This window comes from Flavobacterium sp. HJJ (assembly GCF_015351475.1).
Classification (GTDB): domain Bacteria; phylum Bacteroidota; class Bacteroidia; order Flavobacteriales; family Flavobacteriaceae; genus Flavobacterium; species Flavobacterium marginilacus.
The window spans coordinates 1-56,850 of the sequence record NZ_JADKPR010000027.1 but is presented as its reverse complement, the minus strand read 5'-3'; the positions used below and the strand labels follow the sequence as shown (position 1 = coordinate 56,850).

Genomic DNA, 56,850 nt, shown 5'->3' with positions numbered 1-56,850 from the left:
CCCAACTGCTTCCTCTCGCGACAAACCATTGGTCTTGATACATCGAACCGTATAAAACAGTCGAAGTTGGCTTTTTATCGGCAACCAAAGCTAAAGCATTATTATATTCTTTTACAATGTTTTCAAATAAAGCATCCGCTTCTTTTTCTTTTCCGAATAAAGCTCCGTAAAGTTTCAGCCATTCTGCTTTTCCAAGAGGGGATTGTTCCATCCAATCAGCCTGGATGAGTACTTTTAAACCACTTTTTTGTAAATTTTCAATACTTGGATTGTTGTTGTCAATACCAAAGGTGACAATAAGTTCCGGCGACAATTCAATCAGCTGTTCGATATTGAGTTTTTCGTTTTGTCCCACATTTTTAACGGAACCGGCATCGATTAAGGCTCTTGTTTTTTCTGACGAAATATAATCGGTATGTGGGAAGCCAACCAATGATTTTTCGACACCCAACATTTCCAAAAACGGAATATTTGTGGTCGAAGTCACTACAATAGATTTCAGCGGAACGGAAATTTCAGGGTATTTTTTCAGGCTGTCAGGAACAATTCCGTCTTTTTCTTTTAGAATATAAATAAAATCTTTAACCGCATCCGGCCAAGGATTCGAGACAGTTACCACAGTATAACCGTTGTGTTTGTGAATGGCTAAACTTTTGGCGTATTGAATACTGTTTGGGGTGTTGGCATCATTTTGAACTTCACTTTTTTCATTTTTTTTGCATCCGATAAATGAAAAAAGAACACTGATTAAAAGAACTTTGTAGATTGAAAATCGCATAGACTATTTTTTTCGATGAAGGCAAAGGTATAGTAAATTATAAATTTCTTGTTCAATTTTTACACTAAAAAATTAAGACAAACGCTATCTTTACAAAATGAATGTTATAAAAGAGAAGCATTGTTCGGCCTGTCAAAAGCCCTTTAATTGTGGAGATACTCCTCAAGGTGAAACGTGTTGGTGCAATGATTTTCCGCCTATTTTCAATCCTTTTGATATCGATGATTGTCTTTGTCCGACTTGTTTCAAAAAAGCCTGTTCCGATAAAATAGACGAGTTCGTGGCAACCATAACTCCCGAAACAGCCATTGGAAACAAAGCTTCAAAATTGCCCGAAACCGTAAATATAATTGAGGGAATTGATTATTATTTTGAAGACGGAAACTATGTTTTTAAGCCTTGGTTTCATCTCAAAAGAGGATATTGCTGTAAAAGTGATTGCACGCATTGTCCTTATTAATTGTTAATTATAAATTGTTAGTTGTTAATTATGAGGGATAACATTGTTAAAGACAAAAGCTTTGATTTTGCAATTAGAATTGTCAAACTTTATCAATATTTGAATAATAATAAAAAGGAATTTGTATTATCTAAACAACTTTTGAGATCAGGAACAAGTATTGGAGCTATGATTCGAGAAGCGGAACACGCTGAAAGCAAAAATGATTTCATTCATAAATTTGCAATTGCTCAGAAAGAAGCGAACGAAGTTGTTTATTGGTTGGAGCTTTTAAAAGCAACTGATTATTTAAATGAAAAAGAATTCGAAAACATTTATGACGATGCAATTACAATTCTAAAATTAATCACAAGCATCCTTAAAACTTCCAAAAATCAATTAGTTTCAAAAGAAATTAGGTAGAGATTAGCATTTACAATTTACAATTAATAATTAACCATTCATAAATGATTTACTTAATAACAGGCGGAGAGCGTTCAGGAAAAAGCAGTTATGCCGAGAATTTAGCCAAAGGATTGTCCGAAAAACCAATGTACGTAGCAACCGCCAGAAAGTGGGACGAAGATTTCCAAAAACGTATTGACCGCCATCAAAAAGATCGCGACGGGCGTTGGGTGAATATGGAAAAGGAAAAACATTTGAGCGAAATTGATTTTTCCGGAAAAGTTGCGATTGTGGATTGCGTGACGCTTTGGCTGACCAATTTTTTTGTGGATACAAAGAATGACGTTGCTTTAAGTTTGGAACAAGCGAAAGCCGAATTGGACGCCATTGCAAAACAGGAAGGCGCAACCATCATCATAGTGACCAACGAAATAGGGATGGGAGTCCATGCCGAAACACATATTGGCAGGAAATTCACGGAACTTCAAGGTTGGATGAACCAATACATCGCCCAAAAAGCCGAAACTGTTGTGTTGATGGTTTCTGGAATTCCGGTAAAAATAAAAGGATAGATTTTATAAATTTGGGCGTTACCACAAGGGTCGGGTTGTTCGTTATATCTTTATTGCCGAACCCCAGCAATAAAGGATGTCACTACCATCCCTAACGCAAATACTGCACATAATGACATTAGATGAAATCATAAAATCCCGTAGAGACACTCGCCATTTTACACAAGATGAAGTGCCAGATGAAGTGATCCAAAGAGCATTGCAGGCAGGACATCATGCTCCATCAGTAGGTTTGACAGATGCTACAAGGTATTATCTGATAAAATCGGATGTAATTAAAAAGGAGGTGAAAAAACTGTTTTTGGACTACGATCACAAGGCTTCCAATTTAACCGATGATGAGTTGCAAAAAAAGCAATACCAAGCTTTAAAGCTCGAAGCCATTGAAGAAGCACCGATTGGATTGGTAATTTGTTACGACCGTTCGGTTTTGAATCAGTTTACCATAGGAACTGTCGGAAGCAATGAAGCGATAAAGTTTAGCGCAGTCAGTGCGTCACAAAATATTTGGCTGTCATTGACAGAGCAAGGTTATTCAATGGGTTGGGTTTCGATTTTAAATTATTATCAGTTCAAACAGCTTTTGGGATTGCCTGAACATATTGAACCATTGGGTTATTTTTGCGTAGGGAAACCGGCGACAAATTATGATAACCAACCAATGCTTCAGCAACTGAATTGGAAACAAAAAGCCGAAAAGCCAATTGTTGAGGAGATTTTAGTTTCAACGCCTGAGTCATTGCGAGGAACGAAGCAATCTCACTTCAATTTAGAGCTAATTACTCCAGAAATAAGTGAAGCACTTCAGCAAAAAATAGATAATAAAACCAAACCCACAGATTCACTCGGCGTTTTGGAAATTCTTGCAAAACAAATTGGAACTGTTTTTCAGTCATTGGAACCAAAAATAGTCAAACCTAATATTGTAGTTTTTGCCGGCGATCACGGAATTGCCAATCACGGTGTAAGCGCCTACCCGCAGGATGTTACCCGACAAATGGTGACTAATTTTTTGGAAGGCGGAGCAGGTATCAATGTTTTTTGTAAACAAAATAATATTGGCTTAACTATAGTTGATGCTGGAGTCAATTATGATTTCCCAACAAATGCTAATTTAGTTTCGGCCAAAGTTGGAAAAGGAACACAATCGTTTCTGCATGGTCCGGCAATGAGTGAAACCGAATTGAATTTGTGTTTTGCTAAAGGAAAGGAAATCGTGAATTCGGTTTTTGAAATGGGTTGTAATTGTATCGGTTTTGGCGAAATGGGAATAGGGAATACGTCCACGGCTTCCGTTTTGATGAGTATTCTTTTGGAATTACCGATAGAAGATTGTGTTGGAAAAGGAACCGGCGTTGTTGATGAAAAACTAATTCAAAAACAAGATATCCTGAAAAAAGCTATTGAAAATTATAATGGTTCAAATGATTTAGAAAGTAAATTGGCCTATTTCGGTGGGTTTGAAATTATACAAATGGCAGGAGGAATGCTTCAGGCGAAACAAAATAACATGCTCATTTTGGTGGATGGTTTTATTTGTTCAGTAGCATTTTTAATTGCATACAAAATGAACCTATCGGTGAAAGAAAACGCGATATTCTGTCATTCATCGGCAGAGAAAGGACATCAAAAAATATTGGATTATTTAGATGTTCAGCCCTTGTTGCAGTTGGACTTGCGATTGGGAGAGGGAACGGGTTGTGCCGTGGCGTTTCCGATAATACAGTCGGCTGTTTGTTTTTTGAATGAAATGGCCAGTTTTGAATCTGCCGGTGTCAGCCGTTCGTAAATTTGCGTAGAGACGTTGCAGTGCAACGTCTCCGCCAACATTTTTACACAACGTTTTGCCTAATATTATTATACCGAAATCTGATATACATTGCATGTAGACGTTGCATTGCGTAGAGACGTTGCATTGCAACGTCTCTACCAACAAAAAAATAAAAAAAATGAAAAAACAATTACATATATTTTTCACGGCATTAATGTTTTACACCCGAATTCCGTGTCCCAAAAACATCGATCACAATCCTGAATATTTAAATAAAGCCTCTCGTTATTTTCCGTTGATTGGTTGGATTGTGGGCGGAATTTCTTTTACGGTTTATTATTTATCAGCGATTTTATTTCCCAATGAAATTGCTGTAATTCTTGCAATCATTGGCGGAGTTTTGACAACCGGAGCTTTTCATGAAGATGGTTTTGCCGATGTTTGTGACGGTTTTGGTGGCGGTTGGACAAAAGAGAAAATTCTTTTGATAATGAAAGATAGCGCTATTGGCGCTTATGGGGCTATCGGTTTGGTTTTGTTGTTTTTATTGAAGTTTGAGGCAATTTCGAATGCAATTTCTAAATCAGAAATCGTTAATCTTCAATCTTCAATCTTCAATCTACTCCTTTTTGTTTCCGCCCATTCAGTTAGTCGTTTGTGTGCAATTTCAATAGTATTTACCCACGAATATTCAAGGGAAGACGCTTTGAGCAAGAGCAAACCCATTGCCCAAAATTTCACTTGGAAAGAAGTGGCAGGTGCTTTGTTTTTTGGATTATTACCACTTGTTGCTTTGTCGGTTTTTCAATGGCAATTGTTGTTGGTTTTAATTCCTGTTTTTATCGCTCGTTTTTTTCTTGCCCGTTATTTTCAAAAATGGATTGATGGTTATACCGGAGATTGTTTGGGGGCTACTCAACAAGTATGTGAAGTGATTTTTTACCTTTCAATTATTGCGATATGGAAGTTTATTTAGTCCGTCACACCGAAACGGTTTGTGAGAAAGGAATTTGTTACGGTCAGAGTGATGTTGGGATTCGAGAACCGTACGATGCCGTTTTTGAATCGATTCTGAATCAATTGCCACAGGAAGCGATTTTGTATTCTAGTCCGTTGCAACGCTGTGCTATTTTGGCCAAACATATTCAGCAAAATACTCAAATTGAATCCGTTATCGAAGATTCAAGATTGATGGAAATGCATTTTGGCGATTGGGAACTGCAAAGTTGGGATGCTATTCCCCGTGAAGTTTTGGATCCTTGGATGGAAGATTTTGTCACCGTAAATGTGCCTAACGGAGAATCGTTTGTGGAATTGGATTCAAGGGTTCGGGAATTTTTGGACAATGGCATTTCGAAAATGCACTCTAAACCAATTATCATCGTGGCGCATTCGGGAGTTATTCGAAGCATTTTGTGCAAAATAAACAATCTTCCCCTGCAGGAAGCTTTCAAAACACCATTGGATTATGGTGCTGTAATCAAAGTTGAAATGTAAAACTTGTGTTTTTAATTAGTTGTTAAGCAATTTGTTATGCTTGTTTTCGAATTAAAATGTATCATTAATTTTAGTTTTCGATATTTTTAACTTTATATTTGCACTCGAATTAAGGTTGTGTTTTTGATTTTTTGGAAACACATTAAAAGGGAAGCAAGTGATTGAAGATTGCTGATTAACGATTTTTGATTTCAGGATTTAACATCTGAAATCAAGTATCAAACATCAAAATTCAAAAATCTTGCGCTGTTCCCGCAACTGTAAGCTATCAAGCTTGTTGTTATCTACAAAGCCACTGTTTTAAATTGTAGATTTTAGAATTCAGATTTTAGATTCAATCTAAAATCTAAACTCAAAAATCTGAAATCGAAGATGGGAAGGCAAACAACAAGACGCAAGCCAGGAGACCTGCCTTTTTTCTTAACAAATATCGAACTTTCGGGAAAAAAGGTTCAGAAATTATGACATTAAGAAAACTACTTTTTAGCCTTTTTGCTTTATCGTGCCAATTCGTTTCGGCACAGAATGACTCTATAAACAAGTTAAAAGAGGTTGTTGTTTCTGACGCAAATCTTAAAAAATACTCCAATTCACAGTCGGTTTTAAAACTCAATGATTCCATTATCAATAAAAATGAAGCTTTACTGACTGATTTATTAAATTTTAATTCTACACTTTACTTCAAGGAATACGGGCGCGGAATGCTCTCAACGGTTTCCTTTAGGGGGACAACTTCTTCACAGACTGCCGTAATTTGGAACGGAATCAATATTAATTCGCAAATGAACGGGAGCACTGATTTTAATACCATTTCGGGTTCTGATTATAATTCGGTAACCGTAAAAGCCGGTGGCGGGAGCATACTTTATGGCAGTGGCGCAATTGGCGGAACGGTTCATTTGAACAATGATTTGGGGTTTTATAAACGATTTGACACTAATTTAAAACTGGATTATGGCAGTTTTAATACGATCGGAATTAATTATAAAACCAATATTGCTACTGAAAAATGGAGTGCCCAAATTGGATTTTCAAAAAACAGTTCGACTAATGATTACAAATATTTGAATAAATATACTTGGCAGGGCGAACAACGTTGGAATCAAAATGGGGAATATGACATAATTACCGTGAGCGCCAATTTGGGTTATAAGCTTAATGGCAGAAACATTTTCAAATTATACAGCCAAACGTCAAACACAGACAGAAACACTTCTTTGGTGACGGAATCGGAAATGAAAAGTAAATATGTTAATGGGTTTAACCGTAATTTATTAGAATATGACGGGAATTTTGGCAGGTTTACCACAAATCTAAAAACGGCTTATATTTTTGAAAACTATCAATATTTTGCTGATAATTCTACTAATGACTATACTTACGGAAAAACGGAAAGTCTTATAACCAAAGTCGATTTTGGATATACATTATTTAAATCAACCCAAGTAAATGGAATTTTGGATTACAATAGAACCAATGGTTACGGGACTGGTTTTGGTAATCATATCCGCGAAATTAGTTCAGCGTCATTATTGGTAAAACAGGATTTTTTCGCTAATTGGAAAAATGAATTTGGCATTCGAAAAGAATTTACAAACAATTACGAATCGCCTATTTTGTTCTCTTTGGGATCTTCGTATCAATTTAGCAAACTGTACAATTTTAAATTGAATGTATCCCGAAATTTTAGGATACCAACCTTTAATGATTTGTATTGGGAGCCGGGCGGAAATCCTAATTTGAAGCCAGAGAGTTCCTATCAGGCGGAGATTGGGAACGTGTTCACTTTCAACAATATTTCGCTTACGCAGACTTTCTATTACATCAAAATTAAAGATTTACTGCAATGGGTTCCCGGCAAAAATGGTATTTGGACTCCACAAAATCAAGACAAAGTTAACAGTTATGGTGCTGAAACTTTATTGAGCTGGAAGAAACAATTCGGGAAGAATAATTTCGGAGCCAATGCTTCTTATGCCCACACAGTTTCTGAAGATGTGGCAAACGGAAACCAACTTTTCTTTGTTCCTTTTGATAAAATAACTGCTTCGGTTTCGTATTCAAGAAGTAAAATAACCGCATATTATCAGTTTTTGTACAATGGTTTTGTTTATACAAGAGCCGATAATGATCCGAACGAAATCATAAACGATTACAAGGTTTCCAATCTGGGCATTGATTATGATTTCAAGCTCTTGAATTCTTTTAAACTGGGCTTTCAGGTTTTAAATATTTTCAATGAAAATTATGAAAGTCTGGAAAGCAGACCTATGCCAGGTCGAAATTTCAATATGTATTTAACCTTAAAATTTTAATATTATGAAGATTAGTAAATTACTTTTAATAGCGTTTGGTATTTCGTTATTTGTTTCTTGTTCAAATGACGATGATAACAGCAACGATCCAAAAGGAGTTTATGATAATGGATTTTTTATCCTAAATGAAGGAAGTGAAATATCTGGAAAGGGAACTGTGTCATTTTCCAGCGATGATTTCAGTGTTTTTACAAAAGATGCTTACACTGCAGCAAATGGAAGTGATCTGCTTGGGAAGTTTGCTCAAAATATATTTTTTGATGGTGACAAAGCTTATATTATTGCAGGAGGAGCAAATGTTATAAATGTTGTTAATAGATATACATTCAAGTTAATAGCAAAAATTGATACTGGACTTAAAAATCCAAGATATGGTGTGGTAAAAGATGGTAAAGCGTATGTAACTAATGCCAACACTTATGCAGACTGGGGAGCTTCGGCGGATGCTCTTGGCAACACCGATGATTATGTTGCTGTTATTGACTTGGCAACTAATAAATATGAGTCTAAAATTAATGTAAACGCAACAGCCAACAGAATCATAGAAAAGGATGGTAAATTGTATATCACAGAGCCTTATAACAACGATAAATTATCGATTGTAAATATTGCAGCAAAAACGGTTGAAACTGCAGTAACAATCGGATTAAGTGCTGATACAATGGAGGAGAAAGACGGGGTTCTATATATTTTGAGAGGTCCTTACGGAAGCAGAAGCGAAATTGTAAAAGTGAAATTATCTGATAAAACAACTTCTAAAATTACATTTCCTGAAGCTTTAGACGGAGCAGGATTTTTGGATATATATAATGATAAAATTTATTATACAGTGTATAATTCAGTTTATGGAATAAGCACTACTGCGACAGTGGCTTCAACTACACCGATTGTAACTGTTTCTGCGATTGCTAATTTATATGGTTTTGCTGTTAATAATGATCGTATTTACTTGGCAGACAGTGGTGATTACAAAGCAGACAGTAAAGCTTATATTTATAATTTAACTGGAACTTTACAAAAAGAATTAACTGTCGGAGTAGGACCAAACGGGTTTTATTTTAATAATTAATACATTTTTTGTAATAAAACATAATGCGATTGTGGTTTAATAGTTGTGGTATTCTATTAGATTAATCAACGTATTTGTAATTTTGTTTTTGAATAAAAAAAAAGGCTTTCAGTGATGAAAGCCTTTTTTGATTGAGTTGTTTGTTTTAATCTGAATAGAATTGATAATGTTGTTTATTCATCATTTCTATTAATACTATACTATTCCAAAGATTTTAAAAGCCCAGCCGGGACTTTTTCAACATACATTTGGTTTTGTCCAATAATAGATTTTGCATCTTGAAAATATGGAAATGTCTTTCCTTCTGTTTTCTTAACCATTTTGGCGGTTCCTGTAATTTTTCCAATTGCTGTACTCAGTAAAGGCTCAGAAGCTGTTCCTAGTACACCTAAATTTGCTAAATTTTCTTTTAGAGAATAAGTTGGTGTCAAACCATTAAAATAATCGCCAAAATCATCTGCATTTACTATTTTTAAAACAATAGGCTGCATGGCATAACGATGATTTGGATTTCTGTTTTCTTTGCCAAAAGTAGGAGAGTCATAGACAGTTATAGATCCGACATTCTTGCCAGTTGTAATATCGCCAATTTGAACTACATTGATATATGGTTTTAATCCGTTTATTACCAGTTCACTGGCAGAAGCAGTACTTTTTGTAGTTAAAATATACACTTTGGGAAGATTTAAACTATTCAATGGAGCAGATCCTACAGTGCTTGTAAATAAATTTTTTAAAGCCTCTGGGTCTTCCGATTCAAAATAGGAATTGATTTTGTCATTCCATCTTTGTTTCGAAAACACTTTGCCTGTGAATTGCCCTGTTATCATACTGGCCAAACGTGTAGCTGATTGAATGGATCCTCCGCCGTTATATCTTAAATCCAAAACTAAATCAGTGATGCCTTTTGATTTTAGCGAAGCAAAAGCTTCGTTTAATTGTGTGTCGTAGTTTGGATAAAAACCATTGTACATTAAATATCCTACTTTGTGTCCGCCAGTTTCAATAACATTATTGATTAAAATTGGATTTTCGTTGAGCACCGTTTTTGTCAGGCTTACTGATTTTCCGTTTGGAGTAATGACACCATTATTATAATCAGCTAAGTTGAGAGTGTAGCTTTCAGCATTTAATAATAAACTCTGGTAATTGCTTGTGGTAAGCTGTGTCCCATTGACACCATAAAAAATATCACCGCGTTTTATGTTTTTGGCAGAAGCATCCGAATTGGGTATTATATAGCGGACCCAGCCAAATATTTCAGTAGAGCCGGAAGCTTTAAGATAAAGACCAAAGTCGACACCGTCATTTTTTGTAGTTCCCTGAAGCTGGCCTTCGAGTGTTAAATAATCACTTACTATCCAGCTGAATCGATCGATTGACGGGGCAACTCGAAGAGCATTGAATAAATCTTCGGGTTTTGTATATCCTTTTAAAAAATTATTTAGCTCGGTTTGATTGGCAAATCTATTATCTGCAAGATTAGGGACATCGGCCTGCCATAAATAATACAGGTTAAGGCCTTTCCATATAAAGTCATTAACTTCCAGGCTGGCTGGAGGAGCGACATCATCGTTGTCTTCACAGCTCTGAAAAATAAAAAATGCTAAAAATAATAATAATGTAACTTTGAAAGATGTCTTCATATAGTTTTTGTTGTAGATCTACAACGTAAAAATACTAACTTTAGTTTAATTTATTTTTTTTTTGTAACAAAAAATATAGTGGCTCGTCTTGATTATATAACCAGATTAATAAAATCATATTTATGAACCAAAAGGACTTTGTGCTTTTAATCAATCCGTTTAAGGACAAGCTGTTTCGGCTGGCTAAACGATTGCTGGTGAGCACTGAGGAAGCAGAAGATGCTACTCAGGAAATTTTGGTAAAATTATGGAGTAAAAACGAAAATTTAGATACTTATAATAGTGTCGAGGCGATGGCGATGACCATGACCAAAAATTATTGTCTGGATCAGCTAAAATCAAAACGGGCCGGTAATCTTAAAATTGTGCACAATAATTTTACAGACCGCGAACCGAGTTTGGACAGAAAAGTAGAGGATAATGATAGTTTAAACTGGGTTGAAAAAATCATTAGCCAATTGCCGGAACAGCAGCGGTTAATTATTCAGCTGAGGGATATTGAGCAATGCGAATTTTCGGAAATAGCAAAAATAATAGAGATGAATGAAACTGCCGTAAGAGTGGCACTTTCCAGAGCAAGGAAAACAATTAGAGAATACATGTTAAAAACACACAGTTATGGAGTTCAATAAAATAGAAGCACTTTTGGGAAAGTACTTTGAAGGAGAAACAAGTATTGCCGAAGAGAACGAGTTGAAAAACTATTTTTCTTCACCAAATACTGCGCCTCATTTGGAACAATATAAGCCTTTATTTGGGTATTTTGCAGAAGCAAAAAATGAAAATTTTGAGAAAGTCATACCGCTGATTTCTAAAAAGAAAAAAACAGCATGGCTGTTGGCAGCAGCATCTATTGCAGTTTTGCTGGGAGCAGGAACTTATGCTTATTTTAATGCGGATAAAGAAAAAGTGAATAATGAATTAGGTACTTATGAAAATCCCAAAGAAGCTTTTGAAGCTACCCAAAAAGCATTGGCTATGCTGTCCAATAATGTAAATGCAGGTGTCGAAGGGATGCAGTATATTCAGGTATACGAAGTGACTAAAGATAAGGTGTTTCTTGATTAAAGAGGAAATACTGATGAATTGGTTCTACGTGAGGGATGGCAGTGGAGCTCTCCCGATTTTTTATCGGGAAGGGGGAACGTACAGCCCGACCCGGAGTTTTTACGAAGGGACACGCCCAAAAGATTTTAAAATATAAGCTGAAATAAAATAATGAAAATAAAGCGGGAGTGATTCTAGAGCATTCCGGCCCAAATAGTTGAATTGAATTTTAAAAATAATCATTAAATCAAATAAAATGAAGAAGTTAATAATAATATTAGCAGCAGTATTAGTGTCAAGTCCGTTTTTTGCCCAGACGGCATTCGATAAGTTCGATGGTCAGGAGGAAGTAACCTCAATAGTTGTAAACAAGAAAATGTTTGAACTGATGAGTAAAGTAAAAGTTGATACCTCTGATAAGGAAGCGCAGCAATACATGAACCTGATTAAGAAATTGGATAATTTAAAAGTGTTTACCACTAAAAATTCTAAAGTGGAAGGCGAAATGAAAACAACTGCCGATAAGTATATTAAAACTGCTGGTCTGGAAGAATTAATGCGTATAAATGATAAAGGCAAAAATGTTAAAATTATGGTGAAATCCGGAGCAAAAGACAGTCAGATAAAAGAGCTGCTGATGTTTGTTGAAGGAGGTGCCGGCGATGATACGGTCTTGATGTCGCTGACAGGTGATTTTGATCTGAATGAGATTTCGGTTTTGACAGACAAAATGAGAATTCCCGGCGGAGACGATTTGAAAAAAGCAACTAAAGGCAAAAAGTAAAATGAAACTTGCATTATATATAATTGCATTGTTAAGCAGTCTGCTTTTTGGGAGCTGTAATTCTGAGCCATCTCTGCAAAAATATTTTGTAGAAAACACAGAGAACAAGGATTTCATTGCCCTGGATATCTCATCGGATATTTTGGATGTTAATAAAGCCAAACTGACAGCGGTACAAAGTGAAGCACTGCATTCCTTTGAAAAAATTAATGTTTTGGCTTTCAAATTGAATGATAAGAATAAATCACAGTTCGAGGCAGAACGTGCTAAAGTGAACCAGATTCTAAAGGATCCAAAGTATCAGCAGCTGATGAAGTTTAGTTCAGGAAAGCAGGGCGCTTCTGTTACTTATGTGGGTGATGATGACCATATTAATGAATTTGTGTTTTTTGCCAATAAAAACGATGCAGGTTTTGCAATCGTCAGAGTGTTAGGAAAAGACATGAATCCTACGAATATTATGAATATGATTTCGGTTTTGAAAGAATCAAAAATTGATTTGGAACAGTTAAAGCCATTGCAGGAATTGATTAAGAAATAGGTTTGAATTTAATTTTGAAAAAAGCGTCTCGATATTTGAGACGCTTTTTTTATGTTTTAGAAAATACCGCCCAATCTTCTGGAGTATTTAAGTTTTTTAGAATTGATGAATCGGTTACTGTAATCGTTGTTATTCCTGAAGGATTTGTTTTTTTGATTTCGAAATCCAATCGGCTGTTTTTATCGGCTGGATCCAATCGAAGTAATGGATTCCAAAAGTCAGGATGTAATTTTATGGGATGTCCATTTTTTCCTTCAAAATTGGGAAGCACAATTTGGTTTTGAGTTCCGATTATAGATTGTAATTCGGCTGTATTTAATATTGGAATATCAATAGGATTTATCAATACCGATTTGTTTTTTGGTATTTGCTGTAAAACAGTTTGGAGCGTTGAGAATGACCCCAGTTCTGGACTTTTGTTAATAATCACTCTAATTTTAATCTTTTTATAAAAAACAAACTCCGGCTGTGCTTCATTTAATAAAGGGATTTTGTTTGTGTATTCTTGAGAGTTATATCCTAATCCGATGTAGATTTCTGTTATTGCTGTGTCTGAAATCCGGTTGATTTGTTCCAAAATCCAATAGCTGTTATGGTAGGGAAGCAGTCCTTTTGCGGTTCCCATTCTTTCGGATTTGCCTCCGGCCAATAATACAAATGCGGTATCATTTTTCATAATAAGCTTTGAGTAATTCTGATGCGATGCTAATGGCAATTTCTTTTGGGGAATTACCGCCTAAATCCAATCCGATAGGGCAGTGGACAGGTGAGATTCCTGCTTTAAAATTCAATTCATTTATCAGCATGTTGTTGAATTTGTTTTTCTTGGTTTTGCTGCCAATTAAGCCGATATATTTAGTTTTTTCATGCAGTGCCAAAGCCGTGATTTCAAAATCGAGCCTGTGATCGTGAGTCAATATCACCACATAGCAGTTTGGTCCCCAGTTTACAGTTTGCTTATAAAAATCAAAAGGCGTATCATTGTAATTAACTGAAGCGTCAATTTCGATAGTTTCTTTCCAGTTTTCTCTAGTATCCAGAAGGCTTATAGAAAAAGGAGTGTCTTTTAAAACCTGGCAGATAGCCACGCCGATGTGTCCGGCTCCGAAAATGTATAATTCAGGGGATTGATTCATGGGTTCGATAATTAATTCTACTTTTCCGCCACAGCATTGTTCAAATTCTGGTCCAAGTGTATAAGAGCATTCTAAAATTTTATTTTCCCGAATTGATCGGACTGCTTCATCGATTACCTGAAATTCTAATTTTCCGCCGCCAATGGTTCCAAAAAAATCTTTTTGTGGTGTTACAATCATTCTTGAACCTATTCTGCAGGGAGCTGAACCAAGAATTTTAGTAACAGTAACTAATGCCACAGGCTTTTTTTGGGTTTTAAATTCCTGTAATAGTTCAATCCAGTTGTTCATTAAAATAAATATTCGTTTTAATTTTTTTATATGACTATCGTTAACTAATAGCAAACAGATCGAATTAGCCACAGATTAAAAAGATTTACACAGATTTTTTAAAAAATAGTAATGAAATCTGTGAGAATCTGTGTAATCAGTGGCAAAAAAAATACATGGTATTATTTGCGGACAGTCATTTTTTTTATACTAAATCGTAATCACTTAAAGGTAAATTGTAATATCGTTTTCCTGTTAGTTTAAACACAGCATTGATTATGGCAGGAGCAATTACAGGAACTCCTGGTTCACCTACACCTGTTGGTTTTTCGGTGCTTTCAACAATTTCTACATGTACTTTTGGGGCCTCATTCATACGGATCATTCGGTAGTCGCTGTAGCTGTTTTGTTCAATAGCGCCATCTTTAGCAGTTATTTTTCCGTAATAGGCGATTGACATTCCAAAGACAGCAGCACCTTCCAATTGTGATGTTATGGTGTTTTTATTCACTGCTGTTCCGCAGTCAATAACAGTATATACATTATGAACTTTTATTTTGTCATCTGCCATTGATACTTCGACAACAGAAGCTACGTAGGAATTGAAACTATAATGCACAGCCAAGCCAAAAGCATGACCTTTGGGCAATGGTTTGTTGTAATTGGCATTTTTTGCGGCTAGTTTCAAGACATTTTTTAAACGTGCTGTATCGTATTTTATAGGATCTTTGGTGTCTTCTATACGATCACTCCCTATTAATTTGAGGCGGAATTCTAACGGATCTTGTTTGGTGGCATAAGCTAGTTCATCGGTAAATACATTGATGGAAAATCCGTGAAGAATATTAATTACAGAGCGCATCCAGCCAATTCTCACCATTGCGGGAGCTTGTCCCGATTCGATTTTTAAGTTTTTTATTTCAAAAGGAACATCAGCAGCGCTGGAAGCTTCCCATCCTGCAGGATAATCAGTTCCAGGCCTGAAAGTAGACATGATTGTAGGAAAAGCAGAGCGATGAAGCCAGCCCGTTACATTGCCTTGTGCATCCAGGGATGCTTTCATGTATTGTGCACTTACAGTATGGTAATAGCCATGCTTGATGTCGTCTTCCCGAGACCAGACTACTTGTACAGGAGCATTAATAGTTTTTGAAATTATAGCAGCCTCTACAATATAATCGGGTTTTGATTTTCGGCCAAAACCGCCTCCCAAAAAAGTAACATTTATAGTAACCTTATCGTGAGTCGTGTTCAAGTATGCAGCAACTTCTTCCTGTGCACTTTGCGGAGACTGAGTCGGAGCCCAAACTTCGCATTTGTCTCCCTGAACCCAGGCCACAGCATTAGGAACTTCCATGGGAGCATGTGCCAAATGCGGCAATTGAAAAGTGCTTTCGACAACTTTTGCAGCTTCGCTAAAAGCTTTGTTTACATCTCCAGTTTCTTTTTCGACTTTTCCTTGTTTGTGAACTCTTTCAGTTAATTCGGTCATGTATGCTTCCGAATCATAACTCTCGTTTTTACCGTAATTCCATTGTATTTCCAGCGCCTCTCTTCCTTTAAACGCAGCCCATGTATTGGACGCAATAACTGCAATACCTCCCAAGGGACCAAATGGTTTATCGATTTTTGGAATTTCAATTACATTTTCCACGCCTTTGATTTTCATTGCAGCTGTTTTGTCATAAGATTTGACAGTGCCAAAAGTAACAGGACATCTGGCTATGGCAGCAACTTTCATATTGGGTAAACGTTTGTCTATCCCAAATACAGCGCTTCCGTTTGCAAAATCTTTTACGTCAATACTTTTTAAATTTTTGCCAATGTATTTAAAGTCTTTTGGATCTTTATAAGTAATGTTTGTTGGAACAGGCAGTGTTGTAACTATATCAACTAATTCTCCATAACCTATTTTTTTACCGCTGGAATGAATAATAAAGTGGTTTTGGGCAGTGCATTCGCTTTCTGGAACCTGCCATTTTTTTGCGGCTGCGGTAATAAGCATCATTCGGGTCATTGCACCCATTTTTCGCATGGTGTCATAAAAACCGGTTACACTTCGGGAGCCATCTGTGTTTTGGTCTCCGTATTTTACATCACCAACTGCTTGTTTAACTGAAACTTTACTCCAGTCGGCTTCCATTTCGTCTGCAACTACAGAGGTTAATGAAGTTCGTACGCCGTTACCCATTTCAGAACGGGAAGCAACGATAATAAGACTTCCATCTGAATTTAACTGTACAAATAGATTGGGATTGAATTCTGTAGAATTTCCCGTTTCAGTATCTTTTGAAAATAAATTATAATTGCATCCTAAGATCAAACCGCCTGATGCTAATCCTATGTTTCTGATGAAAACTCTGCGGCTTACATTTTGAATTTCACTCATGACTTACGCTGTTTTTTAAGTTCTACAGTATGTTTGATAGCGCTTTTAATACGCTGGTATGTACCGCAGCGGCATATATTACCGCTCATGGCATCATCAATATCCGTATCAGAAGGGTTTTTGTTAGAATTGAGCAGAGAAGCAGCCGTGATTAATTGTCCCGGCTGGCAATAACCACATTGGGGAACATTGAATTTTTCCCAGGATTTCTGCAGTAATTGTAAATTTTCTGAAGTTCCTTCAATAGTGGTAATATTTTTGCCTACAGCCATCGAAACGGGAGTCAGGCAGGAATAGGATGCAACATTATCTATGAGTACTTTGCAGGCTCCGCATGCGCCTATTCCGCATCCAAATTTGGTGCCAGTCAGTCCAATACTGTCTCTGATAGCCCAAAGCAGAGGCATTTCTGGATCAGCATCAATAGTGTATTTCTTTTTATTTATGAGCAGTGTGACCATTTGGTTTTCAAATTTTGAAATTAAGAAGCTGAAAGTTATGATATTTTTTATTATTTCTAATTTAATTTTCAGAAAGATCTATGGGTAAGAAAATGGCATAAAAAAAACAGCAGCCAATCAGTTAAGAATTAGCTGCTGTTCTTTTGGCAAAGATTTTATACAGACAAGAATGATTAACCTGTCTGAAAGATGTTATTTTTTGATCAATTTATATCTTTCTATACTTTTTGATGAAATTTGGGACAAGCTGTATTTGCCAAACAATCTGTCAAAGTACAGTTTTGATTTTTTAAGATTATTGTTTTCGTAATAATAATTTCCTAATGATTCAAACATTTCGGCAGATTCATAACCTTTATCTACAATTCGTTCGTAAGTTTTCTCGACATCGACGAGTATGTATTTTTGTTTTTTTACAGAATCAAATTTAACAGTTTGAGATTTAGCATTTAAAGAGAAAAAAAATATAAAAGCAATGCTAAAAATGGGGGTTGGACTGTTTTTTAAAGATCTTAAAAATTTTCTCATAAAGTATTCATTTTTCGTTGGAAATATACTTATAAAATACTGTAAATAAGTTGGTTATCTTGATTATTTGCCTTTTTTGGGCAAGGTAATAAAAAAAGTGTTTGAAATAAAAAAAGTAATAGAAAAAATGAGCAGTTTTTTTAATGCTTATTAGTATGTGAGTTCTATTGTACAAAAAAAATAGAGCCTTTTATTTATTAGAAGATTTTTAAACTTTTTAGTAATTGTATTAAATGATTTAAAGAAACTATAAGTTTGAATCAGAATTAACAGGAATCTATTTTTTATCCACACATTGGCTGTAGAATTGCTGAGTGCGTATTTATACCTGTTTGATAATTAGGTGTTTATACTCTGTTTGGGTTTGCTGGACTGTTTTAATTTTAGTCTTGTAATCATAACATCAGCGGAAGCCGAAAAACTGAAAAAATGAGTAGGCAAAAATCAAAATTTAATTAAGATGGATTCAAATTTAAAAAACGCAGAAGTTTTAGAAGCAGCATTAAACAATGTTGCACAAATTACCAACATTCAAATAATCATTGATACGGATAAGATCCAAAATGATTTTCCCAACGGCGGAAGTAAGGATTCTGCAAACCCAACAGGAATAGGACATCAATACCAATATATGGTAGGCTCTAATTTGACAGGAAGTACAGGAAGCGGTACAGCTGACTTAGTGATTAATGCCCTTGTTGGGGATGTCGTTCGATTTAATGCGGTATCTGAGTATGACAATTTCAATAGTGCCGTTATAATGTACAATGTGCAGAAATTTGGCGGTTCAAATGTGTTCGGGGATTTTACATCCAAAGTATTTACTGCGCCAGGAGTTCAGCCGTCTGTAGGCGCGTCTCCTCTTCCTGTTCAGTTTGTAAATACAATGACTTATTGGTTTTATCAGGCTGATGTGATTACGAGCGGAACGGAGCAGTATAATATTAGTTTTGCACTTTATACTTTAGACAGAGCTTCTGCAGCAATGAAGCTGTTTGGCTATTTTGTATGGGATCCAACAATTATAGTTAAAGGGTAATTTGTAAAAAGACAATCAAATTCCTATAAAATAAAAGAATGGCTATCTAGAACATCTGTTTATGATAGCCATTTTGCTGTTTGTCATTTATATTTTGAACCTGATCGGTATAAAAATAATTTGAAAAACAAAAACGCCTGTAAAATAAGGCGTTTTTTGATTTAATGAAGATATAAATGTGACCACGGTGGGATTTGAACCCACACGCCCTTACGAGCACCACCCCCTCAAGATGGCAAGTCTACCGTTTCTCCACGTGGCCTTAAAAAATAAAAGGCCAAGTAATAAATTACTCGACCTTTTGTGACCCGACTGGGGCTCGAACCCAGGACCCCATCATTAAAAGTGATGTGCTCTACCGACTGAGCTATCGAGTCATTGATTCAAGAAACTTATGCTTTGATCACATAATTTGTGACCCGACTGGGGCTCGAACCCAGGACCCCATCATTAAAAGTGATGTGCTCTACCGACTGAGCTATCGAGTCATTTCGTTTCTTGAATGCGGGTGCAAATATAAGGACTTTTTTTCGAAGATTCCAAGCAAAATTATTATAAATTTGTCTTTTTTAAACAAATAATCTTAATGTCTTAATTTGTAAGGTCTTATTCAAATGAAAAAAATTATATTATTGGGTTATATGGGGTGCGGTAAGTCTACAATTGCCCAAAAACTTTCCGGAATGATATCAATTCCATATATCGATCTGGATGAATACATCGAAGAAAAAGCAAAAATGTCCATAAAAGAGATTTTTGATACTCAAGGCGAAATTCATTTTCGAAAATTAGAACATACTTATTTTCTTGAATTATTAAATTCGCCTGATGAAATTATTATTGGTTTAGGAGGAGGTACACCTTGTTATGCTAATAATCATGAATTGTTAATAGGGGATGATGTGGTGTCAATCTATTTAAAAGCATCTATTGAGACACTATTTAACAGATTAGCGGCCAATAGAAGCAAGAGACCGCTTATTGCGGATAAAACGGATGAAGAGATGAAGGAGTTTATAGCCAAGCATCTTTTTGACAGAAGTTTTTATTACAATCACGCACAGCATAAAGTGAATGTTGATAATAAAACTATTGGAGAAACGATAAATGATATTTTAAACCTGTTAGCTTAAACTGGCGTAGCTGTTGCCGTTGCTGTCAAGAACAACGTCAACGTGCTCTAATAGCGAAGTAGAAAGTGATATTCCTTTAAAATCGGCCTTAATCGGGAATTTTTTGTGGTTTCTGTCAACAAGAACAACGGTTTTGAACTTTTTTAAGGGAACGTCTAAAAAATGTTTTACAGCATATATTAATGTGGCTCCAGAGCTCAAAACGTCATCTACCAGTACTAGGCCTTTATTGCTGTATTCTTCTTTGGATAAAGAAGTGGTTATTGGTTTTTCAGGATTTTGTTTGTCGGTATGAACTTCACAAAGCGAAATTTTGATCGTAGAGATTGTACTGAATGCCTGAGCAATTTTTTCTGCAAAAATATAGCCGTTGTCAGTAATTCCAGCAATCACAATTTCTTCTTCCTCAACAAAAGTTTCATAGATTTGGTATGCTATTCTTTTAGTGGTGTGTTCTATCTGCTGATTGGTGAGGATTATATTTTTGCTCATGGCGTATTTTTGTTTTGTTTTTTCAAAGATAAAAAAGTTAGACGAAATTGATATAATTAATTCTGGTTCTAAACAAGAAAATTAGTGGCGAATTTTAATCTGTTTCATCTTCGTCTGGAATGTCGTTTCCAAATTCATCAATATCTCTTCGGTCTTTTTTTGTGGGTCTTCCAGTCCCGGTTTTTCTATAATGCTCTTTCGATAATTTTAATAATTCTAAGTGAGCATAAGCTTCGGCGGGAGTCTCATTTTTTCGATAAATGTCAACAAGTTTGGCGCCAACTCGGTTCTCAGGAATGTCGAGTACAGTAATGATTTGTGTGATCTGATCTTTTCTAAAAGTGATTTTATCAGTAGGGAAAACTTCTTTTGATGGCTTGGCAACAATACCATTTACCGTGATATGGTTTTTTTTGCAGGCTTCGGTAACCATATTTCTGGTTTTGTAATACCGAACGCACCATAAATATTTGTCTATTCTCATGAATTTTCTAAAATCGGAGTTAAATACTTTACAAAAGTAAATCATTAATGTATATTTGTGGCTTAAACTATACCTAAAATAATGAGCAAAATTAAGTTTTATTTTATTTTATTGATTGGAGTTATTGCTGTAATTTCCTGTAATAAGAGTAATGATGATGATATTGTAGTAGAGCCGCCTAGGGATTATACTGCTCAATATACTACAGAAAGTGCTTTAATAGAAACTTATTTAAAAACAAATTATATAACAATAGTAGATGCTCCTGGTTTGCCAACAGATCAAAACGTTACCATTACTCCGATTCCTTCTGGTGGATCACAGCCTTCTATTTATTCCTATCTAAACAGCTCAACTTTTCCAAAGTTATTGTCTAGAGTAGTAAAAGATGATGGTATTACCTATACATTATATTATTTAGTTTTGCGTGAAGGTACTGGGGAAAAGCCTTGTAATGTAGATGATGTTTTTACCTCGTATAATGGGAAATACCTTGCAGAGACAACTGTTGATAACGTCAAAAGTATTACTGCTACACAATTTGAAGAAGTATTATTTCCACAAGCGTATATTGGCTTATATGGTGTTTTTGTTAGAGGGTGGAAAGAAATTTTTCCGCAATTTAAATCTGGTGATGCTGTTTCAAATCCGGATGGTACCGTTAAATATACAAATTTTGGAGCAGGAGTGATGTTTATTCCTTCTGGATTGGCTTATTATAATACAGGAAACGGGACTATACCGGCTTATGCTCCATTAGTATTTAGTTTTAAATTATATAAAATTAAACGTTCTGATTTAGAATACAAAATTGTTAATGGATTACGAGTGTCGGATCCTGATGGTGTGCCATCATATCAAGAAGATATTGACGGAGATGGTTATGTATGGGAAACTTGGGAGTTACCAAGGGATGCTGCAGGTAATCTGATTGATCCAAATCCAGACGATACGGATGGAGATGGAACCCCAGATTTTTTAGATTTTGATGATGATGGTGATGGTTATGCTACAAGAGGAGAAGTTAAAAAAGCAGATGGAACCTATTATGCATTTGAGAATATTCCAGACTGTGATGGGAATATACCTACTGATAAAAAGAAAAAAAGGCATTTAGATAAAGAATGTCATAAAATGAGTCAATAAAAAAAATCCCATTCGTTTTTGAATGGGATTTTTTTTGATTTAGTTTGAAATGTTCTTATTTTAAAAGGAAGTAGAGACTGTGCTTTGCAAATGTGATTGCTTCTTTCTCGTAAAGACTTCACGTACGTCTTTGCGAGGAATGAAGTAATCTGACTAACAATAATCTAGTTGAGTTTGTTTAGGGATGTAATCTAATCTCAAAAAAAAAATCAACCATAAAAAAATCCCATCTCATTTTTACAGCGAGATGGGATTTTATATTTATTGAGAAAAAAGATTACTTTCTTTTGATCACTCTTTCTACAGCTTCAACAATCGCTTGATTGTTCAGTTTGTATTTCTCCATTAATTGTTCAGGAGTTCCAGATTCTCCGAAACTGTCTTTAACAGCAACAAACTCTTGCGGAGTAGGATTGTTTAAAGCTAATACACCAGCAATACTTTCTCCAAGACCTCCAAGATAATTGTGCTCTTCAGCTGTTACAATACATTTAGTTTTAGCCACTGATTTCAAAATAGCTTCTTCGTCCAAAGGTTTAATAGTGTGGATGTTGATTACTTCTGCAGAGATCCCTTTTTCTTCTAATTTCTCAGCAGCAATTAAAGCTTCCCAAACTAAATGTCCTGTAGCAACAATTGTTACATCAGTTCCTTCGTTTAAAAGAATTGCTTTTCCAATGATGAAAGGTTCGTCAGCTGGCATGAAATTAGGTACAACCGGACGTCCAAAACGTAAGTAAGCCGGACCGTGGTGGTCAGCAAGAGCTATAGTAGCAGCTTTTGTCTGATTGTGATCACATGTATTGATTACAGTCATTCCAGGCAGCATTTTCATTAATCCGATGTCTTCAAGGATTTGGTGAGTAGCTCCGTCTTCTCCAAGAGTCAATCCTGCGTGAGAAGCACATATTTTTACGTTCTTGTCTGAATAAGCAACCGACTGACGGATTTGATCATAAACTCTTCCTGTAGAAAAGTTAGCAAAAGTTCCTGTGAAAGGAATTTTTCCGCCAATAGTTAATCCTGCAGCAATTCCAATCATATTTGCTTCAGCAATACCAATTTGAAAAAAACGCTCTGGGTGATTTTTCTTGAAATCATCAAACTTTAATGATCCAATTAAATCTGCACAAAGTGCTACTACATTTTCATTCTTTTGACCTAATTCAGTCATTCCCACTCCAAAACCAGAACGGGTATCTTTACTTCCTGTATTTGTATATTTTTTCATTTTCTTTTTTTGCTATACGCTATAGGCGTTAGGCAATAGGCATAAAGCTTACTGCATAAGGCATAAAGCTTTTTTTAATAATCCGAGTTACCTCCGGTGTTATAGTTTTGTTCTAATGCATTTGCAAGCTGTGCATCATTTGGTGCTTTACCGTGCCAAGCATGGCTGTACATCATATAATCTACACCATTACCCATTTCAGTATGCAATAAAACACAAACAGGTTTTCCTTTTCCGGTTCTTGCTTTTGCTTCATTCATTCCGCCGATGATAGCTTCGATGTCATTTCCTTTGGTAATTTCGATAACTTCCCAGTCAAAAGCTTCAAATTTAGCTTTTAGGCTTCCCATTGCTAGAACTTCGTCAGTAGTACCGTCAATTTGTTTTCCGTTAAGGTCGACAGTTGCTATAAGGTTGTCAACTTTTTTGGCAGAAGCATACATAATTGCTTCCCAGTTTTGACCTTCCTGCAATTCACCGTCACCGTGAAGTGTGTAAATGATATGGTTATCATTGTTTAATTTTTTTGCCTGAGCCGCACCAATTGCAACAGATAATCCTTGTCCTAATGAACCAGAAGCAATACGTACTCCAGGTAAATTGTCATGAGTTGTTGGGTGTCCTTGTAATCTTGAGTTGATTAAACGGAAAGTTGCCAATTCTTCAATCGGGAAATAGCCGCTTCTTGCCAAAACGCTGTAAAATACAGGTGAAATATGACCGTTTGAAAGGAAGAATAAATCTTCTCCAGTTCCGTTCATGTCAAATCCTTCTTTGCGGTCCATAAGGTTTTGATACAAGGCTACTAAAAATTCGGTACATCCTAGAGACCCTCCTGGGTGACCTGAATTAACAGCGTGAACCATTCGAAGAATATCTCTTCTTACTTGGATAGTTAAATCGTTTAATTGTTGTGTGTTAGGCTTCATTTTATATGTAAAAGTTAAACTGGTGCAAAAGTAATTTTTATTTTGCGGGGAGGCAAATGATTTTAAGGGCAATTTTAATCAAAATGTTATTTTAGTGCGGATTTAAAAACATAATTAGGAATAAATTTTAATTATGCAATCTGAATTCTAAAATCTTTTGGGCATGCCATCATCCCGAAAAAATGACTATTTCACTTTGCGGGTATACGCCCTTTTATCGGGATGCTGTCGGGCTATCCATGCTGCTTCGGCAGCTTATTCCTATCCCTCATGCGGACTTATCCAAGAAATTTAGAGGTAAATTATTTCCAGTTTTGTTTATATTTTATGTCTAAGGCTGCTCCATCCGCCGCCGTTATGCACATCGGTGTAGCCATGAGCCTTCAGGATGTTTTTTGCCGAAGCACTCCGCATGCCCGAAGCACAGCAGGTAATAATGGTTTTGTTTTTGTCTTTTAATTGTGATAAACTGTTCTTTAAAACGTCGACCGGGATGTTTACAGCGCCTTTGATGTGGCCTGATGCAAATTCGCTTTTGCTTCTTACGTCAAGGATAACTGCACCTTTTTTTACAAGTTCGGCAAAGTCTGCAGTAGTGCCGAAACCGAATAATTTTTGAAGTATTTTAATCATTTTTTGGATACTATTTGGATTGATAATAATTGACATCTAACCATGAACCGCCATTGTAACAGTCGATTCCTTTTTGTGAAAGATAATGCTGTGCCTGCCCGCTGCGGTTTCCCGAGGCACAGCAGAGTATTAGCGGTGATTCTAAGTTTTGTATTTCTTCCAATCGGTCTTGAATTTCATTCAGTGGAATGTTAATTGAGCCGGCAGCGTGACCGCCACTGTATTCCTGACGAGTGCGTACATCTACAATGCTGCCTTTTTTTTCTTTTATAATGTTCTCTAAAGTCATAGTGCCTGTCTTAAAGTGTATTGTTTTACACTGCAAAATTACAATAGAAGCTGCAGCTGAACAGTAACTTTTGTTACATAATGATTTTATTGCAGCTGATCGGTTTATAAAAGAGTTTCGGCTTTTATTGGTTTATAGTCAAAAAAAACGCAAAGCCAGAAGACTTTGCGAGTATAATTTTAGCAGCAACAAGCCAAATCTATTGCAGCAAGTGTTGGCTATATAGTATTTATTTTTTCTTTCTTAAATAATTTTTTAGCTTCTTTTCTCGCTCGTTTAAAGATACTTTTTCCAAATTTTTCATTTATAAGTTTGTCCATAGTTTCGGAATAACAACTTGAATAATATGTAATTATACAACCTCTATGCTCTAAATTTATAGAATATTTTTTACGTAAATAATCTTTATAAAATACATCAAATCCTATTTCTGATTTTTTTGGTACTACACTTACAAGTAATCCGTATGAATAAGAATTATAAATTCTATTATTAAAATCCTTTTCTGCATCTTTCTCTCCATCTTCACACGTTTTGCTTTTACTCCAAACCAATGAATCTTTTTTTGTGATGTTTTCTTGTGAATGAGTTATTAAACTAATTAAAAAAAATGTGAATATCAAAAGGTTTCTCATAGGTACGATTTGTCATTTCTATTATTACCTCCAGCTTTCCTTTTCAGCAAGAGATTTGGGGGTTAAATTAAGCCTTGTTTTCGGATTTGCCAAAATATTCCAAATACAAGATTATTTTCAAATTAAGCCAAATGCCTAAATCCATTGTAGCTGTTACCACTAGTTCTTTACCATTCTCTAGGAGCAATCAGTTCTTCTACATCAGCATTGAATCCATATGCTTTAGCTATAAAGTCAAAGTCTGTACCAATCGATTCTCTAGCTCCAGTTTCAATTTCGCTGTTGTGTTCAAAGAATTCGTTTTGTAAATCATTTATTTTTGTAGTGGCTTCATGCGTTAACTTATAAAGTTCTTCAAGATTTTTCGGTGATGTTCTTTCAATATCACTGCATAGTTGAATAAGAATTGTTTTCACTTTGTCAACGAGAAATTTTGGAAAATATGAATCAGCATACATATCTTTTAAATAAGCATAATTTTTCATTTTCTCATTTTTTAAATTTTCTTGTTTTACAATTGTGATTTCATTTTTCACTTGCTGACCATTACAAGAAAACAAAATCAGAGAAATTATTACAATAATATGCTTTTTCATCTTTATAAAATTAGTGCTAATGTTTTTTATTACAGTGGGTTTGGGGTTAAATTAAGCCTTATTTTCGAATTTACCTAAATCTCCAAGAAATTGGATTAGGAAAGTTTACTTAGCCTAATCTTAAAGTAAATTATGGATAGCCCAAAAGGTGTAAAGAGCTTTTGGATGATGATTTGCGAACCGCTGATTACGTGATCTTTACGCTCGGTGGTGTGAGAGGCGTACTCCGTCCCTTTAGAGGCGGAGCCGTCTACTCGATTGGCGGTAGTTTTTTTAATTTTCAATTTTTACAGTTATCTTTTTTTCAAAGAGTTTATTGTCTGAAGTTCTACAACTAAATGTAACTTCATAGTTTTCTGGCGTAAATACACTCTCACTTTTTAGTTTTGGGCTAAACTCTAATATTTTTTCATCGTAAAAAATATCATATATTTCTATTTGATTTTTTATTTCCTCAATTTCAAGTAAATTTTGATTTGCACTTATGGTTACATTTTTATATTTAAAAGGATGATTAAATTTCAAGGAATATGTATTTTCCAATAAAGAATTATCATTAATTCTTCCTCTTTTGAAAGCATAACATTTTGCAGATAATCCTAAATCTAAATTTGCAATAAACTTGGTTTTATACCCAATTATAAAAATTATTTCATTTTTTAATATGTTTGTTTCTGTGAAAGTATTATATTCTCTTTCTTTATTTCTCACATCAATTGAAGCTCCATAAAATTCAATATCTGAAATTAAATAATGTTGTGGAGAACAACTTTCACTTAATACAATTATAAGCAGATAAATTCCTATAATTTTAAATACTTTTTTCATTTATGATATCTCTATTTTTTCGGTTTTCAGTGGTAAAATTCTAACCAACGTCCCCTTGCTACAAGAGGTTTGGGGTTAAATTAAGCCTTATTTTCGGATTTGCCTACACATTCCAAATACAAGACCATTTTTAAATTAAGCCAATTGCCCAAATCTCTTGTAGCAAGTGTTAGCGGAAGTCTCTTATTAGCAATTCAATTCTCGGTATTAGTGGAGAATTAAGAGTTCCGGAAAATCGGTCAATTTCTTTACTTTTTGCTAAGTTTAATAATTCGATAGCTTTTTCTTTATTTCCACTATTGTTACTGACTTTTGCTAAAAAAATGATAAAGTGAACCCACGTTATTAATTTTTCATTTATTCCGTATTCTAAATATTTTTTACTCCCTGTTTTTATTTCTTCAATTGTAATATCATTAAAAGGTTTTGGATAATTGTTGAATTTTTGAATAAATGGAATTCCCTGTTCAAATACCAATTCTTTCATATATTCAACAGTTTCTATTGCTTCAATACTATTCTTTCCATAAACAAGCCACGAATTGTTATTTTCTAAAGATAAATTTTTATCAATTATACAATCAGTAATATCAAATTTACTAGGAATTGGTAATGCGTCTAAAGCATTCTCGATAAAATCTAGGTGGATACCAACATTAATTGTTAATTCTCCTCCATATTTATCCTTATGAATGTTTACGACATAAATCCAAGGACTATTTTTCTTGTAAAAATTATTTTTAGAACCTTTAAAACCAAGTTCTTTTAAAAACGGAGTAAAATTATTTTTTAAAATTTCGATAAATTCAATTCCTGATATTTGATTTGAAGTGTTTTTATATTCGCTTCTTTCTTTTTCGGTTAATTCGTTATTGTTCCAAAATCGGATTGGCAAAATTCTTTTCTTCATATCATCATTATTTGCATAAATTCTTAAATTCTATCGTTTTTCGAGAGATTTCCGCTAACGATTTTCGGCTTGGCGATGTGGCGGATTCTTAGCACAAAAGTTCAATAGAATTACTACAGTTGAACCTTGCATAAATGTTTCATAGAAGCACTTCAGCCGCCATATTGCCAAACCGATGTTAGGCACAGTTATTTTTCCTTAATGTATTGCCAATCAAATTTAGTACAAAGTCCAATCCCTTTATGTAAAGTCTGACCTCCGTCATTATTAGGCAGTTCATTAAATATTTCTGGTATCTCACCAATTACTTCAATTAAACAATGTGAATGATGCCCTCTCCATAAGTCTGTGTGAAAATAATTTCTATAATTAAAGGCATACTTAATAACAGTTTTCTGTTCCCAATATCTCGTCAAGTCTCTTATGTCGAATATGATGTCATAAGTTTTAGGAAGGACTATATTCCCGTAACAGTAACTTATTCCAACAGATAAAAGTTTTTCGTTGTCTTTTTCCTTTACAAGATTAGTGTATTCTTGCTTTAATTTTTCAAATTCTGTGTCAGAATGTTTTTCATATTTTTCCCTCTTCAGAAATTCTATAGTAGTGGGATTATGAAAGGGAATTTTATCTTGAACTAAGATATACCTCTCTATTGGTTCAATATCTTGTTCATTGTCCCAACTGATATTTAAATTGTCAAGTTTAAGAAATACAGTTTCAAATACTGTGGTTAGAAAGTTTTTAAGCTCTACAGACTTTTTACAAAATTCATTAAAAAGTATTTCCGTCTTTACAACTGAATTGAATTTTTGGTCAACTATGTCAAAGTAAATGGGCAAAAAGCTATTTAAGAAATCATTTTTGTTTGCTGTCAATTCTATGTCCGAATTCAAATATTTAGCATTAATAAGTTCGTTAACTAACAGTCTGACAAACTGTTTCTTGATTGTCGGATGCCAATATTTTAAACTGTCGAATTTTTCTTGAAGTATCGTCATTTATAATTGTGCCTAACTACTATATAAGCGAAACAAACCTTCGTATATACACCCCTTTTTGGGTAGATTGGCGAATGTTTGGCTTTTCTTAGCTTTTTCCAAATATATTAAAATTTTGTTGTTAGCTGGTTTTTTTCTTACAGTATTTACTTATTTACGATTCATTTCCCTAAACGCTTCGAGCTGGATTTCCATCCTCTGGATCAGAGCGTCTTTCTGAGCCAGTTCCTCTTTCAGGCTTTTTTCAAGTTTGGTTTCAAAACGATAGGGCAGGTATTCGCCCAATTGGGCAATAAAATTGTGTTTCATGATTATGCTCAGTTTCCATAAAATGGCAAACTGCAGGGAGTCTCTTTTGTAATAATCGTTCAATCCGGTTGGCAGTATCTCTAACGCACGAGCTACATCGGCTTTCTTGATTTTGTTCTGGAGAATGTGGTAATGAATAAAATTACCAATTGAGGGATAGGTTTCCCCGAGATCTTTCTTGTATTTGCGGTTATTGGTTGTCATTTTTTCTGTCTTTATCGTTATTGAATTTCTTTTAATGGTGGTAAAACAGGTGTTAATCACTAATACTATTGGTTATAAATACCTTTACTATTAGGGTTAAGCACCAATACTATTAGTGTAAATCACCTATTCTATTGGCTTTAATAACCAATTCTATTGGTGAAAAATACCTGCTCTATTGGCTTTTAACACCTGTTTTATTGGTGCTTAACACCAATAATAGAGGTGTTAAACACCTGTACTGTTATGGTTTAACACCTCTACTATTATGGTTTAACACCTGTTTTTTATAAATTATGACTATTATGGGGCAGGTTGCTGCAGGTGTTTGGTGCAAAAAAATGCCCCTTTTGGATATAAAGAGGCAGTACGTATTTATTGTGAGAACAAAACGCATTAGGGCATAGGCGGTGCCACTGGTGCTGTGGTTACGGCATTGCCGGTATTGCTGGCAAAACGTTTTTTGAGCTGGTCTACAATACTGTCGGCACCTGGTACTCCCGCATCGGCGGCTGCGCCAAAGGTTTTGTATAGTGCCAGAGCCGAAGCATAGGCTTCGCTGCCCGCCAGCATTTTGGTGTCTTCAATTTGCTCACATATCTGGTTGGCTATGCCAGAGAGTTCGTCCAGCTGGGTAAAAAGCGTGAGATCGTTTTTCATATTGGCTACCGATATATAGGGCGGTACCAGTGCCGCGTTGTTTACGCCGGCATTGATGGCATCCTCGGTAAAGGCTTTGTTGTTGACATCGATGGTGTTTAATGTCTTTCTTTCGTCGGCGGTCAAGCCTGTAAGGAAAGGGAGATTGGTCAAAATAGTTTGAAACGCAGCTTTGACTGCTGCTACTTGTGCCGCCGTTGCGGTCACGTTTACCCGATTGTTCTGCAAATTTGCCATATATAGTTTTTTTTGGTTTGTGTAGTAACAGACTACAAAACAAATCTAAATAATTGGCTGTAAGTAAAATAATGTTTTTCTTACTGTTTTTAATGTTTTTTGTTAAAAATCTCAGAAAGTACTGTCATATTTATGTGTAAAATGGTTTTTGCTGTGGCTGTGGGTTGTGAGGGGATAGGAGCCAATCTCATTAAGTTAAGAGTTTCATGCTTGATTTTTTTTATATAACTATCCGCCAAAGCATACTAAATGTTTTTTTGCCACAGATTACACAGATTCTCACAGATTTTACATGCATTTTTTAGAAATCTGTGGCCAATTTTATCGATTGGGTATTAGTCACTGATAGTCTATAACTATTTATGACTATCCGCAAAGCATACTAAATGTTTTTTTGCCACAGATTAAACAGATTCTCACAGATTTTAAAAAAAAAACAGTAATGAAATCTGTGTTAATCTGTGTAATCAGTTGCTAAAAAAATACACGATATTATTTGCGGACAGTCATATAAATAATATTCGATTTTGACAATGACTCCAGAGGAATCGAATGTTTCTCGGTATCGTACAAGCCCGCCGGGGTTGTTGTAACGTATGTTTTTGATTTCTATAAACGTTGAAATCCTCTGGATTTCTCATAACTTAATGACGCCCGCATGATTTTAGAGATAGTTTTTTGGAATTTATGGAGCCGTTTTTCATTCATTTGCAGAAAAATATTTTTTTGATGCGGGTTTTAAATTAACCTATCTTTGCGCCCTGATAAAAAGTCTATATGAAGTTTGATTTACTAAAAACTGATCCGCAGTCTAAAGCCCGTGCGGGAAGTATTACTACAGATCATGGTGTGATTGAAACACCTATTTTTATGCCTGTTGGGACAGCTGCTTCGGTAAAAGGGGTGCACCAAAGGGAACTGAGAGAAGAAATAAACCCGGATATTATTCTTGGGAATACCTATCATTTATACCTGCGTCCGCAGACTGAAATTCTTGAAAAAGCAGGAGGACTGCATAAATTCATGAACTGGGACCGCAATATTCTGACCGATTCTGGAGGATATCAAGTGTATTCACTGTCGGCTAACCGAAAAATTAAGGAAGAAGGAGTAAAGTTTAAATCGCATATTGATGGTTCGTATCATTTTTTTACGCCAGAGAATGTGATGGAAATCCAGCGTACCATTGGAGCCGATATTATCATGGCTTTTGATGAGTGTACGCCTTATCCCTGTGATTACCGCTATGCACAGCGCTCGATGCACATGACGCACCGCTGGCTGGACCGCTGTATCAATCATTTGGAGAAACTGCCGTTTAAGTATGGTTATGAGCAGACTTTTTTCCCAATTGTACAGGGAAGTACTTATAAAGATCTGCGCCGTCAGTCAGCAGAATATATTGCTAATTCGGGTCAGCAGGGAAATGCAATCGGCGGACTTTCGGTAGGAGAACCTGCTGAAGAAATGTATGCAATGACTGAAGTAGTCTGTGAAATTCTTCCCGAAGAGAAACCTCGTTATTTGATGGGTGTTGGAACTCCGATTAATATTTTGGAAAATATCGCACTTGGAATTGATATGTTCGACTGCGTGATGCCTACTCGTAATGCCCGTAACGGAATGCTTTTTACTGCCAACGGAACAATCAATATCAAAAACAAAAAGTGGGAAGCCGATTTCTCTCCGATAGATGAAATGGGGCATACATTTGTGGATACGGAATATTCTAAGGCCTATTTGCGCCATTTGTTTGCCGCTAATGAATATTTGGGAAAACAAATTGCTACGATACACAATCTAGGTTTTTATATGTGGTTAGTCCGCGAGGCTAGAAAACATATCCTAGCAGGTGATTTTAGACCATGGAAAGAGATGATGGTTAAAAATATGGCTCAACGATTATAATTTGGGTTTAATCGGTTAATCGTTTATTTGTTTAACCGAATAATCGAATTAACGATTTCACAATTAAACTTTTATGTTAACAATAATTGACAAATACATTTTAAAAAGATATTTAGCCACTTTTGCGGTTATGCTTCTGCTGTTTGCTCCTATTGGAGTAATTATAGACGTATCGGAGAAAATCAATAAAATGATTGAGAATCAAGTGCCGGTTTTAAAAATCGCCATTTATTACTATCATTTTACTATTTACTTTATGAATAACCTCTTTCCGATATTCTTGTTTATATCTGTTATCTGGTTTACTTCTAAGCTGGCAAATGATACTGAAATTATTGCTATTTTGAGTTCGGGAATTTCATTTACGCGATTTATGCGGCCTTATATTATAGGTGCTTCTATTATATCCATTATCGTTCTGCTGATGGGTTTTTGGGTTATTCCTGTATCGAGTGAAGGCTACAATAATTTCAGGTATACTTACCTGAGGAGTGACGGGAAACAGCTCATGCGGGGTGATAATACCGATGTTTACAGACAAATCAGCGATAATGATTTCATCTATGTAAACAGCTTTAATAATGAGTCTAAAACGGCTTATAATTTTTCGTTGGAACGATTTAAAAAAGAAAAATTAGAATATAAAATTACGGCCAGCAGAATCCAGTGGAATCCAAAAGAAAAGAATTATTCATTATTTGATTATACCAAAAGAACTCTTGGTTCTGAAAATGACGTGATCGAAAAAGCGCCTGAAAAGAAGATGAAATTCAGTTTTGACCTTGAGGATTTGGCACCAGTGGTTTATATTGCAGAGACTTTAAGTTTAGGAGAACTGAATGCGTTTATTGATAAAGAAAAAAAACGCGGTTCTTCTAATATCAACGTTTATCTGGTTGTTTTGTATAAAAAATACAGTGTGCCGGTTTCGGCATTTATATTGACCATTATAGCCGTTTCGGTATCTTCAATGAAGCGCAGAGGCGGTATGGGAGTCAACTTGGCAATAGGAATTGCAGTAGCCTTTTCATTTGTCTTTTTAGATAAAATATTTGGTGTATTGGCAGAGAAATCAAGTTTTTCGCCATTCATAGCGGTTTGGCTGCCTAATATAGTTTTTGGAATATTAGCTGTTTATTTACTACGGAATGCAAAACGATAATTTAAAGAGCTACTTAAATCTGCATTTAATTGTTTTTATTTGGGGGTTTACAGCAATTTTAGGAGCATTAATAACCATTCAGTCCGATTTTTTGGTTTGGTACAGAATGTTTTTTGCTGCTGTTTTTCTAGCTTTTTTTCTTGGCTTAAAGAAAAAATCATTTAAAGTCACACTTAAAGTTTTAAGCAGGTTCACTTTTGTAGGGCTTTTAATTGCCCTGCACTGGATTTTCTTTTTTGAAGCAATAAAAATCTCTACAGTATCCATTACGCTGTCGGTTTTTTCATTAGGAGCATTTTTTGCATCCTTACTGGAACCCTTGTTTTATGGGAGGAAAGTACTCTGGTATGAAGTGTTTTTTGGATTAATCATTATTGCTGGTCTAGGAATGATTATGAAGGTAGAAATTAATTATTTGAACGGAATGCTGCTGGCATTAGTTTCTATTCTGCTGGGAGTAGTATTTACTTTGATGAACGGGAAACTTATTGTGGATCACGATCCGTCGCTGATTTCCTTTTATGAGTTTTTGGCCGGATTTATTTTTATCTCGATTTATTTTTTATTTCGAGGTTCTTTTACGGCAGATTTTTTTATGCTGTCTGCCAAAAACTGGATTCTGATATTGGTTTTAGCATCGGTCTGTACTGCTTACGCCTTTACGGCTTCGATAAGGGTTATGCGCAGATTGACGCCTTATACAGTTATGTTAACCACTAATTTAGAGCCGGTTTACGGTATTGTGCTGGCTTATTTTATCATTGGAGGAAAAGAAAAAATGAGTACAGAATTTTATATTGGAGCAGTTGTAATTGTAATTACGGTGCTTTTGAACGGAGTCATAAAACATTATAGAAAAGAAGATTGATTGTAAGATTTTTTATTGTCGTAAAACCTATTTTTTCTACTTGGTCAAAAAAATAAGTGTATAATGATATTAAATTTTATATTTGCAGTTCCAAATCAAAAAAATAAAAACAATAATAAATACTCAGAAATCCTATGGAATATTTAGATTTTGAGCTTCCTATAAAAGAACTTGAAGAGCAGTTAGACAAATGTGTCGTTATCGGTTTAGAATCGGATGTCGATGTTACTAATACCTGCAAACAGATCAATAAAAAATTAGAGGAAACAAAAAAACAGATTTATAAAAATCTAACAGCTTGGCAACGTGTGCAATTATCGCGGCACCCAAGCCGTCCTTATACGCTGGATCATATTAAAGGGCTTTGCGGAGACACTTTTTTAGAGCTTCATGGAGACAGAGGTTTTAAAGATGATAAAGCGATGATTGGCGGTTTAGGTAAAATAGGCGGACAGTCGTTTATGATTATTGGACAGCAAAAAGGTTTCAACACAAAGACCCGCCAATATAGAAATTTTGGTATGGCTAACCCTGAAGGGTACAGAAAAGCTTTGCGTTTGATGAAAATGGCTGAGAAGTTTGGTATTCCTGTTGTAACTTTGATCGATACTCCTGGTGCTTATCCTGGCCTGGAAGCCGAAGAACGCGGACAGGGAGAAGCCATTGCAAGAAATATTTTTGAAATGGTGCTTTTAAAAGTTCCGGTTATAACGATTATCGTAGGTGAAGGTGCTTCTGGAGGTGCGTTAGGTATTGGTGTTGGAGACCGGGTTTATATGCTGGAAAACACTTGGTATTCTGTTATTTCGCCAGAATCCTGTTCGTCCATTTTATGGAAAAGCTGGGATTATAAAGAGCAGGCTGCAGAAGCTTTAAAATTGACTTCAGCAGATATGAAAAAACAAAAATTAGTTGACGATATCATTCCAGAACCTTTAGGTGGAGCTCATTATGACAGAGAAACTACTTTCACTACAGTAGAGCAGTACATCATGAAAGGGTATAACGAATTGAAAGACTTATCAACAGAAGATTTAATAGCTCAAAGAATGGAGAAATACTGTAAAATGGGCGAGTTTAAAGAGTAAATCACCATTTTTAAGATCTTAATCCGAAGCCTTATAGTTTCGGATTTTTTTTTGGTTATAAACAAAATGTGAGTTTTTATAAACAATAAGCTGTAATAACTCAATTGTGATTTTTTTTTAATTTTAGTTACTTTCGCTACATGGAAAATTTCAAAAATATGAGTCCAGTAAAAGTGGACAAAACAACAATTATAAACTTAGAAAAAGGAAAATTACCACCGCAGGCATTAGATTTGGAAGAGGCTGTGCTTGGCGCTATGATGATTGACAAAAAAGGAGTTGATGATGTAATTGATATTCTGCAGGCAGATGCGTTTTACAAAGATGCTCACAAATATATTTTTGAAGCTATTGTTCAATTGTTTAATGATACGCAGCCAATCGATTTGCTGACTGTATCTGCTCAGCTTAGAAAAAATGCGAAGTTAGATTTAGCCGGAGGCGATTTCTATCTGATTCAGCTTACACAAAAGATTTCGTCATCAGCGCATATTGAATTTCACTCCAGAATTATTCTTCAAAAGTTTATTCAACGAAGTCTGATTCGAATTTCATCTGAAATTATTGAGGCTTCTTATGATGAAACGGCCGATGTGTTTGATTTATTGGATCAAGCCGAATCCAAACTTTACGAAGTTACACAAGGAAATATAAAACGTAGTTCCGAAACGGCTCAAAGTTTAGTATTACAAGCCAAAAAACGTATTGAAGAAATTGCTGGTCAAGAAGGATTGAGCGGTGTAGCGACTGGTTTTCATAAATTAGATAAGCTTACTTCGGGCTGGCAGCCAAGTGATTTAATTATTATTGCTGCGAGACCAGCGATGGGAAAAACGGCCTTTATTTTGTCTATGGCCAGAAATATAGCGATAGATTTTGGGCATCCAGTAGCTTTATTTTCGCTGGAGATGGCGTCGGTACAGCTGATCACCAGGCTGATTTCCTCAGAAACCGGATTGTCTTCTGAGAAGCTGCGTACCGGAAAACTTGAAAAACACGAGTGGGAACAATTGAGTACCAAAGTGAAAAATTTAGAAAAAGCACCTCTTTTTATTGATGATACACCTTCCTTATCTATTTTCGATTTAAGGGCTAAAGCAAGACGTTTAGTGTCTCAGCATGGTATAAAAATCATTATTATTGATTATCTGCAGTTAATGACTGCCGGTGGAAATTCCAAAGGGGGAGGAAACCGTGAACAGGAGATTTCGACTATTTCCCGAAATTTAAAAGCGCTGGCAAAGGAGTTAAATGTTCCTGTAATTGCACTTTCGCAGCTATCGCGTGCGGTTGAGACACGTGGATCGAGTAAAAGACCGTTACTTTCCGACCTTCGTGAATCTGGAGCGATCGAGCAGGATGCGGATATCGTTTCCTTTTTATACCGTCCTGAATATTATAAAATCGATGAATGGGATGATGAAGAAGCATCTTCAACTGCCGGTCAAGGTGAAATTATGATTGCCAAACATAGAAATGGCGGTATCGAAAATGTTCGTTTGAAATTTATTGGTCATTTAGGGCGTTTCGATAATTTAGAAGATTATAGTTCCGGTTATGACGATTTGCCTTCGAGTATGAACCATGACGACAGTTCGTTTATCACTAGAAACCTTCCTTCGGCAAATGATGCTTTTGGAAGTAATTTTAATAATGATGACGATGATGATGGCGATGTTCCTTTTTAAAATGTAACATAAGCTTCATTTTCAAAAATTGAGTAATCAGCTGTAAATTAATTTACAGCTGATTTTTTTTTTGCCTGTCTATCGGCAGTAAAATGTTTCAAAATGTATAAACAGGTAATGATTTCTTATAAAAATAGTTCCTAAGCTTAACGTTTTTTTAATGTGCTGACTTATATGCTGAATTTAATTTTATAAATCAATAGTGTATTATTTACACATTTGAGAATTATAAAATTTATGGATATTTTTTTTAAATAACTGTTTGTAAGTTAGTTGGTTAATAAATAACTGTGTTTTTAAAATTATTTATTAGGAAAATTACTAATTTTGATATAAATTTGATTGACATTTGAAAATAGCAAGCTGAATCAGCTGTTATGCAGGCAGTATATTCTTATTTATTAAGCCAAACCGCTGTAAGGAAGAGTAATTATTTATTAGTTAAATCTAAACAAATATGAGAAAAAGAATGGTATTTCAAAATTTGAACATTTCTCAATGTAAAAATCAGTTATCGGCTGCCGTTCGTTCATTAGAGATGGACAGAAAACGGATTGCACAAGGTCTGCATGATGATTTAGGGTCAAAGCTAAATGTGATTTCTCTAAATTGTCATTTATTAAAAATTCCAAATTTATCTCAAAAGGACATTGAAGAGATTACCAAAAATATTATTGAATATACTTCAAAAGCATTAACGAGTTCAAAAAAAATGACTTACAGCCTGCTTCCGCCGGTTTTAGAAAAATTTGGGCTTCATGCAGGAATTGAAGAATTATGTTCTGAATTAGCAGATGCCGCTGATGTTGATATAGAATATGTAAATAATGTAAAGTTTGATTTTATAGATAATGAAAAACACATTCATGTTTTTAGAATTTTACAGGAGCTTCTTGCTAATTCAATACAGCATGGAAAAGCAAAAGCAATTTTTATTTCTTTTAATGAAACAGATGGAATAAAAACGTGCAGCTATTCAGATAACGGAGTTGGTTTTGATTTGAGTGAGCTGAAGAATCACAAAGGTTTAGGAATGAAAAATGTAGCAGGCAGAGTAGCAGTTCTTGAGGGAAATCTCAAGATTGAATCACAGCTGAATAAAGGGATTTCGGTTATTTTTAATTTTTAAATTATGAATAAAACTATAAAAATAATTCTTGTTGATGATGAAGTGCTTTTTCGAAAAGGTATTTCGTTTTTACTGAGCGGAGAAAAAAATATAGAGGTCCTTTTTGAAGCTTCAAACGGTCTCGAATTGATGGATTTTTTAAAGAGCGGTAATCCAAAGCCTGATATTATAATCATGGATTTAAAAATGCCGTTGCTTAATGGAATTGAAGCCACTAAGATTATCCGAAAAGATTTTCCAGATATAAAAATTATTGCATTAACCAGTTATGATTCGAAATCATTTATAGCCAATATGGTTGATGTAGGAGCAGTTTCTTACTTAGTTAAAAATTCAACGCCGCAGGAATTATTTGCAACCATCAATGAAGTGGCAGGAAAGGGATTTTATTATTCGGATTACGTAATGAATATTATCCAGAAAGATATTATTTCCAATAAAAAATCGAAGTGTAGTTTTGACACCAATTTTATAACTTCCCGGGAGCTCGAAGTTTTACAGCTCATCTGCAAGCAAAAAAGTACAGTAGAAATTGGCGAAAAATTATTCATAAGTCCAAGAACTGTCGAAGGCCACAGAAATAATCTGTTACTAAAAACGGAGTCCAAAAATATTGCAGGATTGGTTGTTTTTGCGATACAGCATAATTTGGTTTCTTTGGATATTTAATAGAATCATGCCAAAAAATATTTTGTATGATTTAAAAGTATACTTTAACTGCTTACAGTTATCTTTGCTTTAAAATCGTTTTAAAATGATGCGCAGAATATTTTCTTTTATATTTATTTTTCTAATAGCGGTATCCTCGAGAGCTTCTTATATTTTGCTGCCAATGGATGAAACTACGCAGCAGAATCACCTCAAAGCTTACGGAATTACTTATTGGTGTCTGGCCAAAAATTATAAAGCCAGCTGGCTGTTAAACTATCGAGGAGGCTCTTTTTTATTGCCCGATGCCGAGGAAATTAGAAAAGAATGCCAGATTCGCGGTGTAAGTTTCGAAGTGCTTTCAGATGGAGAGCAAGCCTCAATCCTGAATGAAATTTCCAGTCCTTCTCAAAACATGGAAACTGTTATTCTGGAAAAAGCGCCCAAAATTGCGGTTTATACGCCAAAAGGGAAACAGCCTTGGGATGATGCAGTAACACTGGTTTTGACTTATGCCGAAATTCCTTTTACACCTATTTATGATGAAGAGGTGCTGAGTGACCAATTATTGCTTTATGACTGGCTGCATCTGCATCACGAAGATTTTACAGGGCAATATGGAAAATTTTATGGAGCATATAAAAATATTCCCTGGTACATTAATCAAAAAAGAGATGCCGAAGATCTGGCAAAAAAATTAGGTTACGAAAAAGTGTCTCAGGAGAAAGGCGCTGTTGCCAAAAAAATTAGGGATTTTGTAATCGGTGGCGGTTTTATGTTTGCAATGTGTTCGGCAACTGATAGTTTTGATATTGCTTTGGCAGCAGATGGAGTTGATATCTGCGAATCAATGTTTGACGGAGATCCGAGTGAGGCTAATTATCAGTCCAAGCTGAATTATGGAAGTACTTTTGCCTTCAAAAATTTTACGCTGGAGCGAAGACCGGAACAATATGAGTTCTCAGATATTGATATGACGCAGAAAAGGAGAATACCAATGGATAAAGACTATTTTACGTTGATGGAATATTCTGCCAAATGGGATTTTATTCCAAGCATGCTGTGCCAAAATCATACGCAGTTAATCAAAGGATTTATGGGGCAGACCACAGCTTTTGATTCTGAATTTGTAAAATCAAATGTTCTGGTAATGGGAACCTGCGAACTCAATGGGGAGGCCAGATATATTCATGGTGAAAAAGGAAAAGGCATGTTTACTTTTTATGGAGGTCATGATCCCGAAGATTTTCAGCACCAAGTGGGCGATCCTGCGACAGTTTTAGATCTGCATCCCAATTCTCCTGGCTACCGATTAATTTTAAATAACGTTTTGTTCCCTGCCGCTCGAAAGAAAAAACAGAAGACGTAGTTTGAGTTCTTAGTGGTTAGTCCTTAGTGAAATAAAAATAATTTGCGAATTTGCGGTAATTTATTAGCTTCTATTGTAAAAGATTATATACGAATTCGTGGCTAAATTTCGTTAGTTCAAAGAGAATTCAAACCAGATAGGGAGATGATCCGATATTTTTCGGGCTTCTTTTAAGGAAATGAATTTTTCATAAAACAAAATCACATCCGACTTTAAATAGTTTATTGAACTCGTTTTGTAAAACACATTGTCATATTCAGAAGCCAGACAATTTGGACCTTTGCATTTTATTTTTAATGATGTTTTTTGATTTTTTAAAATTGGAGCAAAGCCCATTTCCTTCAAAGGCGTAAAAACCGAATTCGACTGTGGGCAGTTAAAATCACCAGCAAACACTAGGTTCAGATTTGGATATTCCTGTGGCAGAAGCTTGAAATATTTAATTTCAGTTTCGGGCTGTTTACTTTTGGTAATGGCATGAAAAGAAGCGATTGTTATCGTTTTTCCTTTGATTTCAAAAGTCGCAAAATATGGCTCACGGTCGATTTCGATATGATAATTGCGTTCCAGCCAAGGTTTTCCTTTTAGTTTTAGGTTGCTGGTTTTCCAAAGAAAAGCATAACGTTCGGTTTTATAGGTACTGCTTGATGTGGGATCGCTTATACAGTAATCCCATTTTGCTCCTTTTCGGTTGAGTTCATCCGCAAGTCTTGCTACAGCCTGAACACCGCCATTTCCTGCAACGACTTCCTGAATCGTGATGATATCGTAATTTTTTACAATATTGGCAATAAAGGCAATCTCCTGATCAGACTTGGATTTCCCAAAGTTTTCAAGATTCCATGAAAGAAGTTTGGTTTGGGAATAAAAAGAATTGAAAAAAAGAAAGAAGAGAAAACAGAATAATTTGTTCATAGATTTGGAATAATGCCCAAAGATAAAGATTGCCAAAGGATTTTTTAGTCTTCCCAGCCACAAAGAGTTAATCCATTTTGTTGTGCTTGTTTTAGCGGGATTTTTGCAATTTGGTCTTTGCAGGCGTTAAGTCCTCGGCAGGATTCTTTATAGTGGTATTTCTTTGCACCCGCTGAACCACAAATATACACGTTGGTTCCCGTAAATGAATTTGCTGTTACCGTAAAAAGCAATAGGATTGATAGTAGTTTCATTTTTTATATATTGAGAATTATTTAATTTACTTTCAGTTTATAACTGTTTCCTTTTTTATCACGGCCTTTTAATTTGCCATAATCCATCCATTCTACATAAATGTCAGCAGAACTTTTATCTTTATTGATGATCTTTCCTGCTCCATATTTGCCTTTAATATTGATAACTCCTGATACAGAATCTCCTTCCTGATTGACTCCGCTCACTTCATAGTTGTATTCATAATTACCGGATGTTCCTGTTCGATACTCGTATTTGCGTTTTAGATCTTTGTGATAGGTTTTGGCTTCCTCGGGTGTAATCGTCTTGATGTCATCTGGAGTGATAACTTCTTTGAAGAAAGTTTGAGGCTGTATTTTTGGCTGTTCTTTTTTGCAGGCAATCAAGAAACAGAGAAGGAGTATAAAAAGTAGTTTTCTTGTCATAATTTTTTATTTTGAATTTAGAACAGTAACAGTTTAATGACAATAGAAATTATGTTTACTTGAATCAATTAATTATCAAGGAATGCTATCTGTTGAATTGTTAAGTTTTCAAAATGCTTATACTTTATCTTATTATTAATATTTTTTCCATTCAAAACTTTTGAATCCGCTTTCTTTTGCCCATTTTCGCCAAACAGCTTCAAGAATTTCATTGTCTCTCTGCCCTATAGGATATTTATAGGTCTGTAGTTTGTCATTTTTATCTCGTTCTTGTGTTTCGAATACGTGAAGATGTATGTATTGATTTTTACTACTTTTATTAGTTGGTAGATTCAATGAATAATTAGTTTTAAGTGCTTTAGTTATATCAACCTTATGAACTATACAGTAATGTCTAATTTTTTCTATTTCAGAACCACCAAAATAGAATTGACTATTGGCTTTTTTGTCCAGATATTCTAAATAACCATCTGTGAAAACATAAATATGATTCTCGTATTTGGTAAAAGTTGTATCTATATCAATAAAAGAGGTGTCTTTTTTAATAATAGGTTCATTATCAATTTTTTCAATTAGAATGCTTATCAGATCTAATCCCTGATTCCTTGTATTTTTATATGTTTCTTTGACCTTACTTTCAAAGATGTTTATTTGCTGTACCAATCCGTTATTTTTATATTTTCCTGTGGAATTTATAAAACATTGTTTTGTTTCCAAACTTTTAAATCTATCTAAATCAATTGAAGTAATCGTTTTGTCTGAAAAAGGAGAAAAAGAAATTGATGATCTGTCTCCAATTTTTTTACCTGGCTTAACACATTCTGTCTTGAAAAAAATAATTAGTTTATGAATTTCGTCTATGTCTTTTGATGGTTTATTGTCTATGCGACTTGACATGTCCGAAATAATGACAATATTTTGGTATGTTAGATTTTTATTTTTCGGTTCTGAATCACACGAAACGGCTAAAAGTACTGCAGAGCAAAAGATTCCTAAAATTTTCATCTAGTTATTAATTTTTAAATTATTGTTTGTTCTATTTCTCTAACTCTGCTTGCCACTTCATCGGTGGCATAATATTTTGGGAGATGTTCTACAAATCCTGATGTATAAGCAGAAATAACACTATTTAGAATTACGTCAGTAAAAATTTTACCGCTTACTATTTTTGCACTAATGTCGTCGAATATTAGTTTGATTTGTTTCTGTAATTCAGCATACTTACTATCGATTTGGTTTTCACAATTATTAATTTCTGTTTCTAAGTTCAAAATTTTAGAATTGTTATCGTTAATTGCACCTTCCTTTTCTTTAATTCTGTTGGTTAGAGACTCTTTTTCTGTATTTAAGTCTAACATTTCTTTATCTAAAAAATGGATGCTTTTATTTTTTTCAGCATCAATAATATCTCTTTGTGATTTTTGATAAGCATTAATTAAGTAATCAATTAAAAAATGTGTAAGAATTAGAGGAAACATACCAAACGTAAAAATTAAATAAAACTCACCATGTTTTACAACTTCCCAAATTTGCATTGTAGATTTCTGTCCGATTAATAAAGATTTTATTTCGTCAGTATTGATTGCAACCATTGTTGAAACTAAGATGTCAAATATTAATAAACCTACCCAAAACATTATACTATTTAGATATTTGTTTTCGCTGCCAAGAATTTTTAGATTAGATAATAAAACTGGAATAAGAAAGAAAAGAGCAGCTATAAAACCAAATAAAGCTCCTTGCTGTTTAAATATGTTTATAATAGCATTTGCGTCAACAAGTTGTGGAATTCCAGGGTTTATACCAGCTTCTAATGAGGTTCGTATTACATTGCCTTCAAAAAAAACTTTATAAATAGCGGAAGCAAAAAACACAGATAAATAAAAAATAAAAATACCTAATGCGATTAAAATTAAAATAGTGCCAATTGTCCAAAACTTTTTTGTCACGAAAGATTGTTCCAATACTTTTCTTTCAATTTTATTTTTTTCAATTTCTTTATTGACTTGCAATAATCCTTTTTCATTTGTATTTTGATTCCCAGATTCTAAAATAGATTTTTCAGTTTTTAGTTCCGATATTTTATCTTTAATGTGTCGCTTTTCTAATTCATTATTTCTTTTTTCAACAGTTACTTTATCTTGTTTTTCTATTTCTAAATTTGCTTTAGTACTTTCAAATGCATTGGAAATATTAGAAGTTAAAATGTTCTTTTTACTGCTTAGTCCTTCATCGGTTGCATAGGTTTTAATTTCTTCTTTAATATTATTGTACTCAATTCTGAAAATGTCAATATTGCCGTGATTTTCTTTTGAATCTTCATAACCTTTCTTTTTGTATTCTTCTGTATTTATTTGTGCGGCCGAATAAACAAGATTATGTAACTGTTGAGAAAATGAGTCAATGATATTTATTGGAAGAGTCTGTTGAATTTTTGTTTCAGCTATTTGAGTTATTTCATTTACATCTATATTGTTGTCAATGTTATATTTTAGGCGCTCAAATTCAGATAAGAACTGTGAATAAGTTTTGACATCGTCAGAAACTTGAATGTTTTCAACATTGTTATTGCTTGCATTGATGGAATAATTGTATGAACCGTTAATTGAAATTTTATTGTCAATTAGACAAAATTTATGGTGCATTATTCCTCTTGCATCACCTGTTTCGAAAGCATGTACATTTATTCTAGCACCTTTTAGCATTAATTTTACCGTTTCATTTTGAGCATTTGACGAAAGAATAATGTCTATAGTTATATTTCTGTTTTTTGCCTCAATGATTGCCATTGCAATATCTCTGTCAGTGAACCAAGCCATTGCCACATAAATGCATTGTCTGGCACTGTTGATTTCAGAAAGTATTCTGAATTTAATCTCTGTTCCGTTGGTTATAATTTCATTCATTTTTATTCTTTTTCTTCAAAAGGTTAATATAGAGTTGGAGTATATCAATGACATTATTTACGAGTAGATATAATTTTACTCATTTTCATACAGCCCAACAGTCTCTAGAAGCTCTTTTTCAAACAAATAAATATCGTCAATGGTTTGGATTTGCTGGCGTACTTCGTTTTTATCGGCATTGAAAAGACCAATGTATTTTTTGCCACCGTTTAGATGTAATCGGCATAACGGTTTTCGGTTGTTGTCGTCCAGTAAAACCCCAAAATAGGATTGAGTGTCGCGATGAACAATTCTTTGTATGTGAAGTTTCCGTCTCAAAATGGCAACTACAATTCGATAAGCATCCAATTCTTCTTCGCTTGTGATAATTTTACTTTCTTCCGCTTCTTCAATCTGGTCTTTCTCTTGGATAATGACTTCTTTGTTTAATGCAAAATGAAGACGCTCGTTTATTTTTTCACCAATCAATTGCCCGAACGCTTTTTGGACTAATTCTGTAAATTCTTCCATCACTTTTTCGGTTAATCTGCCACTATAGATTTTTGAGGCAAATAACCGTACAAATTCAGGAGAAGGATTTTGAATCTCAGTATCAATCTGTTTTCGGATTTCCTTGATGAATTTTAAAGAGCTGGCATTGTCTAATATTTTATTGACATCAAAATTAGATTTGTGAAACTTGGCAATTTCATTTACAGCACTGTCTTTTAACTGGGAGATGTCAAATTCGAAAAAAGGTTTTTCGTCCATTTTGTTTTTTTCATCCAAATCTGTGAAAAATTGATAATGAATGCCATTGGTCAATAGCGCAAAACGGGTCTTGGTAACATGGAAATAGCGAAATAACTGGGAATTATGAACGGTTAACTTTTCTTTCCAGTTTTTGCATTCAACAATTAAGATTGGTTCATCATTTTGCATAATGGCATAATCTACTTTTTCTCCTTTTTTTAAACCTAAATCGGCAGTGAATTCTGGGACAACTTCGGTTGGATTGAAGGTGTCGTAGCCCAAAATATTAATAAAAGGAAGTACAAAAGCATGTTTGGTAGATTCTTCGGTTTCAATTTTATCCTTTAGCAGATTGATTTTATCGGCCAAAGATTTCAGTTGTATAGGTAGTTCCATAGATTTTATGAATTAAGATAAATCTTCAGTTTCAGCTTTAGGTGCGTCAATTTTTACGCATTCAATGGCGGAATCCCTATCGGTTACGTTTGGGTACATATTGCTGGTTCCAATTATCTGACCGTTGTTTTGAGATTTTAGAACAAAATAGTATTTAAAGTTGTCAGATGTTTTTCTCTCGTAATTTTTATCCGATGGAGCATTTGTTTTGACAGATTCAATTCCGTTTTTACAATTTTGTTTTGTAGTGTACATTTCACTTTTTAAAATAATGGCTTCATCTTTAGACCATAGATTAAAGTAAAATTGATCGTTAGTGCTCTTTTTGATTACAAATTTTGGAAACTTCATGGTTTGTTTTTTATTTGATTATTAATTAGTCAAACTTAAAAACATTGAAATTCAGTTTTTTACGGAAAACCGTAAAGAGGCAAAATATTTTTAAAACTGATTGTGAGTAAAATAAAAAGACCTAACAGGTTTCGAAAACCTGTTAGGTCAAAAGTGAAGAAGTATTATTTAAACCAATCCTAAGTCCTTTGCAATGGCAACAAGATGAGCCGGATTGTTTGCTTTGAAGTATATCTTGAGTTTGTTAAGCCGTTTTTCGATAGTGCTTTTGCTGTTTGGCGTGATGCCGGCTTCCACAAACGCTGTGGCCATATTTTCCTGAGTTACGCCTTTCGAAAGATATTTAATGAGCTGGATGTCATAATTATCAATTTCATTGACGGTCTTGTCCTGAAGAATATAATTCAAATCAGGAGATAAGTATTTCTGCTTATTTTGGCAAGTGACTTCGACAGCTTTTTTGAGTTCGACTATACTGTTTCGGCCTTTCATGACAAAACCATTGATGCCATATTTATCAAACAGTGATTTTATCCGATAGGATTTATCTTCGATAGAAAATACAATGATTTTTATTTCCGGAAATAATTGTTTTACGGCCGATATCAATTCTTCTCCAGAGTTGAGAGTGTTTTCCCTATAATCAGCTTTGAATGACAAATCCGATATTAATAATTCGTAAGGTTCGTTGTCTTTGTAGGCTCTTTTAATTTTCAGCAAAGCGTCATCGCAGTATTTGGAATAGGCAATTTCAGGAATTTCTAAATCTTCCAGCACTTGTACTGCAGCAATATCATTAAAATCAATGTCGTCTGCTATCAAAACTTTTTTGAACATATTCAGTAATTATTTGGGGATTGTTATTTTGACTTTAAAGCCTTTATCAGTTTCTTTGTCAAAAGTAATAGTTCCGTTTATGGTATAAATACGGTTTTCCACATTGGAGAGCCCATTTTTTAAAATTAAAGAATCTTTTACTCCAATTCCATTGTCCGAATAATTGATTTCGATGTATTTTTCATTGGATTCAAAGCCGATAGAAGCAAAAGAACACTGGCTGTGTTTTTTCATATTGACCATTAATTCCTGTAAAACTCTGTAAACCGCAATTTTCTTTTCGGCTTCAATTTTCTGCCAATTGATATCGCCGTTGTCTTTAATGATTATTTGGATTTGATCATTATTATAACCTGACAGCATTTCTTTTAAATCATTCTCAAAATTGGCACCAGTTTCAATTTTACTGTTTTCTCTGGAAATGTTTCTTGTCAGTGCATATATTTTATCGAGATTACCCAGAAGAGTTTCTTTTTTAGCAGGAACTTGCAAATCTTGAGTTTCTGCAAAAGCCATAGTCTGGTACACATCATTGGCTAATTCATCATGCAGTTTTTTAGATATTCGGGTTTCACTTTTATAGACAGCTTCTTGTTGATCTTTTTTGCTTTTGTTTTTTAAATAATAGTATAAAAAAACAGAAGATAGAATCCCCATAAAAATGAAAAAATAGGCAATATAATTTTGGTTTTTCTGTAGTTCCAGTTCTAAAGCATCTTCCGCTTTTTGAGCTTTTAAAACAAGGTTTTCATTTTTTTCTTTGGTCGAATCGTATTTGATTTTTGCAAATTGATTTTTGGCTTTTTGTCTGGCCTTATTAAGACTGTCGTTGATGCGGAGATAGATTGCAGTGTGTTTTTTAGAATCATTTCCATTACTGGTTTGCATTAATAAAGTCAATGATTTTAGACGGTTGTCTACATCATTTATTTTAGTGGCTGTAGCATACGCTTTTTTGGAGTAGTCATATGATAATTTTGGATCTCTGTTTTTATGGAATTCAGATAAATGAATATAACTTTTTGTCAATCCAAAGTTATCTTTGATGAGTTTTCTTATTTTTAATGATTGATTGAGATAGAACAAACTTTTAGTATCATTTAAACGAAAATAAGAGTATCCTAAATTATCTAAGATTCGTGCATAATTTTCCTTGTTTTTCTGCACTTCGCTTTCTCTTGTTAATGGTAATAAAATAGTAATTGCCTGAGGGTATTTATTCTGATCTAAATACACAACTGCGATATTATTTTTAAGGATTGCTTTTGCCAATTTATCTTCAGATAAATTAAAGGCCTTGCTGTAGTAATAAATAGCCCTGTCGTAATCAAAAAGGCTCTCGTAATTAATAGCTAATAAGTTATAAGCATAACATTTATAATACGGATTTGTACTTTTTTGAAAAAACGAAATAGCTTCAGTTGCAGTGGTCTCACTGCTGGAATAATCACCTTGAATTTGTTCAATAGTTGACATTCTAAGCAGGGAGTAAATTATTTTTTCTTGATCTTTGGCCGTATTAGAAGTAGACTTTATTTTATTATAATAGAAAAAGGCACTATCATAGTCTTGACTATTGAAATATTTTTCAGCACGATCAAAAGAGATTTTATAATCAGTATTTGTTGTTTTTTCTTCTGGAACTGTTGAGTTTTTGGTACATGAAAACAGCACCAATAACGATATAAGCGATAAATAAAAATTCGGGAAATGTAACTTTTTTATTATCATTCCCCGAAAATACTCAAATTAATTAAAACTGTAATGATTTTGAAATAATTTACTGAAAATTAATGCTTTGGGGGAGGGAGCGGAGTTTGCCCGCTTTGACCATCTCCGTCAGCATTTATTTGTTGTTTACTTGTTGTTGGAGTAGTCTCCACATCATCATTGGTACAAGAAGCCATTGCCACTGCAGCAATGATATAACACGATATAAGAAATATTCTTTTCATTTTGTTGGATTTAAAAATTTGACATAGGTGTGGCTGTCCGATATTGAAATCGAATTACTGCCTAGATAGGCGAGCCATTAAAAACTCATTGTTTTTTTGCTTGCGGGAAGTGAAGTGTGCTAAAACAGTATAGTATTTTTATACTTCCCGAATAATCGTACTACGCTGTTTAGCAACACTTTTTTGAAACTAGTTTTGTACATTTGTCCGTATCGCGAAAGCGGACAAGAACTAATTCTGAAGCAAAGTAATGTTGTTTCTGCCTAATGATTTCAATGGAATTCCTGTAATTCCAGTAATTCCGATTGTTTCTAATAATTCCAATTAATTCCGATGATGCTTATGAATGAAATTACTTTTGAAGAATATAAAAAGGCTATTAAGAGTCAGTTTGAACAGAAGAAAATTGAAGGGATATATGGGAGCGGTGATATTTCTAATATTACTCCTGCCCAGTTAAGGGATTTGTGTCTGTATATTGCTCAAAGAGGTATGACCAAAGCTGATGAAGCTACATTCAGATTTTTTTTTAATGTTAATGAAAATGAAAAGTTTGAAAGAACAATTGAAAATTTTAATACTGGAAAATTAAAGTCGGTGATTTCATTTTTGAAAGAAGATAAAAAATCAGAGAATAGACCTAGAATTGAATTAGCAGCGGTTATTGTTGATTTTAATCCAAGACCTTTTAAAAGGTTTAGCCAAAACACAGGAGCTATTGAAATAGCTGATGAAAATTTTCCTGAAAATGAGTATGAAGAAGTTGATATTGTTCCAAAGAAGAACATTGAAGTTGTTACAAAAAAGGAAGGAATTATTACAGATAACGGTACGAAGAAAAAAATAATGACTATAGTTATTGTTTTACTGTCTTTGTTTTTTACAGGATATACCGCAAAAAATATTTTTTTTCCTGCAAAACAATGCATGCAGTGGCAGGGAAGTCATTATGAAGAAGTGGATTGTTTGAATGATCCGTCAGGTAATGAAATTATACCTATTGATCTAAGTATAATAAATTTAAAAAAGCTGGATTCTAAAGGGGAACAGGTGTTTTTTAAAAATGGTAAGCCTGTTGTTTGGTATTCTAAAGAGCATGGTAAAATAGAACTTTTTAACCAGCCGGGGCTTCATCCTGAAACAGGAAAAACATTAAAGGAAATTACAAAGTATATTATTAAAGAGCATCACTTAAAAGAGAAGGAGTAATGTATTTGGGATTAGTTGCCTTATCTCTTTTTTAGTATAAAAAAGTTCTTTTTTTTTCGGATAAATGATAAAAATCATGTTAATATCCTATGGTGAAAAGTAAATTTACAATGGAAAAATTAATATGTTTTGTGTTTGATTTTTCGTGTAAACTTATTTCTGATTCAAATTCTAATTATTTTGAAAAATTTATCTAAAGTTCTATTTTTATTGTTTCCTATTTTAATTTTTGGCCAAGGTGCAGCTAAAAAAGAAGTTAAAGAGCAAGTTCAAACTTGGGTTTCTTTAAACACAGTGACAAAATTTGCTGAACACTGGGGAGTTGCTGCAGATGCACACATTCGTGAGAATGGCTTTTTCGAAAGTAATAATTTTTATTTTCTAAGAGGAGGTATTTCTTACATACCCAATTCTGCAGTTTCAATAACAGCGGGCTATGCGCACATGTGGCTGGCACCAACAAAAGAAGGATGGACAACTTATGCAGATGAAAACAGAATTTATCAGCAGGCTCAATTAATTACAAAATTAGGAAATGTCAGCATTCTTCAAAGGCTGAGAAATGAGCAAAGATGGCAGGAAAAAATGATCAATGACGAGCCTTCAGGAGAAAATCGTTTTACGGACAGGGTACGATATTTAGCCAGTTTTACTATTCCGATATTCACTGATAAAAAGATGCCTTCATTGGTTTTATCCGATGAGCTGTTAATCCATTTTGGAAAGGAGGCTGTTTATAATACTTTTGACCAAAACAGGTTTTTTATTGGGATTAAACAAAATATTACTCCAAAATTAAGTTATGATTTGGGTTACATGAACGTATACCAGCAAAAATATTCAGGTTATCAGTATGATATGAACCATACTATCCGATTGTTTTTTTATCTTAACTCAGTTATAAAACACTCTGCACCCAAAGCGCCTGAGCATCATTCAGGAGATGAATAAAACTTCAAAATATAATTGAATTTAAATAAAGTTTTCTTGTGTTTTTTTATTTATGTATTAACTTTAATGCTAATTAATAAGCAATTAATACATTATGAAAGCAACAAGAAAAGAACATGATTTTCTAGGAGAATTGGAAATTCCTGATCATTTATATTATGGTATTCAAACTTTTAGAGCTGTAGATAATTTTAATATTACTGGTATTCCAATTTCTAAAGCTCCTTTATTTATTAAAGCATTAGGATATGTTAAGAAAGCCGCTGCAATGGCTAATCTAGATTGTGGTGCTTTAGATGCTAAAGTTGTTGAAGCAATTTGTTATGCCTGTGATCAGATAATTGCCGGCAAGTTTAATCAGGAATTTGTAAGTGATCTAATTCAGGGTGGTGCCGGAACATCTGTAAATATGAATGCCAATGAAGTAATTGCTAATATTGGTTTGGAATATTTAGGTCATAAAAAAGGGGAGTATAAATATCTCCACCCAAACAATCACGTTAATTGCTCTCAATCAACGAATGATGCTTATCCTTCGGCTTTTAGAATTGCTGTTTATTTAAAAATGGAATTTTTCATCAAGGCTTTAGAAGATTTAGAAGTCTCTTTTACTGCAAAAGGAAATGAGTTTAGTAAAGTTTTAAAGATGGGGCGTACCCAATTGCAAGACGCGGTTCCAATGACTTTGGGGCAGGAATTCCATTCTTATGCAACCACTATTGGAGAAGATATTAGGCAATTACGTATTGCCCAAAGTTTAGTTTTGGAAATTAATATGGGAGCAACTGCTATTGGAACCAAAGTAAATGCTCCAGAAGGTTATCCAGAGATCTGCGTCAATTATTTAGCCAAGGAAATTGGAATTCCCTTAACCTTATCACCAGATTTGATTGAAGCGACGGTAGATACGGGAGCTTATGTGCAGATAATGGGAACCATGAAAAGAACTGCGGTCAAGATTTCTAAAATCTGCAATGATTTGAGATTATTGAGTTCAGGGCCTAGAACCGGATTAAATGAAATTAATCTGCCTCCGCGTCAGCCAGGTTCATCAATTATGCCAGGAAAAGTTAATCCAGTTATTCCTGAGGTTGTCAATCAAACTTGTTTTTATGTGATTGGTCAGGACTTAACAGTGACTATGGCAGCCGAAGCAGGACAATTGCAATTAAATGTAATGGAGCCGGTAATTGCTTTTGCAATGTTTACATCCTTGGATTATTTGACTAAAGCTATCCAGACTTTAATCGAGAAGTGTATTAATGGAATAACTGCAAATGAGCAGCATTGTTATAATATGGTAATGAACAGCATTGGGATTGTTACCCAGCTCAATCCTATTTTGGGATACGAAGAAAGTGCCAGTATAGCAGGGGAGGCGCTTAAAACTGGAAAAAGCGTACATCAAATTGCAGTCATCGAGCGCAAATTAATAACTCAGGATAAATGGGATGAAATTTATTCATTGGATAATTTAATAAATCCTAAATTCATTACTTCATAGTATATATGAACTTTATTTGATAAAAAAAGCCCAATTGTGAGATTGGGCTTTTCTGAATAAGTAAGTAATTCTAAATTGAGTTTATATAACGTTTATTTTACTTTATTAAGTACTGCTTTGAAAGCTTCAGGGTGATTCATCGCTAAATCAGCAAGAACTTTACGGTTCAATTCGATTCCGTTAGCTTTTACTTTACCCATGAATTGAGAATAAGACATTCCTTCCAATCTAGCTCCAGCATTGATACGCTGAATCCATAATGCACGGAAATTTCTTTTATTCGCTTTTCTGTCGCGGTATGCGTAGCACATTGCTTTTTCTACCGCGTTTTTAGCAACTGTCCAAACGTTTTTACGTCTGCCAAAGAAACCTTTGGCTTGCTTCATTATTTTTTTTCTTCTTGCTCTTTTAGCAACTGAATTTACCGATCTTGGCATAATTTTATTGTTTTTTTGTAGCAGGCGTCCTGAATTTAATCAAAGGAACTTATAGCCATACTCCAAGGTTATTAAATTTGTTTTAACCTAAAGAAATCTTTAGTCAAATATCAAAAGTCAAATGTCGAAAGTAATTAACTTTAGACTTTAAGACTTTCTAACTTTGGACTTATTAGATAATTCTTAATTGTTGTTTGATGCTTTTCATATCTGTAGAGTGAACTAGCGCTGAGTGAGTCAAAGCTAATTTACGTTTTTTAGATTTTTTAGTCAAGATGTGACTTTTAAAAGCATGCTTTCTTTTAATCTTACCAGAGCCAGTAACTTTGAAACGTTTTTTGGCGCTAGATTTTGTTTTCATTTTAGGCATTTTTTCCTAGTGTTTTAATTTATTATTACTTACTTATTTTTTAATTGAAAAGCCATTGGGCAATAGTCATTAGTTGTAAAACTTTTAGCTAGTGCCTTTTGCCTAATTACTATTTTTTCTTCTTAGGAGCGATGAACATAATCATTCTTTTCCCTTCAAGAACTGGCATCGCTTCAACTTTTCCGTATTCTTCCAAGTCTGTAGCTAATCTTAATAATAAGATTTGTCCTTGGTCTTTATAGATGATAGAACGTCCTTTAAAGAAAACAAAAGCTTTTAATTTGGATCCTTCTTTCAAGAATTTCTCAGCATTTTTTCGTTTAAATTCGTAATCGTGTTCATCTGTCTGAGGACCAAAACGAATTTCTTTTACTACAATTTGAGTAGACTTTGCTTTAAGTTCTTTTTCGCGTCTCTTCTGTTCGTAAAGGAACTTTTTATAGTCCATTATTTTACATACAGGCGGTTCTGCATTAGGAGAAATTTCAACCAGATCCAATTCCAGCTGGTCGGCTAATTTTAAAGCTTCAGAAGTTTTGTAAACACCTGTTTCTATATTTTCTCCTACAAGACGTACTTCTGGCACACGAATAAGATTATTTATTCTGTGAGCATCTTTCTTTTCTACTCGAGGTTGGTAACCTCTATTGCTTCTTATTGCTATGGCTTTATAATTTTTAAGTTAAACTGTAAATACTTTTAATGTTTTCTTTATTTCTTCGTCAACAATAGCAGTAAATTCTTCTATTGTTGCGCTGATATTTCCTTTTCCTTCCTGACCTTTGCGACGAATAGAAATGGTTCCGTTTTTCTCTTCTTCTTCACCAACAATCAGCATAAATGGGATTTTTTGAATCTCCGCATCTCTGATTTTCTTTCCAATTGTCTCGTTTCGGTTGTCAATTAGGGCGCGAATTTCGTTATTTTCTAGCAGATTTAAAACTTTTTTAGCATAATTTTCATATTTCTCGCTCAAAGACAGGATAATTACCTGCTCCGGCATTAACCAAAGAGGGAAATTTCCTGCAGTATGTTCTAGTAAAATTGCTATGAAACGCTCCATAGATCCAAAAGGTGCTCTATGGATCATTACCGGTCTATGTAATTCATTGTCAGATCCTTTGTAGGTCAATTCAAAACGCTCTGGTAAATTATAATCCACCTGAATTGTTCCTAACTGCCATTGTCTGCCCAAAGCATCTTTTACCATGAAATCAAGCTTAGGGCCATAGAAAGCCGCCTCGCCGTATTCAACTACAGTGTTAAGTCCTTTGTCAGCTGCTGCATTAATGATTGCGTTTTCAGCCTTTTCCCAATTTTCATCCGAACCAATGTATTTATCTCTGTTTTCTTGGTCTCTCAATGAAATCTGAGCTGTAAAGTTTTCAAATCCTAACGAACCAAATACATAAAGTACTAAGTCAATTACTTTTTTAAACTCTTCATCCAATTGTTCTGGAGTACAAAAAATATGCGCATCATCCTGAGTAAACCCGCGTACACGAGTTAAACCATGTAATTCACCGCTTTGTTCGTATCTGTAAACAGTCCCGAATTCAGCATAACGCTTTGGTAAATCTTTGTATGACCAAGGTCTTACATTGTAAATTTCACAATGGTGAGGGCAGTTCATTGGTTTTAATAAAAATTCTTCACCTTCCGCAGGAGTATTGATTGGCTGAAAACTGTCTGCTCCGTATTTAGCATAATGACCAGATGTCACATATAATTCTTTCTGACCAATATGTGGTGTAACAACCTGCTCGTAACCTGCTTTTTTCTGAGCTTTTTTCAAAAACTGCTCAAGGCGGTCTCTCAAAGCAGCTCCTTTTGGCAGCCATAACGGCAAACCTTGACCTACTTTTTGTGAAAAAGCAAATAATTCCAGCTCTTTTCCTAGTTTTCTATGGTCGCGGCGTTTTGCTTCTTCAAGTAATTCTAGATATTCAGTTAAATCTTTTTGTTTTGGAAATGAAGTACCGTAAACGCGTGTCAGCTGTTTGTTTTTCTCGTCACCTCTCCAGTATGCGCCGGCTATACTCATTATTTTCATCGCTTTGATGATTCCTGTATTTGGAATATGGCCTCCGCGGCATAAGTCAGTAAAAGTATCGTGGTCACAAAAAGTGATAGTTCCGTCTTCAAGATTAGTGATCAGCTCAGTTTTGTAAACATTGTCTTTGTACATTTCCAAAGCTTCTGCTTTTGTAACAGGACGCATTTTGAATTCGTGTTTTCCTCTTGAAATTTCAAGAACACGGTCTTCAATTTTCTTAAAATCAGCTTCAGTGATTTTTTGATCACCAAAATCAACGTCGTAATAAAAACCATTTGCAATAGCAGGTCCAAGAGTCAATTGTATTCCAGAATACATCTCTTCAAGTACTTGTGCCATAACGTGCGAAGTTGAATGCCAAAAAGCTTTTTTGCCATCGGCATCATTCCAAGTATATAATGTAAGACTGCCGTCGGTCGTCAGTGGAGTAGATGTTTCAATAGTTGTACCATTAAAAGAAGCTGAAATCACATTTCTGGCAAATCCTTCACTGATGCTTTTTGCAACATCCATCGGAGTTACTCCAGGAGCAAACTCTCTAACTGACCCATCGGGCAAAGTAATCTTAATCATTGTTTTTTATATTTTAAGATTGCAAATATAAAGTATTAACAAAACACATACAATAGGTGTATAAGGTTTGTTGTATATATAAGTATAAAATCAAATTGAGTGGAATGACAAAAGATTATTTCAGAAAATCAGGAGCAATTTCCAGCTGTCCACTGTATCTATTGTCCCGAACCCCGTGACAATAGGATGCCGTTTCCATCTGGGCTATGGTTTTAGTATTTTATAAGAGAGATCTGCTCTTATATATATGTATAGGATAATTAGAAAAGAGACCAATAATAAGTTTGAGACGGATTTCCCGCTTTTGGAGCGTCGCCCACAGGGCTGGGGCGGTTTCTACGAGTTAAATAACATGTTCGATAGCTTAAAATCCTGCTAAAACCGATAAAACTTTCCAAAATCACCTTTCAGAATTCAAAAATCCTCAAAACCTGTGATTCTAACCCTAAGGTTACCAGTGTATTAAAAAATAAACAAAAAATAATCACGAAAAGGCATTGTTTAAACGGAAAAAGGGACTACTTTTGCACCCGCAACAGCGATGACGTTCTAAGAAACACTGACAAGAAAAACAAATCAGACAGAAAAGAAATTTTCAAAAAAAAGATTAAAAAAGCTTGTGAGATTTAAAAGATTAGCTTACTTTTGCACCCCGCAAAACGCGTAACGTTCCTTGATAGACTGAGTAAGAGATGAGAAGAAAGAGAGATGAAA

At 34.5% G+C, this 56,850-nt stretch carries 60 protein-coding genes, 3 tRNA genes and 1 riboswitch (1 of these 64 only partly in view); of the genes, 26 read left to right on the top strand and 37 right to left on the bottom strand.

What is annotated here, in order from left to right; translation table 11 throughout:
* On the bottom strand, positions 1-778 hold the 5' portion of the coding sequence (locus IRZ80_RS17825; RefSeq protein WP_194643186.1) for an ABC transporter substrate-binding protein. 365 nt of this gene lie to the left of the window's left edge; the window shows 778 of its 1,143 coding nt (coding positions 1-778); its start codon is at positions 776-778; its stop codon lies off the left edge, out of view.
* Positions 779-875: 97 nt separating this feature from the next.
* On the opposite strand from IRZ80_RS17825, the gene IRZ80_RS17820 reads away from it, so the two are divergent.
* The 8 genes from IRZ80_RS17820 to IRZ80_RS17785 all read left to right on the top strand — a co-directional run bounded on the left by IRZ80_RS17820 (position 876) and on the right by IRZ80_RS17785 (position 8,846).
* The gene (locus IRZ80_RS17820) at positions 876-1,238 is read left to right on the top strand and encodes a DUF5522 domain-containing protein (RefSeq protein WP_194643185.1); all 363 of its coding nucleotides are present in this window, start codon (positions 876-878) and stop codon (positions 1,236-1,238) included.
* A 30-nt stretch (positions 1,239-1,268) separates the two neighbouring features.
* The gene (locus IRZ80_RS17815) at positions 1,269-1,640 is read left to right on the top strand and encodes a four helix bundle protein (protein WP_194643183.1); all 372 of its coding nucleotides are present in this window, start codon (positions 1,269-1,271) and stop codon (positions 1,638-1,640) included.
* A gap of 44 nt (positions 1,641-1,684) precedes the next feature.
* Complete coding sequence (gene cobU / locus IRZ80_RS17810; protein WP_194643181.1) at positions 1,685-2,194, top strand: bifunctional adenosylcobinamide kinase/adenosylcobinamide-phosphate guanylyltransferase; 510 nt, start codon at positions 1,685-1,687, stop codon at positions 2,192-2,194.
* A gap of 112 nt (positions 2,195-2,306) precedes the next feature.
* On the top strand, positions 2,307-3,983 hold the full coding sequence (cobT, locus tag IRZ80_RS17805; RefSeq protein WP_194643179.1) for a nicotinate-nucleotide--dimethylbenzimidazole phosphoribosyltransferase: 1,677 nt from the start codon (positions 2,307-2,309) through the stop codon (positions 3,981-3,983).
* A gap of 160 nt (positions 3,984-4,143) precedes the next feature.
* Positions 4,144-4,941, top strand: coding sequence for an adenosylcobinamide-GDP ribazoletransferase (locus IRZ80_RS17800; RefSeq protein WP_194643177.1), 798 nt, complete (start codon positions 4,144-4,146; stop codon positions 4,939-4,941).
* The gene (gene cobC, locus IRZ80_RS17795) at positions 4,926-5,462 is read left to right on the top strand and encodes an alpha-ribazole phosphatase (RefSeq protein ID WP_194643175.1); all 537 of its coding nucleotides are present in this window, start codon (positions 4,926-4,928) and stop codon (positions 5,460-5,462) included. The genes IRZ80_RS17800 and cobC overlap by 16 nt, the downstream gene beginning before the upstream one ends.
* A gap of 95 nt (positions 5,463-5,557) precedes the next feature.
* A riboswitch (cobalamin riboswitch) is annotated at positions 5,558-5,893 on the top strand.
* Positions 5,894-5,923: 30 nt separating this feature from the next.
* Positions 5,924-7,777 carry a TonB-dependent receptor plug domain-containing protein gene (locus IRZ80_RS17790; RefSeq protein ID WP_194643173.1) on the top strand — a complete coding sequence of 618 codons (1,854 nt, stop codon included), beginning with the start codon at positions 5,924-5,926 and terminating at the stop codon, positions 7,775-7,777.
* A 4-nt stretch (positions 7,778-7,781) separates the two neighbouring features.
* Positions 7,782-8,846, top strand: coding sequence for a YncE family protein (locus IRZ80_RS17785; RefSeq protein WP_194643171.1), 1,065 nt, complete (start codon positions 7,782-7,784; stop codon positions 8,844-8,846).
* Between the two features lie 200 nt (positions 8,847-9,046).
* Here IRZ80_RS17785 and IRZ80_RS17780 read toward each other — a convergent pair whose 3' ends face one another.
* Complete coding sequence (locus IRZ80_RS17780) at positions 9,047-10,492, bottom strand: S41 family peptidase (RefSeq protein ID WP_194643169.1); 1,446 nt, start codon at positions 10,490-10,492, stop codon at positions 9,047-9,049.
* 122 nt (positions 10,493-10,614) lie between these two features.
* On the opposite strand from IRZ80_RS17780, the gene IRZ80_RS17775 reads away from it, so the two are divergent.
* The 4 genes from IRZ80_RS17775 to IRZ80_RS17760 all read left to right on the top strand — a co-directional run bounded on the left by IRZ80_RS17775 (position 10,615) and on the right by IRZ80_RS17760 (position 12,864).
* On the top strand, positions 10,615-11,124 hold the full coding sequence (locus IRZ80_RS17775) for an RNA polymerase sigma factor (protein ID WP_194643166.1): 510 nt from the start codon (positions 10,615-10,617) through the stop codon (positions 11,122-11,124).
* The gene (locus IRZ80_RS17770; RefSeq protein ID WP_194643164.1) at positions 11,111-11,560 is read left to right on the top strand and encodes a SipW-dependent-type signal peptide-containing protein; all 450 of its coding nucleotides are present in this window, start codon (positions 11,111-11,113) and stop codon (positions 11,558-11,560) included. The genes IRZ80_RS17775 and IRZ80_RS17770 overlap by 14 nt, the downstream gene beginning before the upstream one ends.
* Positions 11,561-11,795: 235 nt before the next feature.
* The gene (locus IRZ80_RS17765) at positions 11,796-12,323 is read left to right on the top strand and encodes a DUF4252 domain-containing protein (RefSeq protein WP_194643162.1); all 528 of its coding nucleotides are present in this window, start codon (positions 11,796-11,798) and stop codon (positions 12,321-12,323) included.
* Between the two features lies 1 nt (position 12,324).
* Positions 12,325-12,864: a DUF4252 domain-containing protein gene (locus IRZ80_RS17760; protein WP_194643160.1), complete on the top strand. Its 540-nt coding sequence runs from the start codon at positions 12,325-12,327 to the stop codon at positions 12,862-12,864.
* A 49-nt stretch (positions 12,865-12,913) separates the two neighbouring features.
* Here IRZ80_RS17760 and IRZ80_RS17755 read toward each other — a convergent pair whose 3' ends face one another.
* The 5 genes from IRZ80_RS17755 to IRZ80_RS17735 all read right to left on the bottom strand — a co-directional run bounded on the left by IRZ80_RS17755 (position 12,914) and on the right by IRZ80_RS17735 (position 17,648).
* Entirely contained in the window at positions 12,914-13,540 is a 627-nt protein-coding gene (locus tag IRZ80_RS17755; RefSeq protein WP_194643158.1) for an NTP transferase domain-containing protein, read from the bottom strand.
* A complete protein-coding gene (gene xdhC / locus IRZ80_RS17750; RefSeq protein WP_194643156.1) occupies positions 13,530-14,291 on the bottom strand; it encodes a xanthine dehydrogenase accessory protein XdhC in 762 nt (253 codons plus the stop codon). The genes IRZ80_RS17755 and xdhC overlap by 11 nt, the downstream gene beginning before the upstream one ends.
* A gap of 184 nt (positions 14,292-14,475) precedes the next feature.
* Positions 14,476-16,659, bottom strand: coding sequence for a xanthine dehydrogenase family protein molybdopterin-binding subunit (locus IRZ80_RS17745; protein ID WP_194643154.1), 2,184 nt, complete (start codon positions 16,657-16,659; stop codon positions 14,476-14,478).
* Positions 16,656-17,120 (bottom strand): (2Fe-2S)-binding protein, encoded by a 465-nt coding sequence (locus IRZ80_RS17740; protein ID WP_194643153.1) that lies wholly within the window; start codon positions 17,118-17,120, stop codon positions 16,656-16,658. The genes IRZ80_RS17745 and IRZ80_RS17740 overlap by 4 nt, the downstream gene beginning before the upstream one ends.
* Before the next feature lie 192 nt (positions 17,121-17,312).
* Entirely contained in the window at positions 17,313-17,648 is a 336-nt protein-coding gene (locus IRZ80_RS17735; RefSeq protein WP_194643151.1) for a hypothetical protein, read from the bottom strand.
* Positions 17,649-18,108: 460 nt separating this feature from the next.
* Here IRZ80_RS17735 and IRZ80_RS17730 point away from each other — a divergent pair, with 460 nt between their 5' ends.
* Positions 18,109-18,687, top strand: coding sequence for an inclusion body family protein (locus IRZ80_RS17730; protein ID WP_194643149.1), 579 nt, complete (start codon positions 18,109-18,111; stop codon positions 18,685-18,687).
* A gap of 179 nt (positions 18,688-18,866) precedes the next feature.
* Here IRZ80_RS17730 and IRZ80_RS17725 read toward each other — a convergent pair.
* The 3 genes from IRZ80_RS17725 to IRZ80_RS17715 form a co-directional block, all read right to left on the bottom strand.
* A tRNA-Leu gene (locus IRZ80_RS17725) sits at positions 18,867-18,949 on the bottom strand.
* Positions 18,950-18,991: 42 nt separating this feature from the next.
* Positions 18,992-19,064, bottom strand: a tRNA-Lys gene (locus IRZ80_RS17720).
* A 38-nt stretch (positions 19,065-19,102) separates the two neighbouring features.
* Positions 19,103-19,175: transfer RNA gene (locus tag IRZ80_RS17715), tRNA-Lys, on the bottom strand.
* 126 nt (positions 19,176-19,301) lie between these two features.
* Between IRZ80_RS17715 and IRZ80_RS17710 the strand changes: the two genes are divergently transcribed.
* On the top strand, positions 19,302-19,820 hold the full coding sequence (locus tag IRZ80_RS17710) for a shikimate kinase (protein WP_194643147.1): 519 nt from the start codon (positions 19,302-19,304) through the stop codon (positions 19,818-19,820).
* Here the strand turns inward: IRZ80_RS17710 and IRZ80_RS17705 are convergent.
* Together IRZ80_RS17705 and IRZ80_RS17700 are read right to left on the bottom strand one after the other, a co-directional pair.
* A complete protein-coding gene (locus IRZ80_RS17705; RefSeq protein WP_194643145.1) occupies positions 19,812-20,312 on the bottom strand; it encodes a phosphoribosyltransferase family protein in 501 nt (166 codons plus the stop codon). The two genes, IRZ80_RS17710 and IRZ80_RS17705, sit on opposite strands and share 9 nt — an antisense overlap.
* A 94-nt stretch (positions 20,313-20,406) precedes the next feature.
* Entirely contained in the window at positions 20,407-20,796 is a 390-nt protein-coding gene (locus IRZ80_RS17700) for an RNA-binding S4 domain-containing protein (RefSeq protein WP_100429835.1), read from the bottom strand.
* 81 nt (positions 20,797-20,877) lie between these two features.
* On the opposite strand from IRZ80_RS17700, the gene IRZ80_RS17695 reads away from it, so the two are divergent.
* Positions 20,878-21,942 (top strand): FKBP-type peptidyl-prolyl cis-trans isomerase, encoded by a 1,065-nt coding sequence (locus IRZ80_RS17695; protein WP_194643143.1) that lies wholly within the window; start codon positions 20,878-20,880, stop codon positions 21,940-21,942.
* Positions 21,943-22,219: 277 nt separating this feature from the next.
* Here the strand turns inward: IRZ80_RS17695 and IRZ80_RS17690 are convergent, their stop codons facing one another.
* The 11 genes from IRZ80_RS17690 to IRZ80_RS17640 form a co-directional block, all read right to left on the bottom strand.
* A complete protein-coding gene (locus IRZ80_RS17690) occupies positions 22,220-23,173 on the bottom strand; it encodes a transketolase family protein (RefSeq protein ID WP_194643141.1) in 954 nt (317 codons plus the stop codon).
* Positions 23,174-23,247: 74 nt separating this feature from the next.
* Positions 23,248-24,102, bottom strand: coding sequence for a transketolase (locus IRZ80_RS17685; RefSeq protein WP_194643139.1), 855 nt, complete (start codon positions 24,100-24,102; stop codon positions 23,248-23,250).
* Between the two features lie 318 nt (positions 24,103-24,420).
* On the bottom strand, positions 24,421-24,735 hold the full coding sequence (locus IRZ80_RS17680) for a rhodanese-like domain-containing protein (RefSeq protein ID WP_194643137.1): 315 nt from the start codon (positions 24,733-24,735) through the stop codon (positions 24,421-24,423).
* Between the two features lie 10 nt (positions 24,736-24,745).
* A complete protein-coding gene (locus IRZ80_RS17675) occupies positions 24,746-25,024 on the bottom strand; it encodes a rhodanese-like domain-containing protein (RefSeq protein ID WP_194643135.1) in 279 nt (92 codons plus the stop codon).
* Between the two features lie 218 nt (positions 25,025-25,242).
* The gene (locus tag IRZ80_RS17670; RefSeq protein WP_194643133.1) at positions 25,243-25,659 is read right to left on the bottom strand and encodes a hypothetical protein; all 417 of its coding nucleotides are present in this window, start codon (positions 25,657-25,659) and stop codon (positions 25,243-25,245) included.
* A 167-nt stretch (positions 25,660-25,826) separates the two neighbouring features.
* Positions 25,827-26,255 carry a DUF5713 family protein gene (locus IRZ80_RS17665; protein WP_228520946.1) on the bottom strand — a complete coding sequence of 143 codons (429 nt, stop codon included), beginning with the start codon at positions 26,253-26,255 and terminating at the stop codon, positions 25,827-25,829.
* 273 nt (positions 26,256-26,528) lie between these two features.
* On the bottom strand, positions 26,529-27,083 hold the full coding sequence (locus IRZ80_RS17660) for a hypothetical protein (RefSeq protein ID WP_194643121.1): 555 nt from the start codon (positions 27,081-27,083) through the stop codon (positions 26,529-26,531).
* Positions 27,084-27,252: 169 nt separating this feature from the next.
* Positions 27,253-27,993, bottom strand: a complete 741-nt coding sequence (locus IRZ80_RS17655; protein ID WP_194643119.1) for a DUF4304 domain-containing protein — start codon at positions 27,991-27,993, stop codon at positions 27,253-27,255.
* A gap of 188 nt (positions 27,994-28,181) precedes the next feature.
* On the bottom strand, positions 28,182-28,994 hold the full coding sequence (locus IRZ80_RS17650; protein ID WP_194643117.1) for a hypothetical protein: 813 nt from the start codon (positions 28,992-28,994) through the stop codon (positions 28,182-28,184).
* Positions 28,995-29,144: 150 nt separating this feature from the next.
* Positions 29,145-29,507 carry a hypothetical protein gene (locus IRZ80_RS17645; protein WP_194643114.1) on the bottom strand — a complete coding sequence of 121 codons (363 nt, stop codon included), beginning with the start codon at positions 29,505-29,507 and terminating at the stop codon, positions 29,145-29,147.
* 396 nt (positions 29,508-29,903) lie between these two features.
* On the bottom strand, positions 29,904-30,404 hold the full coding sequence (locus IRZ80_RS17640) for a hypothetical protein (protein ID WP_194643112.1): 501 nt from the start codon (positions 30,402-30,404) through the stop codon (positions 29,904-29,906).
* A gap of 777 nt (positions 30,405-31,181) precedes the next feature.
* Between IRZ80_RS17640 and tgt the strand changes: the two genes are divergently transcribed.
* From tgt to IRZ80_RS17600, 8 genes are all read left to right on the top strand, one after another.
* The gene (tgt, locus tag IRZ80_RS17635; protein WP_194643110.1) at positions 31,182-32,312 is read left to right on the top strand and encodes a tRNA guanosine(34) transglycosylase Tgt; all 1,131 of its coding nucleotides are present in this window, start codon (positions 31,182-31,184) and stop codon (positions 32,310-32,312) included.
* A 73-nt stretch (positions 32,313-32,385) separates the two neighbouring features.
* Entirely contained in the window at positions 32,386-33,474 is a 1,089-nt protein-coding gene (locus IRZ80_RS17630) for an LptF/LptG family permease (protein WP_194643108.1), read from the top strand.
* Complete coding sequence (locus tag IRZ80_RS17625) at positions 33,461-34,342, top strand: DMT family transporter (RefSeq protein WP_194643106.1); 882 nt, start codon at positions 33,461-33,463, stop codon at positions 34,340-34,342. Before IRZ80_RS17630 ends, IRZ80_RS17625 begins: the two co-directional genes overlap by 14 nt.
* A gap of 134 nt (positions 34,343-34,476) precedes the next feature.
* On the top strand, positions 34,477-35,430 hold the full coding sequence (locus IRZ80_RS17620) for an acetyl-CoA carboxylase carboxyltransferase subunit alpha (RefSeq protein ID WP_194643104.1): 954 nt from the start codon (positions 34,477-34,479) through the stop codon (positions 35,428-35,430).
* A 140-nt stretch (positions 35,431-35,570) separates the two neighbouring features.
* Positions 35,571-37,118 carry a replicative DNA helicase gene (gene dnaB / locus IRZ80_RS17615; protein ID WP_194643101.1) on the top strand — a complete coding sequence of 516 codons (1,548 nt, stop codon included), beginning with the start codon at positions 35,571-35,573 and terminating at the stop codon, positions 37,116-37,118.
* Positions 37,119-37,575: 457 nt separating this feature from the next.
* Entirely contained in the window at positions 37,576-38,247 is a 672-nt protein-coding gene (locus tag IRZ80_RS17610; protein ID WP_194643099.1) for a sensor histidine kinase, read from the top strand.
* 3 nt (positions 38,248-38,250) lie between these two features.
* A complete protein-coding gene (locus IRZ80_RS17605) occupies positions 38,251-38,916 on the top strand; it encodes a response regulator transcription factor (protein WP_194643098.1) in 666 nt (221 codons plus the stop codon).
* A gap of 88 nt (positions 38,917-39,004) precedes the next feature.
* A complete protein-coding gene (locus tag IRZ80_RS17600; protein WP_194643206.1) occupies positions 39,005-40,264 on the top strand; it encodes an asparagine synthetase B in 1,260 nt (419 codons plus the stop codon).
* Positions 40,265-40,375: 111 nt separating this feature from the next.
* Here the strand turns inward: IRZ80_RS17600 and IRZ80_RS17595 are convergent, their stop codons facing one another.
* The 10 genes from IRZ80_RS17595 to IRZ80_RS17550 form a co-directional block, all read right to left on the bottom strand.
* A complete protein-coding gene (locus IRZ80_RS17595; protein WP_194643096.1) occupies positions 40,376-41,179 on the bottom strand; it encodes an endonuclease/exonuclease/phosphatase family protein in 804 nt (267 codons plus the stop codon).
* A 44-nt stretch (positions 41,180-41,223) separates the two neighbouring features.
* Entirely contained in the window at positions 41,224-41,433 is a 210-nt protein-coding gene (locus tag IRZ80_RS17590) for a hypothetical protein (RefSeq protein ID WP_194643094.1), read from the bottom strand.
* A 21-nt stretch (positions 41,434-41,454) separates the two neighbouring features.
* Complete coding sequence (locus IRZ80_RS17585; RefSeq protein WP_194643092.1) at positions 41,455-41,859, bottom strand: hypothetical protein; 405 nt, start codon at positions 41,857-41,859, stop codon at positions 41,455-41,457.
* Positions 41,860-41,994: 135 nt separating this feature from the next.
* On the bottom strand, positions 41,995-42,864 hold the full coding sequence (locus IRZ80_RS17580; RefSeq protein WP_194643090.1) for a hypothetical protein: 870 nt from the start codon (positions 42,862-42,864) through the stop codon (positions 41,995-41,997).
* Between the two features lie 14 nt (positions 42,865-42,878).
* A complete protein-coding gene (locus IRZ80_RS17575; protein ID WP_194643088.1) occupies positions 42,879-44,765 on the bottom strand; it encodes a phospholipase D-like domain-containing protein in 1,887 nt (628 codons plus the stop codon).
* Positions 44,766-44,840: 75 nt separating this feature from the next.
* On the bottom strand, positions 44,841-45,893 hold the full coding sequence (locus tag IRZ80_RS17570; protein WP_194643086.1) for a type I restriction endonuclease: 1,053 nt from the start codon (positions 45,891-45,893) through the stop codon (positions 44,841-44,843).
* Between the two features lie 12 nt (positions 45,894-45,905).
* A complete protein-coding gene (locus tag IRZ80_RS17565) occupies positions 45,906-46,244 on the bottom strand; it encodes a YegP family protein (RefSeq protein ID WP_194643084.1) in 339 nt (112 codons plus the stop codon).
* A 168-nt stretch (positions 46,245-46,412) separates the two neighbouring features.
* Positions 46,413-47,081 (bottom strand): response regulator transcription factor, encoded by a 669-nt coding sequence (locus tag IRZ80_RS17560; protein WP_194643082.1) that lies wholly within the window; start codon positions 47,079-47,081, stop codon positions 46,413-46,415.
* 9 nt (positions 47,082-47,090) lie between these two features.
* The gene (locus IRZ80_RS17555; RefSeq protein ID WP_194643080.1) at positions 47,091-48,812 is read right to left on the bottom strand and encodes a tetratricopeptide repeat-containing sensor histidine kinase; all 1,722 of its coding nucleotides are present in this window, start codon (positions 48,810-48,812) and stop codon (positions 47,091-47,093) included.
* Positions 48,813-48,871: 59 nt separating this feature from the next.
* Entirely contained in the window at positions 48,872-49,036 is a 165-nt protein-coding gene (locus IRZ80_RS17550) for a hypothetical protein (protein WP_194643078.1), read from the bottom strand.
* Between the two features lie 342 nt (positions 49,037-49,378).
* Between IRZ80_RS17550 and IRZ80_RS17545 the strand changes: the two genes are divergently transcribed.
* From IRZ80_RS17545 to aspA, 3 genes are all read left to right on the top strand, one after another.
* Complete coding sequence (locus IRZ80_RS17545; RefSeq protein WP_194643076.1) at positions 49,379-50,245, top strand: hypothetical protein; 867 nt, start codon at positions 49,379-49,381, stop codon at positions 50,243-50,245.
* A 180-nt stretch (positions 50,246-50,425) separates the two neighbouring features.
* The gene (locus IRZ80_RS17540) at positions 50,426-51,196 is read left to right on the top strand and encodes a DUF2490 domain-containing protein (protein ID WP_194643074.1); all 771 of its coding nucleotides are present in this window, start codon (positions 50,426-50,428) and stop codon (positions 51,194-51,196) included.
* A gap of 94 nt (positions 51,197-51,290) precedes the next feature.
* On the top strand, positions 51,291-52,700 hold the full coding sequence (aspA, locus tag IRZ80_RS17535) for an aspartate ammonia-lyase (RefSeq protein ID WP_194643072.1): 1,410 nt from the start codon (positions 51,291-51,293) through the stop codon (positions 52,698-52,700).
* A gap of 92 nt (positions 52,701-52,792) precedes the next feature.
* On the opposite strand, the gene rplT is transcribed toward aspA, so the two are convergent.
* From rplT to thrS, 4 genes are all read right to left on the bottom strand, one after another.
* A complete protein-coding gene (gene rplT / locus IRZ80_RS17530; protein WP_194643070.1) occupies positions 52,793-53,137 on the bottom strand; it encodes a 50S ribosomal protein L20 in 345 nt (114 codons plus the stop codon).
* Positions 53,138-53,309: 172 nt separating this feature from the next.
* The gene (gene rpmI / locus IRZ80_RS17525; protein ID WP_007810722.1) at positions 53,310-53,507 is read right to left on the bottom strand and encodes a 50S ribosomal protein L35; all 198 of its coding nucleotides are present in this window, start codon (positions 53,505-53,507) and stop codon (positions 53,310-53,312) included.
* A gap of 109 nt (positions 53,508-53,616) precedes the next feature.
* The gene (gene infC, locus IRZ80_RS17520) at positions 53,617-54,171 is read right to left on the bottom strand and encodes a translation initiation factor IF-3 (protein ID WP_410504235.1); all 555 of its coding nucleotides are present in this window, start codon (positions 54,169-54,171) and stop codon (positions 53,617-53,619) included.
* Positions 54,172-54,189: 18 nt separating this feature from the next.
* A complete protein-coding gene (gene thrS / locus IRZ80_RS17515; protein WP_194643068.1) occupies positions 54,190-56,136 on the bottom strand; it encodes a threonine--tRNA ligase in 1,947 nt (648 codons plus the stop codon).
* Positions 56,137-56,850: the final 714 nt, after the last annotated feature.

What these genes read in the sequence shown, in the direction of transcription:
- IRZ80_RS17685 (WP_194643139.1), bottom strand. Translation starts at nt 24,102, where the DNA reads ATGAAGCCTAACACACAACAATTAAACGATTTAACTATCCAAGTAAGA.
- IRZ80_RS17785 (WP_194643171.1), top strand. Translation starts at nt 7,782, where the DNA reads ATGAAGATTAGTAAATTACTTTTAATAGCGTTTGGTATTTCGTTATTT.
- IRZ80_RS17755 (WP_194643158.1), bottom strand. Translation starts at nt 13,540, where the DNA reads ATGAAAAATGATACCGCATTTGTATTATTGGCCGGAGGCAAATCCGAA.
- IRZ80_RS17745 (WP_194643154.1), bottom strand. Translation starts at nt 16,659, where the DNA reads ATGAGTGAAATTCAAAATGTAAGCCGCAGAGTTTTCATCAGAAACATA.
- cobT (WP_194643179.1), top strand. Translation starts at nt 2,307, where the DNA reads ATGACATTAGATGAAATCATAAAATCCCGTAGAGACACTCGCCATTTT.
- IRZ80_RS17565 (WP_194643084.1), bottom strand. Translation starts at nt 46,244, where the DNA reads ATGAAGTTTCCAAAATTTGTAATCAAAAAGAGCACTAACGATCAATTT.
- IRZ80_RS17640 (WP_194643112.1), bottom strand. Translation starts at nt 30,404, where the DNA reads ATGGCAAATTTGCAGAACAATCGGGTAAACGTGACCGCAACGGCGGCA.
- IRZ80_RS17800 (WP_194643177.1), top strand. Translation starts at nt 4,144, where the DNA reads ATGAAAAAACAATTACATATATTTTTCACGGCATTAATGTTTTACACC.
- IRZ80_RS17740 (WP_194643153.1), bottom strand. Translation starts at nt 17,120, where the DNA reads ATGGTCACACTGCTCATAAATAAAAAGAAATACACTATTGATGCTGAT.
- rpmI (WP_007810722.1), bottom strand. Translation starts at nt 53,507, where the DNA reads ATGCCTAAAATGAAAACAAAATCTAGCGCCAAAAAACGTTTCAAAGTT.
- IRZ80_RS17690 (WP_194643141.1), bottom strand. Translation starts at nt 23,173, where the DNA reads ATGAAAAAATATACAAATACAGGAAGTAAAGATACCCGTTCTGGTTTT.
- aspA (WP_194643072.1), top strand. Translation starts at nt 51,291, where the DNA reads ATGAAAGCAACAAGAAAAGAACATGATTTTCTAGGAGAATTGGAAATT.
- IRZ80_RS17735 (WP_194643151.1), bottom strand. Translation starts at nt 17,648, where the DNA reads ATGAGAAAATTTTTAAGATCTTTAAAAAACAGTCCAACCCCCATTTTT.
- cobC (WP_194643175.1), top strand. Translation starts at nt 4,926, where the DNA reads ATGGAAGTTTATTTAGTCCGTCACACCGAAACGGTTTGTGAGAAAGGA.
- IRZ80_RS17605 (WP_194643098.1), top strand. Translation starts at nt 38,251, where the DNA reads ATGAATAAAACTATAAAAATAATTCTTGTTGATGATGAAGTGCTTTTT.
- IRZ80_RS17630 (WP_194643108.1), top strand. Translation starts at nt 32,386, where the DNA reads ATGTTAACAATAATTGACAAATACATTTTAAAAAGATATTTAGCCACT.
- IRZ80_RS17550 (WP_194643078.1), bottom strand. Translation starts at nt 49,036, where the DNA reads ATGAAAAGAATATTTCTTATATCGTGTTATATCATTGCTGCAGTGGCA.
- IRZ80_RS17570 (WP_194643086.1), bottom strand. Translation starts at nt 45,893, where the DNA reads ATGGAACTACCTATACAACTGAAATCTTTGGCCGATAAAATCAATCTG.
- IRZ80_RS17770 (WP_194643164.1), top strand. Translation starts at nt 11,111, where the DNA reads ATGGAGTTCAATAAAATAGAAGCACTTTTGGGAAAGTACTTTGAAGGA.
- IRZ80_RS17585 (WP_194643092.1), bottom strand. Translation starts at nt 41,859, where the DNA reads ATGACAAGAAAACTACTTTTTATACTCCTTCTCTGTTTCTTGATTGCC.
- IRZ80_RS17775 (WP_194643166.1), top strand. Translation starts at nt 10,615, where the DNA reads ATGAACCAAAAGGACTTTGTGCTTTTAATCAATCCGTTTAAGGACAAG.
- IRZ80_RS17820 (WP_194643185.1), top strand. Translation starts at nt 876, where the DNA reads ATGAATGTTATAAAAGAGAAGCATTGTTCGGCCTGTCAAAAGCCCTTT.
- IRZ80_RS17680 (WP_194643137.1), bottom strand. Translation starts at nt 24,735, where the DNA reads ATGATTAAAATACTTCAAAAATTATTCGGTTTCGGCACTACTGCAGAC.
- IRZ80_RS17600 (WP_194643206.1), top strand. Translation starts at nt 39,005, where the DNA reads ATGCGCAGAATATTTTCTTTTATATTTATTTTTCTAATAGCGGTATCC.
- IRZ80_RS17790 (WP_194643173.1), top strand. Translation starts at nt 5,924, where the DNA reads ATGACATTAAGAAAACTACTTTTTAGCCTTTTTGCTTTATCGTGCCAA.
- IRZ80_RS17590 (WP_194643094.1), bottom strand. Translation starts at nt 41,433, where the DNA reads ATGAAACTACTATCAATCCTATTGCTTTTTACGGTAACAGCAAATTCA.
- IRZ80_RS17555 (WP_194643080.1), bottom strand. Translation starts at nt 48,812, where the DNA reads ATGATAATAAAAAAGTTACATTTCCCGAATTTTTATTTATCGCTTATA.
- IRZ80_RS17620 (WP_194643104.1), top strand. Translation starts at nt 34,477, where the DNA reads ATGGAATATTTAGATTTTGAGCTTCCTATAAAAGAACTTGAAGAGCAG.
- IRZ80_RS17655 (WP_194643119.1), bottom strand. Translation starts at nt 27,993, where the DNA reads ATGAAGAAAAGAATTTTGCCAATCCGATTTTGGAACAATAACGAATTA.
- IRZ80_RS17650 (WP_194643117.1), bottom strand. Translation starts at nt 28,994, where the DNA reads ATGACGATACTTCAAGAAAAATTCGACAGTTTAAAATATTGGCATCCG.
- IRZ80_RS17625 (WP_194643106.1), top strand. Translation starts at nt 33,461, where the DNA reads ATGCAAAACGATAATTTAAAGAGCTACTTAAATCTGCATTTAATTGTT.
- IRZ80_RS17675 (WP_194643135.1), bottom strand. Translation starts at nt 25,024, where the DNA reads ATGACTTTAGAGAACATTATAAAAGAAAAAAAAGGCAGCATTGTAGAT.
- IRZ80_RS17765 (WP_194643162.1), top strand. Translation starts at nt 11,796, where the DNA reads ATGAAGAAGTTAATAATAATATTAGCAGCAGTATTAGTGTCAAGTCCG.
- IRZ80_RS17705 (WP_194643145.1), bottom strand. Translation starts at nt 20,312, where the DNA reads ATGAGCAAAAATATAATCCTCACCAATCAGCAGATAGAACACACCACT.
- IRZ80_RS17780 (WP_194643169.1), bottom strand. Translation starts at nt 10,492, where the DNA reads ATGAAGACATCTTTCAAAGTTACATTATTATTATTTTTAGCATTTTTT.
- IRZ80_RS17575 (WP_194643088.1), bottom strand. Translation starts at nt 44,765, where the DNA reads ATGAATGAAATTATAACCAACGGAACAGAGATTAAATTCAGAATACTT.
- tgt (WP_194643110.1), top strand. Translation starts at nt 31,182, where the DNA reads ATGAAGTTTGATTTACTAAAAACTGATCCGCAGTCTAAAGCCCGTGCG.
- dnaB (WP_194643101.1), top strand. Translation starts at nt 35,571, where the DNA reads ATGGAAAATTTCAAAAATATGAGTCCAGTAAAAGTGGACAAAACAACA.
- IRZ80_RS17695 (WP_194643143.1), top strand. Translation starts at nt 20,878, where the DNA reads ATGAGCAAAATTAAGTTTTATTTTATTTTATTGATTGGAGTTATTGCT.
- cobU (WP_194643181.1), top strand. Translation starts at nt 1,685, where the DNA reads ATGATTTACTTAATAACAGGCGGAGAGCGTTCAGGAAAAAGCAGTTAT.
- IRZ80_RS17815 (WP_194643183.1), top strand. Translation starts at nt 1,269, where the DNA reads ATGAGGGATAACATTGTTAAAGACAAAAGCTTTGATTTTGCAATTAGA.
- rplT (WP_194643070.1), bottom strand. Translation starts at nt 53,137, where the DNA reads ATGCCAAGATCGGTAAATTCAGTTGCTAAAAGAGCAAGAAGAAAAAAA.
- IRZ80_RS17660 (WP_194643121.1), bottom strand. Translation starts at nt 27,083, where the DNA reads ATGAAAAAAGTATTTAAAATTATAGGAATTTATCTGCTTATAATTGTA.
- IRZ80_RS17610 (WP_194643099.1), top strand. Translation starts at nt 37,576, where the DNA reads ATGAGAAAAAGAATGGTATTTCAAAATTTGAACATTTCTCAATGTAAA.
- IRZ80_RS17710 (WP_194643147.1), top strand. Translation starts at nt 19,302, where the DNA reads ATGAAAAAAATTATATTATTGGGTTATATGGGGTGCGGTAAGTCTACA.
- thrS (WP_194643068.1), bottom strand. Translation starts at nt 56,136, where the DNA reads ATGATTAAGATTACTTTGCCCGATGGGTCAGTTAGAGAGTTTGCTCCT.
- IRZ80_RS17700 (WP_100429835.1), bottom strand. Translation starts at nt 20,796, where the DNA reads ATGAGAATAGACAAATATTTATGGTGCGTTCGGTATTACAAAACCAGA.
- IRZ80_RS17760 (WP_194643160.1), top strand. Translation starts at nt 12,325, where the DNA reads ATGAAACTTGCATTATATATAATTGCATTGTTAAGCAGTCTGCTTTTT.
- IRZ80_RS17665 (WP_228520946.1), bottom strand. Translation starts at nt 26,255, where the DNA reads ATGAAAAAGCATATTATTGTAATAATTTCTCTGATTTTGTTTTCTTGT.
- IRZ80_RS17545 (WP_194643076.1), top strand. Translation starts at nt 49,379, where the DNA reads ATGAATGAAATTACTTTTGAAGAATATAAAAAGGCTATTAAGAGTCAG.
- IRZ80_RS17730 (WP_194643149.1), top strand. Translation starts at nt 18,109, where the DNA reads ATGGATTCAAATTTAAAAAACGCAGAAGTTTTAGAAGCAGCATTAAAC.
- IRZ80_RS17645 (WP_194643114.1), bottom strand. Translation starts at nt 29,507, where the DNA reads ATGACAACCAATAACCGCAAATACAAGAAAGATCTCGGGGAAACCTAT.
- IRZ80_RS17560 (WP_194643082.1), bottom strand. Translation starts at nt 47,081, where the DNA reads ATGTTCAAAAAAGTTTTGATAGCAGACGACATTGATTTTAATGATATT.
- IRZ80_RS17595 (WP_194643096.1), bottom strand. Translation starts at nt 41,179, where the DNA reads ATGAACAAATTATTCTGTTTTCTCTTCTTTCTTTTTTTCAATTCTTTT.
- IRZ80_RS17580 (WP_194643090.1), bottom strand. Translation starts at nt 42,864, where the DNA reads ATGAAAATTTTAGGAATCTTTTGCTCTGCAGTACTTTTAGCCGTTTCG.
- IRZ80_RS17670 (WP_194643133.1), bottom strand. Translation starts at nt 25,659, where the DNA reads ATGAGAAACCTTTTGATATTCACATTTTTTTTAATTAGTTTAATAACT.
- xdhC (WP_194643156.1), bottom strand. Translation starts at nt 14,291, where the DNA reads ATGAACAACTGGATTGAACTATTACAGGAATTTAAAACCCAAAAAAAG.